Raw genomic sequence first — 50,205 nt, 5'->3', positions numbered from 1 at the left:
GAATCAATCGACGACTCATGTGAGACAGACTCAAACTCTGGAGGCAGAAGCTTGGGCGATCGCGGTTGAAACTGATTGCTGTCTGCTGCCCAACGGCTTTCCCAATCCGCGCCGTAGAGATGCATCATTTGGCAAAACAAGCGGTGTACGTCATCGTCTAACCCCGCAACCTTGGCTAGGTGCCGAGCGTACTCAGCTTTATCCCCTGAGAACTGAACACGCAACGGCAAAGTCATAACAGAGGCATCGAACGAATAGAAATCACTTGAGGCATATCAGACACAAAAAACCGACCCTTGGTAAGCTCTTCCAACGGTTTTGCCAAAGGTGCCGAGCCACCAATGATCATGACTTCTCCAATCTGACCAGACTGATTAAGCGCTTTCCATTTGCTACCGATCTTTTGCCGGATGTTGGTCAACCATTCTGCGTGGGCAAAATCAAAAGCAGGCTTAAAGCTCTGCCCACCTTCCCCGATCGCGTAATCGCCGCGCTCAATGCCATCCATGATTGCCCACGCTGGCACTGTGTGCCCCAGCATGTGAGTGATGCGTGCCGAAATCGCCTCAGCCAAGGCATCAGTGCCTTGCAGGATGACATCCATATCGCGCTTGATTGAGCCATCGGTCTTGTAGAGACGGGCGATCGCGGTTCCACCACCCAGATCTAAGACACCGTTCAACTTGCTCTCTGACCGAAACAAGCGGTCTCTCGCTGCCGCCGCATAAGCAGCTTTTGTCTCATCAACTGGCACGACCTGAACCACCGTCGCGACAATAGACTGTCCGTTGCGGCTAAACTCATGCGTCCCTTCGATCGACTTCAAGATCTCTAAATCTTCAGCGACACGAGAACTGGGCAGCGCCAACAATAACCGCTCGATGCGGACAGCAGTCTCGCCTCGATTTGGCTCTAAGGCTGCCAGTACAAGCTTCGGGGCAAGACTGATCTTGCCCGCCTCAAAAATGGGCTTACCGTTCTCTTCTTTAGCAGCTTGCCCCAGCACAAAAGTTTGCCCTTCGTGCTCAATCACCACGCTATTCAGCGATGGCTCGATTTCTTGCCAAGTTGGGTCGATGAACTTGATAAACGAAGGGATAGTATGCACCATCCCCAGAGCATCAATCCACTGAATCGTGCGATTACCGCCGTCAAAGACAACGGTTTCTCGTGTCAAATTTTCAGTTCTCGGCTTGCTTGCCGTAGTAGCTCCCATAGCCCTCCAAAACATGTAGTTGTAGCTCGTGGTGTCAGGTGGTGACTCGTGGCTACCTGTGGATACAAGTAGAACTGTAGCACATGGTTTCCATTTAGTAACCAAATTGGTAACCAATTAGCAACCAGAACTAAGATGTGAGTGAAAGCCTTTAAGATGTTGCTAGGTAGTCACCAATGGTTGAGTCTGTGAGTCCAAAGTCGATAGACCCGCGCGATCGCCCGATCCCAATGCGCCTCCCGATCGAGGTTGAGATTTTTTACGCGGCTCAAGGCGTGTTCGTGCGTGACACCTCAAAGACTCGCACGATGGAGCAATTTTTGATGGATTGGGCAACGGTGCCTGAGAATATTCAGGCGATCGCTACAGCGGTCAAGGTCAGAGCCAAGCTGCTTGGAATCACGCCTAAAGAAGTGGTGACACAATTTCTGGAAGAGCAGAAGTACGGCGAGTATCTGAATCTGGATGATGCTTCCGAGGCGTTCTGCCTTGCATGGGGGCTTGACTCATATGAAAAACGCAAGAGCAGCTAGTTTATAAGCATGCTGAGAAGAGCAACAAAGTCTTAGTGAATCGCAAGCTTAGGCGACAAACCGCAGAGCCTGACGAATCTAGATAGTCAAACTAAAACCCCTGCCAGTGAAGACAGGAGTTTTTGTCTGCGGTAACAGGCAAAGCGATCGCCGTAAAATCATTCATGCGCTAACATGGCAAAAATTTGAGGCCTACCCGATGCAACAAATGCAATGGCGATCGCCAACTCCAGACCAACCCAAGCTTTTGTACCTCAACATTGGTGACGGCTGGAAGCCGTACACGCAGTTTCCCCAGTACCAGGTACCCGATTACCGCATTCCTGGTGCGTCCAAAGGCTTTGCGACGATGCAGGCCCTACTTAAGCGAGGCTTTGCACTCCTGCCATCGGGCGAGGTGATGCCAAAGAGTGAGGAAGAACAACGGTGGGAGCAACGGCGATCGGCGTAATGTTTGAGATTGCGAAGCTCTGCCATGCAAACCCGTCATAAGGTGGCTTTACCGTGACGGGTTTGTGGAGTACCTTGGGTATACCGATACCCTTTTGCGTAGACCCCTCTGCAAGCTTCAACGCTATGAGCAACCAAGCAGATTTAGTGACCAGAGATGAATTTGAAACGGTCAAGCAGTTGCTTGGTAGTGCGGCACGGTACGCTGAGTCTGCCAACCGAGGGCTCGATCTCGCGATCAAGAATATTTTATGAGCGATCGCTTTCTGTTAGTTTCTTGCGGAAAAAGCCAACATCACCAGGCAATTGCCCTCTGCCTACAGACTCATGAAGTTTTTTAAGGCGTTCAAACACCCATTCGTAAGAAGTGTTGACGGTGACATACTCAGTTGCTGTAACATCACCGTCAACCAAACTTGCCCCAGGTTCTAACTCTTCGGCAACTTCATTGCCAACCGAGACACCCGTTGTAATGGCAAGATCCCAACCCTCCTGATCAAGTTTTTCTTCCAAGAGTCGTTTTGCTTGCCAAATGGCTTTCGATATGCCGCCACTGGTGAACGGAGGCTCGACCACAACTAAGGTTTTGCAGCGATTACCGTTGCGATATAGCAAGCATTGAACCTTGTGTTTCATAAAAAGTACCTAATAGGAACTGTAGCGGGATATGCCCTATAAACCTGAAACCAAACTCCCTTCACCCCTCGATCGCACGATCGAAGGGTTTTTATGGGCGATCGCCAACCCAAACCTTCTTTGCCTCGTCAAACCAACCAGGAGCAGAAGCTTGAATCATGGCAGCACCAATAAGCAAATCGCCGCTCAAGTTGAGCAAAAGATCTTTAGCCCATTCCAATGCTTCCTGTTCAGTTTGCGGCAACTTGGTTTTACCTTTAGCAAACCACTGGTAGATAGTCTCAGCCCCAGCTTTGACCACTTGGGTATTTGAGTAAGCAAGCTGTGTCTGAGCCAATTTGAGAGCGATGGACTGGTGACGATCGAACGTTTCAAACGAACATCCAACAGTCAAACATTTGTGCTTCCAAAAATCGTTGTACTTTAAATCTTCAATACTCATTCGTCCTTATCTCCATACTTCCACACCAGCCACGCGCATACTGCTACAAAAAACACGGCAAAGACGACTAAGCCCCAATCGGGCGAGAGGCGATCGGCAATGTCAAGGGCGCTAGTGACATTCGATAAGTTTGATCAGGTAGCTTAAACCCACCGGCAATAAAAGAGCCAATCAGCACATCAGCACGAGTCGCTTTGGTTGAGTCAATCATGGCTTAACACTCCCGTAAACACCTGCTCCAAAATCGACTGTGGGTAGATGTTGACTTTGCCAAACCGAGGATCATAGATTTGCTCGATCTCAAGCTGTTGCTGGCGACACAGAGCAGTCGCTCGTTTACCTTGTACTGCTGCCCCATTGCGGGATAGTTCCAGCTTGTTGAGACTGGCATACGCCAGCACCGTGTACTTGTGACCACAAGGAGCTTGGTAGCGATCCTGCTCAGCTTCGATCGCGCTCAGGCGCTGGTCAGCCTGCTCTTTTGCGGCTTCTAATTGCCTCACACGACGCTCTTGCTCCACCAGCTTGCCAACAGCAATTTGCAACGCTTCCAGTTCAGAGAGAGGTTGCGTTGGTGCCAACGTTCTGCTCTTCAAGTCACGTTCGCAATTAAGAAAATACTGCCGGACTTCTTTGCCTCGATCTGTGCCTGCCATCATTGCCAGTGATTTGAAGCAGTCAACGGTTAAGTAAATCTGCTCAGAATGCGTAGAACCTCCACCAGGAGCCGACTCAATTAGCATCTAGCACCCCTCAATGAAACTAATCAGTTCTGAGGTAGCTCTAAACCACTCGCCCCTAATATGTAAATGAGCGAACTTTTTATGTAATTGATGCTCTTTTTCTCGACCTCCTTTTATTGTTTTCAAACATTGAAGGTTTGCTGAAGTGCCCATTTGCAGGTCTTTAATCCTTTGCTTTACACAAAGAGAAGTGCCTATTTTTATAGACTGACGAAGGTCGTCAAATAAAAAGTAAACCGCTCTTGCGCCACCTGTCCCAGGAGTAGTCTTTGATTCTTTGTGTCTCACTTCAGATAATGCTTGGTGCCAAAACAAAAGATAATTTTTAGCAAATTCATTAAACAGCGTCACTCGTTTCCCTGTCACAAGAATTGCGTCCATGCAATCAATTCCATAACTGGCAGGAGATAAAAACAGAACCATCTTTAAATCTATTTCCGACTCGAAATCTAGCTCTTTCCATTGTGTTGAGTTGTACGGGTATCTCGCTAAAGCTTCTGAAATGTTCATAGCTGTTCTTCGCAATCGCTTTAATTTTTGTGGCTAACGGTAGATCTTTTTGCGATGCCCCACTTCAGTCACCGTGTTGGTGACGCAGTAGATACCGCAGGTCATGGCTGATCCTCTTCAAGTTGAAGCAATTCAGACAGAGGGCAGATCCCAAACCTATCTTTACTCAGCTCGGTAATTGCTACGCGAATCTCTTCAATCGCAGCGTTGCCGATCTCTGGCAGAGTATCTTGAGCCTTCAGCCGAGCGATCGTGGTGGGATGTTTTCCCAGACGCTCAGCTAAGGCTTTGTTAGTGATTTTTCGGTGCGCCATCACTTGACGCAGTAACCAAGACACTCTACTCACTTCGGGTTGCATTAACACTGCATCCATAAGTATCTCCTGTTAGTGGGTAGTTGCTACTAATATAGCGTTGAAAGCAATACATAACGCATTAAACGCTATCAGAACATCTTATTCTTAGCCACCTGCGCTGTAAGCGATAAGTATATCTTTGATAGTGACATGTGTGGCGTTGAACGCTATATTAGATTCATGGGTGAGGGACGGGGAACAGAGAACTTCACTGACACTACGCCCCCGACACGCCGCCTGAGAACACTCGCTAACCAGGCACTCACGGCTCGGCACCTCACCCACACTCAAGACAACTCAATCACACGGTCACGCCAAGCGCCCGCCGTCACCAAAGGGGCACCACGACGTCGGGTTCGTCACAGGGTTGCTGGGTAGCCGAATGGAAATCGGATAACAGAAACGGCTTAACCGTCCTCAGTCCTGAAATTACGCTAACGCGCCAACGCTGCATTCCAAGTTGCAGGAGAGAAAGACGGAGGAGCGTACACCACACGCGGAACCAATGGCGCAAGATTACCGCATTGAAATCTACGACAACGGCAAATACGAACAGATTTTCGATTCTCGCTACGATCGCCACCCCAAGCGCTTTGAATCTCAGCTAGAGGCTGATGCTTTTGCTGCGGCGATCGCCGCCCTTTACAAAAACGGCACTTTTCTTGCGATCGCTGTCTGACAACTAGGGCGATCGGTTCAGCGGGTTCGATTCCCGCGCGCCCTTTTGACCACTTATTGCATACCATTCATCCACCGCACGGAGACCCGCCATGCAAGCCACACTCAATCACTACAACGTCCGCCATCAGCTCATCGTCACCCTCGCTTCCGGCTACGTCGCCCTCAAATTGGTCTACGCGAGCGTCAAGCCCTACGCCGTCCGTTTCTGGCAGTTGGTTTCCAGCGAAGAGGCCCAACGCTGCTACGAATTCCTCATCCTCTCAGTCATCGCCCTAGCCTGGATGAGCGCCTTCGCTGCCGTCTGGTTAGGCAACCGTACCCGCGAACAGTTTGATCAGTGCATTGACTGGCGCGATCGTTTCATCGCCTCCCATCTAGAGCATCCCTCCGAATTTCTGGTTGGTAACGAAATCGCTGAAGAGGGATGCGCACTGCTTGTCGAACTCTTCGCTCAGGCTGATGCCATCATGGCTAAGCCAATCTACGCCGATGCACCCGTCAAGCGTCGCCATCGCAAGGCTAAAGGGTTTCAGCCCGTCAGCGTGCACTAACGAGAGTTGCGTTCCGATTCACCCGGCCCAAGAGGTTCAAAAATGGCTTTGTTTACGGCTGAATGCTGCGGCTATCAAACCGCACTTGATCTCATCGAGCTTCTTACCCAAGTTGGTATTGAAGCAAATATCACTGCTGGCGGTGTGGCTGTTCACGCTGCGCCAGATCAAGTACAGCAGGCAAAAACTATCTGCCAAACACTGAAGTGTAGTTTTGACCCCGGTTACTCTAGCCATCAAGAGCGAATTTTGCTTAGGACTACTGACGGGTGGCGAAAGGTCGGGCAAGTGACGGGCAATGCAATCTCAGTCATTCAGGAATGGGAAAACCCGCAAAGCTAGACCGTCTCAGTCATTTTGCTGCTGCCTGCGAACAGCGTGAGCGATCGCGCTTCAAGCACTATTCACTACGAGGAGAAAACAATGTTAGGCCTTTTTATTGCGGCATCAAAGTTGGAAGAAGGCGAGAACACAGACTACGAAAGCCCTCAAGGGGGTCGCTACACAATTGCCAAGCACGATAAAACCCTGTGGGTGGAAACCAGAAATGAGGAAGCGAAAAAGGAGGTAGAAGAAGCGACTAAAGATTAACGCCCAAAGCAAAAGAGCGCCCCGACTGCAATCGGAAGCGCTCTCAACAAAGCCCATCCAACTATTACAGAAGGCAGACAACCTCGTCGATAAGTATAAAGGAGACAACAAAGTATGACAACGGATTATGTTGTGAGCCTTTCAAATAGGGCAAATCAAGCTCAATCTAAAGCGAGGGAAGCAACTTGCTTTGAAGAGTTGATGACCCGGATTGCTCAGGCTTATAGATTTGAGATTGCTTCATCAAGGGTTGTTTACAGTGACGAGCCAGAGAAGTTAAAAGATGAACTTGATTTTTGGCAGGGCTTAATTGATGTCACCAACAAGGCGATTGCGGCAAATAAACAGGCTTTTGCAACGGCTCAAGTGTGCCCTGATTACGAAACTGGCAACTCCGTAATGAAATCTGAGCTAGAAGCCTTTATTGAGGTCAATAATCCAGGGTTTGAAATGTATATGCAAGATGGCGATTGGTGGGCTGATGTCGAATACTAAATTTGGATGCCAACCAGTTCTGTTGCATCCAGACGCAGGTACTCAGGCAATTCTTGAGTATCTTTGCTCTGAATCCAACAAGGTCTACAACTGCTCTCTCTACTACGCTCGTCAGATCTACTTCAAAACAAAGAAGTACGTGGGGCGAGCGGCAATTTGTGAGGAGATGGCACGATCTAAGAACCGCCATTTCACAGCGATGTACGTTTCATCGGCACAGCAGACCTGCAACTCTGTGGCTGAAGCTTTCCGGTCGTTCCGTGAACTGCTGAAGTTATGGAGACGGGGTGAACTGGCTGAAAAGCCATCACTGCCTAACTATCGCAAGGCTGGACTCTTCACGGTCAGCTATCCTAAGCGATGGCTCAAACTGTTTGAGGAAGGCATTAGAATCCCGCTTGGTGCTCAGGTTAAGGCGTGGTTTGGTATTGAGGAAATCTTTCTCCCAATGCCGTCCAACCTGGATTGGCAGCAGATCAAAGAGGTTCGCATTCTACCTAGAAATGGGGCTTTCTACGCTGAGTTTGTCTATCCAGTGCAGAAAGTCGTCACTCAGCTAGACCCTGCTAAAGTGCTTGGCATTGACCACGGCATTAACAACTGGCTGACTTGTGTAAGCAATGTTGGCACAAGTTTTATTGTGGATGGCAAGCACCTGAAAGCCTTAAACCAGTGGTACAACAAGCGGATTGCCACGCTCAAAAAGAATCAGCCTCAAGGTTTCTGGTCTAAGCAGCTTGCGAACATCACTGAAAAGCGCAATCGACAGATGCGGGATGCTGTGAACAAAGCAGCAAGGCTAGTGATTGATCACTGCCTGAAGCATGGTATCGGTCGGATTGTGTTCGGTTGGAACCAGGGACAAAAGCAGAATGCCAACATGGGACGCAAGACAAATCAAAAGTTTGTCCAAATCCCCACAGCACGGCTTAAGACTCGGGTTGCTCAACTGTGCGAACAGTACGGCATGGAGTTGATTGAGCATGAGGAAGCCAACACCTCAGCCGCTAGTTTCCTGGATGGCGATAGCCTACCTGCTCACGGTGAAAAACCCGAAGGGTGGCAGTCGTCAGGGAAACGAGTCAAGCGGGGTTTGTTCAGAACCGCAATGAACTGGTATCTCAACGCTGATTGCAATGGGGCGGCTAATTGTATCGCTAAAGTAGCGGCAACATTGGGGCTTGACCTTAGTGGAGTCAGTAGGGGCGCATTGACTTCGCCTTTAAGAATCCGTTTCTGGAACTCTTAAAAATCCCCGTCGCTTAAGCGCGGGGAGTGTCAAAGAGTGCTCCAACATCACTCGAACTTGACAGGCAGCCGCCCGCAATTCAACCTGGCATCGTTTATTTGACCGATCGTGCTGTTACTGCTCAAACACCGAGCTTTCGCTTTGTAGGCCGCATCATGTCGCCCAGTGGCGTGAGACATCCGCTGGATATGGTCTGTTCCTTGACCAGCCTTACCTGCCGTCAACGGGTAATCCGCGAAGAGTTGGGCGACGGTTGGCAAGTGCTAGAAGTGCAACTGACCCGCGACAAGTTCTAATTCTTTTCCCTGTTGATGCTCGTCAAAGGCGATCGCGCTTAAATTACAGCGGTAGTTGAAGCAAAGCCCACCTCATTTATGGGTGGGATGTAGCGTTAGCGCTTTTAAGCGCCGTCACCCTTTCCCTTGAGCTTCAATGTATTTCTGAATGGTACTGCTAGAGACGTTGCCAGCCGTAGAGACGAAATAAGCTCTCGTCCACATACTCGGCAATTTCATCAACTCAGGGAACGCTTGCCTAAGATAACGCGCCGTCCGTCCTTTAATGCGGTGCATCAAATCAGATGGCGCGAAAGTTGGCGGGCAATTTAGAAAAAGATGAACGTGTTCAGGTTCCACCGCAAGGCTCAAAACCTCGCAGTCTAATTCCCTGCAAGCGTCATGGATCAATATCTCTAACCGTTGCTTGATACTGCCCGTCAGAACTCTTCTGCGTCTACGGACAATCCAAACAAAGTGATAGTTGACCAGCGAAACCGATGTGATCTTATGTCTATAGTTGCTACTCATAGACACATTGTAGTACAATTGTTTGCATGAAGACTCTGAAGTTCAAGCTGTACAACCACAAGCGGAATCGGTATCTCAAGCGCGTCATCAACGTCGCTGGGATCATCTACAACCGCTGCATCGCGATTCATAAGCGGTACTACCGGATGTATGGCAAGCACTTGAACTGTGCGAGGCTTCAGGCTCATATTGCCAAGAAACGCAAGCGAATTGCCTTCTGGCAGCAGGTCGGTTCCCAAGCGGTGCAAGACATCTGCCAGCGGATCGAGAAAGCCTATCAACTGTTTTTCAAGCACCACACCAAAGGAGTCAGACCGCCCAACTTCAAGAAAGTCAGAAAGTATAAATCGTTCACCCTCAAGCAAGCTGGCTATAAGTTTCTGGGTGGCAATCGCATCCAGATCGGCAAGCGGGTGTATCAGTACTGGAACTCCAGACCCATCGAAGGCACCGTCAAAACCGTCACCATCAAACGCACTCCGTTGGGGGAGTTGTTTATGGCTGTGGTCGTTGACACTGAACCTGTCCCACAAGTTAAGGTCGAGTCGAGTCGTGTCGCTGGCTTTGATTTTGGGTTGAAGCGGTTTTTAACGTGTTCTGAGGGTTTCAGCCTTGACGCACCAGAGTTCTTCAAGCAATCTTTGAATGCCGTGAAGAAGGCTAACCGTGAGCTTTCCCGTAAGGTGAAAGGTTCGCACAACCGCGAACAAGCACGGCTTAACCTGGCACGAAAGCATGAGGACATTGCTAACAGACGGTCTGATTGGTTCTGGAAGTTGGCTCATCGACTGACAGACCAGTTTGATGTCTTGTGCTTTGAAACGTTGAACCTGAAAGGGATGCAACGTCTGTGGGGGCGCAAGATTAGTGATTTGGCGCTGGGAGAGTTTTTGCAAATTCTAGAGTGGGTTGCCAAAAAGAAAGGCAAGCAGGTTATCTATGTAGACCGCTGGTATCCATCCTCTAAGACCTGCTCTCATTGCGGTCATGTGCTGAAGTCTCTAGACCTTTCTACCCGTTGGTGGCGTTGTCCTGAGTGCCATGCGGGACATGCCCGGGACGAAAATGCTTCAGTAAATATCAAAAAGGTTGGGAGTTCAACCATAGGCTTAGGCGATGTCAGACCGGCTTTGCCTGCTATCGCTGTCTGAAGCCTGAATCCCACTCTCTTTAGAAGTGGGAGTGGCTCAATTAGAAAAAGGAAGAACAATCATGGGCTACAGAGTTAAGTACGAAGGTCAAACCGTCACTGATGGCATGTCATTCAAAGGCGCAACACGTCTTGCTACCGAGATGAACGGCGAAGCTGGGAGCCAAGGTCAGCAGCCAAAGTACGAAGTCTCGCTCAACAGTGAGGACGGACGAGAAGAAAGAGACGAGGACGGTGGCGTTGATGTGCGGGGACATGCACGCCGTCGCTGGTTCTAGCTCCCTTCCCTGTTGATAATCGGTTTTGGCGATCGCTCCTCCTGCAAGACTTGCGATCGCCTGAATCACCCACTACTAATAGGAGACTCGCTTTGATCGTATCAACTTTGTTTACGCTCTCGTTGTCTGTTGTTTTGAACGTCAAACCCTGCACGATCGCGGGGTGCGGTGGCTGCTACCGTAACGGTCGTATTGGCCGCGTTGTTAGCAGTGGGGATTACCAGGATTGCATCCCCTGCCACAATCCTTCTGAGCAAGAAATTGCAGCCGTTGATGTGCCGCCAGAAAAAGGAGGACACCGCAAGCTGATGGCGGACTTCGATCCGGGTCGCGTTGGTGGGCCCGGTCGATCGAGTGGCTCTGGTACGCGCAACGCTTAAACTCGGTTCGTCGTGTGTTCTTTCTGTTGAACGATAGCCTTGGAGCAAAATTATGGGTTGGAGTATCGGTTACGATTCAACTTTTACGCGGTTCATTGGCTATGCCGTGCCCGCAGTTTGTGATCATCCGGGATGTGAAGAAGAAATCGATCGCGGCATCAGTTACGTCTGTGGCGGGGAACCATACGGCGGCAATAAAGGATGCGGTTTACATTTCTGCATGAAACATGGTGGTGGATGGCTTTGCGAACGCTGCGAAGAGAACCAAAACAAAGAGTTTTATGAGCTGAAGCCATCCTTCGAGCCAAAGCCAGATACAGAAGAATGGGTTAAATGGATCGCCACTGACGACTCATGGAAGCAATGGAGAGAGGAAAACGAAGTCAAAACAATTGCTGAAATCAGAGAACTTGAACGGCGACAAAAAGTAGAGCATGGTTTTTGGCTCAAACTACCGTAAGAGAAACGGCATCGATCTAGGGCGTGTTAAGGCCAATGAAGCAGCAGAAGCTGCCAAACCAATGCCGTCACGCTGTCGGTTTTCCTGTGTTCCTTCGTCACCTAGAGATCATGAATTATTCAGAACCGGACGCTCTGACCCAGTTAGAGCAAAAACTGGACAACTTTCACCACACCAGCCGATCGCAGTATGCCAATTACCTGGCGTTGCTCAACTCAGCCGAGAACTACACCCGCAAAGGGCAACCTGTACCCGATCGCATCAGAGTAGCGATCGCCGCTCGTTTGGCTTACCTGAAACGGTTGCAAGATGTGAGCGATCGGTTGCTGGCACAGAGCCTGATTTTGGCAGAAGAACTAACTACAACAGCGAAGGAGGTTTGAGGATCAATGCATGGATCGAGACGAGGTGCAGGCGTGTGGTGAGCAAATGCGAGACTATCACAAAATCATCGACTATTGGATGGAGGTACAGATCGATACCATCCCCTCTACCGCAGCAGTGAAAGGGACGCTTACCAATGTTGCAGCTCAACTCAAAACCTGCACTTCTTGCAGTGGCAGCGCGATCAAGGCTTGCGATCAGGTTAAAGCCGATATCCAGGAGGCTGAGAAAGCATTGCAACCCTAATCAAGCTGCTGCTGCCTCTAGCAAACGCCGATCAAGCTGCTGCTGCCTCTAGCAAACGCTAAAAGCTGACGAATCGTTTCAAAATCGTCGGGTGTTTGGTTGGTCATAGTCGTCGGTAAACCTCGCGGCGATGTCCCACTCTAACGACAGAAATAACGAGCCTGTCATCATAAATTTCATAGACTAGGCGATAGTCTCGCACACGCAGACGATACGCGTTGTCCTCACCCTCTAATTTGATCACCCCAGGAGGTCGCGGGTTTTCAGCTAGTGCGTCGATTTTAGGCTTGAGCTGCAACTGGATGTCTAAGGGCAACGCTTTAAGCTCTTTTGCTGCCCTTTTGATGAACTCAATGCGGTAAACCACTACAAGCCGATCTCCGTTTTAAGTTCTTCCCAAGACACGGTGCCTTCAGTCTCCCTTTCTTGTCGGGCAGCACGAATAGCCTCTAAGTCTTCGCGTAGTTCGATCGCGTCAAGGTGTCGATCGGTTAAATACTGCACATAGTGTAGCGCCTCTTCGAGCACCGAATCCGGCGCTCGATCGAGCGCTTGCAAAAGCTGCTCTTTAACAGTGGTCATGGTCGGGTGTCTTGGTTGGGTGTCGTAACCGTGCGAGCGGCTGCATGAAAATACAATTCAGTGCTCACTGCCATCTTATAACCGTTATAAGATGGCAGTCAGTTGTGAACATACTCCCATCGCCGCTCTTTGTTTTTTGAAATGAGACTACCATCGATAGCAAAGCAATTCTAAGATAGCGAAGGCAACTGTCAGGAAAGCTAGGACGTGACACATACAATCAAACCGCCGTGTGATGAAGGAGTTATTCGTTCAAAAAAACCTTCTACCCCTTGTCGGCAAAATGCTAGAGCATGGGTGCTGGCGGCTACAATTCTTGGCTCTAGCATGGCTTTCATTGACAGTACGGTGGTGAATGTGGCTCTACCCGTATTGCAAACAGGCTTAAAGGCAACGGTTGCAGATGTGCAATGGGTGGTAGAAGCGTATGCTCTATTCGTAGCGGCGCTGATCCTGGTCGGTGGTTCGTTGGGTGACCATTTTGGACGACGACGAATTTTTATCTTAGGCGTGGCACTTTTTGCGATCGCCTCTGCTTGGTGTGGCTTAGCTCCCACGATCCAGCAACTGATCATTGCTCGTGGCATTCAGGGCATCGGTGGAGCGTTGCTGATCCCTGGCAGTCTAGCAATTATTGGTGCTTCCTTTACCGATGCACAACGCGGAGCCGCCATCGGGCTATGGTCGGGGTTCACAGCCATGACTTCAGCCGCTGGCCCCATACTTGGTGGGTGGTTAATTGAAGCTTTATCGTGGCGTTGGATCTTTCTGATTAATCTGCCGCTAGCAGCCATTGTCATTCTAATTAGCCTTTGGCGTGTTCCCGAAAGCCGTGATGCTGAAGCCTTGCAGTTGGACTGGCTGGGAGCACTATTAGCGATCATAGGGTTGAGTGGCATGATTTATGGCTTGCTAGAGTCTGCCAGTATGGGGTTTAATCTCTTTGTTATAAGCGCGCTCACGGTAGGGGTAGTAATTTCAGGTCTCTTTTTTTGGGTAGAAGCTCGCCTCGCTTCGCCCATGCTGCCGTTAGCCCTGTTTCGTTCTCGTACCTTTAGTGGTGCCAATCTGCTCACCTTTTTGCTGTACTCTGCCTTAGGCGGTGCATTGTTCTTTCTTCCCTTCAATCTCATTCAAGTGCAGGGCTACTCAACCACAGGTGCTGGAGCCGCTCTCGTGCCCTTTCCGATCATTATGTTTCTCCTCTCACGGTGGTCAGGAGGACTGGTTGATCGCTACGGTGCCCGACAACCGTTGATTATTGGTACAGCGATTGCAGCAGTTGGTCTCGGCTTCATGACACGCCCTGGTATTGGTGGTAGCTATTGGACTACCTTCTTTCCCGCCGTCGTCATTTTGGGTTTGGGCATGGCAATCTGTGTGGCTCCTCTAACGACTGCGGTGATGAACGCTGTCGATGGGCGTTATGTGGGAGTCGCCTCAGGGGTTAATAACGCTGTTTCTCGGATTGCTAGCCTGATGGCAATCGCTGTCTTTGGTCTGGTGATGCTAAATCGGTTCAACCACAGCCTGAACCAACGTCTTGTACCACTACAACTACCTTCAGAGGCACAGCAGTTTTTAGACACCCAACGTATCAACTTGGCGGCAGCAAGCATCCCTCCCGGCTTGCGGGCTGAAGTGGCAGCCGCCTTGAAAGCGGCGATCGCCGCAGCGTTTTTAGATGGCTTTCGTTGGGTGATGTGGCTGTCGGCGGGCTTGGCGATCGCAAGTGCAGTCACCGCAGCGTTGATGATTGAGCAGCGTGAGAAAATAAGCTCATGAGTTGACATACTCCCAACGCTGTCTTACAGATGGCACTGGGAATAGATAATGTTGCAACTATGCCGTACCCTGTGTAAAGTTACGGCTACAGAAGGAGATAGAAGTGAAAACCAATTCGTTGAGAATCAATCAGATCTCTGAGTCAGCTTACGAACGTTATCTTCAGTATTTACAGGCACTCGATAGCTTGGATATAGAAGCTTACGCTAACTTTCTAGCAGATGATTGTGAAGTCCAATCTAACAATAGTCCTCCGATGAAGGGCAAGGAAGCGATTACGCAAGGACTTGGCGCTTATTGGCGAAGCTTCAAGGCGTTAGAACACGAACTTCTAAACATCTACGGAACCGACCAAAACTACGTTTTAGAAGCCATCAATCATTACACTCGTTTAGATGAAAAGAAAGTTTCTATCCGGGCAGTCGCTTTCACGGATCTCAATGAAGCTGGTTTAGTAAAATCAGTGCGTTTCTATACAGATACAACGCCTGTTTTTGCGTAGTCGCTGCATGATTAAGTCACGATGACATATTGTCAGCACCGCTCTGTTGGTGTGACTTCCTTAGCTCGGAATGCTGACCGCTCCTGCAAACACCTGCTCCAGGATTGATCGCGGGTAGATGTTGACCTTACCGAAGCGAGGATCGGTAATCTGCTCAGTGACAACTCCCGCCGCTAACCGCAGAGCGGTGTAACGAGGGCTTCCAATCTCACAATTGAAAAATGCTGCTTCACAGGCAGGGCAACCCCTAAGCCTCCACAGCCAGCAAACGCTAGTCCAAGCGTCCGTTGTACTCGATTCAAGATGTTAATGCCGCTATTCCAATCTCGGTCAATCACCAGCCCACAGCAACAGCTATGCACTCGATCTTTCAGCATTTTTTCAACCCGTTCACCGCAACTCGAACATTCAATACTGGTGCCCCTAGCGTCGCCTTCTATTGCCCACTTGCCGCGTTTGACCGCTACTGCTTGCAGGATGTTCAGGAATGCGCCCCAGGCGGCATCCAGTATCGATTTTGCCAGTCGGGTTCTGGCAAGTCCTTTGATGTTCAAGTGCTCAAACGCTATCAAGTCATACAAATCACAAAGCCAGTGTGCAACCTGGTAGTGAAAGTCTTTGCGTTGACGGGCAATGTGCAGATGCAGCTTTGCCACTCGATTTGCTTGTTTCTGGTAGTTGTTAGACCCCTTTTGCTTGCGGGAAAGTTGGCGCTGTTGACGGGCTAATTGCTTTTGCGCTTTCCGGTAAAACTGCGGAATCTGTACTGCTTGACCATCTGAGGTTGCCAAAAACTTTTCTAACCCAACATCAATGCCAACTACTGATTTGATTGCATCGACAGGTAACGGTTCTGGAACCGTCCCGTCCTCCAAACTGAGGCTGACATACCAGCCATCCGCTTTATGCAAGATAGTAGCTTGCTTGAGGTTAAAACCGTTCGGGATTGAGCGGTGCAAAACCACTGCCATCTCACCGATTCTGGAAAGCTTCAAAGTATTTCCGGTTAGTGTTGCTCCCGCTTTAGGGCAGTTCACACGCGGAAAGGTAAACGAGCAAATATCACCTCGTTTCTTGAAGCGCGGCATGCCGCCACGTTTTCCGTTTTTGTCGGGAAGCAGCCAGCGCTTCCAGGCTTTGTCCAGTCTCATTAAATTCTGCTGCTGGCAATCGGAATAGATGTCTTTGTATTCCGGGAACAGTTCTTTAGTCGTGCGTAAATCCGATGCTTGAGTATAGTAATCAACCTTTTCAGAAACCTCACCAATCGGCTCAGAGACAAGACTGCATCGGTCAATCTGGCAACGGGTACGTCGCAGCCAGTCAAGCCTTTGACCGAGCGCATAGTTCCAATGCCGCCGCAGTAACTCGCCCCAGAGCGCCATAATTGCCGCCTGTCCCGGAGTGGGGTTGAGTTTGTACTGGTATGTGAGTAGCATTGTACTAGTCTAACATTAGTGCAATGAAGTACAACAAAGGCTATCGCTGTGTTTACAAGCTCAACATACATTTAGTGCTTGTAACCAAGTACCGAAAAAAGGTCATCAGTCAAGCCATCCTAAATCGACTGGGAGAGATCCTCAAGGCAACCTGTCAAAAGTGGCGTAGCAAAGTAATTGAGTTCAACGGTGAAGCTGACCATGTTCACCTGTTGATTGATTATCCACCTGATGTTGAAGTGAGCAAGTTGGTCAACAACCTAAAAACTGTGTCCAGTCGTTTAATTCGTAAAGAGTTTGCAGAAGAACTTGATCAGGTCTACCGCAAGCCTGTGTTCTGGACTGGAGCTTATTTCGTAGCATCAGCCGGAGGTGTAACCCTTGAACAACTTAAAGCGTATGTGGAGCATCAACTTTCGCCCGCCGACTAGCTTGGCACTTTCGGGGGTATCGAACCCCGAAAGTGCCGCTCCTATCCCCCATCACCGCCAAGCTTCGCTGTGGCGGGAGTACCTCGGAGGCTTTGATGGCTTCGTCCTTACCAAACATTAATAAACCCGCAATCGTTAGCCCTTCATCTTGAGTTTGACGATCCTTACGCCATCCTCCAAGTTTTGTAAGCAACCCTTTCAAGTCCTCTGCCAACCAAGGATGTGCCGGAGATCTCGCAGAAAATCGCTGCCGATATTGCTGCAAACTAAGCGGATCTAAATCGTCAAAGTTGAAATTCTCAATAATAAGACTGTCTGCGGGTTCTTCTGCCTGATCAGCCAGCATTCTTCCGACTTCATCAGGAGAGCAGCGGTAATCTCCTTCATAATTTCGACGATACGTGCCAAATAGTGGGTTTTGTCCGGTATAAATAGGACGCTGCCTTCGAGTAGCTCTAGGAACTCTAATCACTAAGACATTTCTCTCTTCAGCACCCAATAAAGTTACGTCTTCATCGTGCAATAAGTTATAACTGACTTTCCCTCTGTTATTGATAGTGTCCCAAAAGGCTTTTTTGATTTTAGACGGATTCTCCAAGCCCTCAATAGAGAACTCTTCTCCTTCTTGCTTGACACCCAAAACAATGACACCACCACCAGTGTTAGCCATAGCGCTGTAAGTGTCCCACAAAGCTCCTGGCAAACCTCCTTTAGCAGACTTAAACTCCCAGTCTTTCTCCTCACCAAGGCTTAGAGCTAGTAGGAGCGCTTGCACATTCATATCTGTCTACCCTTTCTCAAAAACTGCTTTGAGCGCCGTAAGCGTGCGGCTAGCGATATGTCAACGAGCGTTTAAGACGTTCGTTGGTTAGTCTTTTTTCTTGCCCTGTGGTCGATCGCCTTCGCCCTCAAGTTCGCCGCTCTTCTCAGCCTGCTTCGCAATTTCTTCCATGCAAGTTTCGATTAGATTGCTTAGCGAACGCTTACGCGCTTTGGCTAAACGCTCAAGCTTTTCCTTCAGATCCTCCTCCAAGCAGAGTGACACCCTCCGAATCTCTCCTACAACCGCCGAACCATTCAGCGGTGGATTAAACCAAGCAATGAGAGCATCTTCAATCTCTCGTAACAGCGCTGGCTTGTCAACGGACAAGTAAGCTACGGATATGCTACCGAGGTTCTTCAGTTGTTTGTACCGATGATGCTGTAGCCATCGCTTCTGTAGATTACCAGTGCCGCCTATGCACTGAACAACACCTCGGCTATCGATCGCGAAGTAGATGCAAGGGGATGTGGGTAGTTGCGATCGCTGTTCAAGCGGTAAAGATGGCAAGGACAGAGGATCAAGAGTGGATGGGTTAAGCATTACTCTCCTCCTCACCCGCGTCTCGTATTTTCGGTTCCGAAAACTCGGAACGCGGCTTACTAAAATTTCCGGGATTGCCGTGTCCGACATCAGTAACCACGATATCGGTGTCAGCGTCTTCTAAGCTCTTCACATGAGTGGATTGAGCAAACGATCCGGGCACAGGCGCATCTGTATCATCAACCACCTCCTCCATTAGCAAAGCTATTTGAGATGAAACAGAGCGGCGCTGTTTATCGCAATACTTTCTAAATCGCTCTAGCAGACTTTCTGGAACTGTTATAGAAGTTCTAGCCATCTTCTCTTTACCTTCCGGCATACAACAACCCCAAGCGACAACATCAGTATCGCTTGATTAATACTATCGTAGCACAAGTATTACTCAATATGTTGACAAGCATACTCAGTATTACTAAGATAGTGACATAGAGAAACCGCTGCTCTCTCCGACCAAGAAGTTCACAGCGGCTCTCTAAATCCCCTTCTACAAAAGGATCTGCACTCATTATGACTCAAGCCGTTCTCAACGCTGACCCATTCCTCCTCACCAGCAACGAGTTAGCCACCCGTTTCGATGTCACCCTGCCGCGTCAGTACATCCATCGGGTGACGTTGATTAACCACAAGCTCGATCGCTCCATGAAGCTAGATGTGGTGACGCTCTCAGAGGGCTTTTGCGACGTACTACGTGAAGTCGCTTATCTGCGTAACCTCTACAAGCTGACAGGCTACACGCTCGATCCTGAGTCTGAAATCGAGCAGCTTACTACCCCGTTCTAATCCTTCTACCTGCTGCAACTGGGGAGCCTTCTCCCCTTCTTTTCCCACTGCACATTTAGAGGACTAGAACGATGGCTAACACCTACCATTTTCCGCAGCCGCATTATGAAACAGGGCAACACGTCCAGTCAGCAGCGGGTGAGTGTGGCGTGATCACGGCTTTTACTTACACGACTGATGCCGATGGTTGTCGCTTTGACCCTGGCTTTAACTACCACATCGATTTCTATCAACCTGTCCAGCTTAGCGATGTGTTGCACGAAAGCAAGGTTTTCCCGCTAGACGAAAGAGGCGCAATAGAGCGCCTGATTATAGCCATCCCCGCCGCCGTACCAGCCCCTAAGTTCAAGCTCTTTGAGTCGGTCTACTACGGCAAACATAAGGGCACGATCGTGGGTATGGCATACGAGAACCCCTACGAGTCGTTACGGCATAACTCACGACCTGGATGGCGTTATGACTTGAGTTATTCGCTCGGCAAAACACCGCTAGAGGCAGTTTATGTGGACGAGGACGACACGCTCATTTACGAAGACTCGCTGAACCGCTGCCGCTGCGAGGCGAAAAAATGATACAGAAGCGATCGAAGCATCCGCTCTACGACACATGGTCTGGAATGATTCAGCGCTGCACTAATCCTGCTCACCCAAGCTACAAGCACTACGGCGGCAGGGGCATTAAAGTTTGCCCTCAATGGCGCAAAAGTTTTGCGGTTTTTCTGCAAGACATGGGTGGCAAGCCATCGCCACAGCACACGCTTGAGCGCAAGAATAACGATGGCAACTATGAGCCAGGTAACGTTATTTGGGGAACATGGGCAGAGCAAGCAAGAAACAGGCGAAACAACAGACTCTTAACATTGCGCGGCGAAAGCAAGACAATTGCTGAATGGGTCGAGCTTCGCGGCATTCCTAGAGATGTTATTAAAACACGCCTGAAGGCTGGCTGGGCTGAAGAAAAAGTTCTGACAGTGCCAGTGTGTGTGCAAGTACGCAAAAGCCGTCCACCCAGCCTCGTTAAACACCCGTTTGGGCTAGTTTTTTGACTGTTCAATCGAAGCTGCAACAGACATCGCCAATTTTTGAGCGGCTTTATAGTCGTACAGATGTACCACTCAAAACCTTTGTTGATGTATAATTTTTGACTCAGGTGAAGAGTTAATGGCGGTGCATCAAGCCCTTAAACCCTTCTAGTCAAAGCATAAACATGTCTCAGATACAACCGAACATGCAAATGCCCCGGTGCACAGTAACATTATCAGGCACGATCACCCAACAATGGGAACCAGATGAGGCAGTACCACTCTGTCTGCACAAACCGATCACCAACTGGATACCACTAGAGCAATGGTTGAAGATCGTCGCTGCTGCCAAAACGCAGGGCACCGTCAAGCTGCGGTACGTGGCTAAGCCGATCGGACGTGACCAAGTGTTAACTATCAATGCCCGGTGGCAATTTCAAGATGATTGTTTGCACGGAACGCTGCTAGTTGCTGACCCTGTGACCGCAATCACGGCGATTGCTGACAATAGAACTGATAGCTGCTCAAAGTTAGGGCAAAATGACAATATCAATCTAAGTGTTCCTGACCTAATGACCCCTGAATTATTGCGCCTAGCCGCTCAGAACGCTTTCAAGCGCTTACCGCTATTGACGCATAAGGAAATCCTGGAGCGCAGTGTCCTGGAGCCGTCCGATAAAATTCGGATTTATTGTACGTCCAAAGAAGACGCAATCGCACTACATGAAGGTCGTTGGGATATAGCAGAATGCGCTTTTTTGCTGTATCCACAGACTAACTTTGAGTTTTATTATCAGGTTAAGGATCAAGTCCCTTGCCTGTACAAAGCGTTCTCTGCAAAAGAAGCATTACTGGCAGGGCGACTACAGCGCAGGGAAGTGCAGAACATGATTGAACAAGTAAATGGAAACGGTCATAAGAAAGAGTTGTTATTACCAGGTGATCTAACTTTCACCGAAATATACAACAGCATCTTACACTCGCCGGATGTAATGACATTGGTGACAGAGGCAGAAAGTAAACCGATTATTGTTTCGCGCCAATATGCCAAGTTGACCGAAAAAACAATCAGTTACTGGGTTGGAGCAGGCTCAATCAATAAGGCAGGTTGGGCACCAGGTGAGCTTGAAAAAATGCAGACCTATCTTGAGCGAGATGGTTTTTTACAGAACTACGAATACAAAGCTTACTTACATGATTACGATGAAGTAACGAATTGGTACACATCATTCCAGCGTATTTTCTGCGACGGTGAATGGATGCGAATTGCCAAAGTCCTGGACATTGCTAAAGCCAACATGACAGTTGTCTAATCTGATTAACTTTGACTTGCTTTACGCCGCTTCTGCTGAGGCGGCGTTTTCACGTTTTTAACAATCTGTGGCTCTACTTGCTCTAAGATTTCGAGCAGATCTTCTCCTTCGTAAACCCGCCCTTGAAAATCTTTTAGCAAGCCTTGAAGCGCGATCGCTACTCGGTGGCTTGGCACCTTCTGACCTGCTGCCACTGCTCTAAGACAAGGTAATTCAATCTCGCATTTGACCGATATCTCTTCAAGGGTCATCTTTTGCTCGACTAGCACCGTGCAGAGCGAACGACTAAATTCTGCCGCCACCTTGTTAATAGGAGTAATGTGCTGCAAGTTATCCCTAGCGATGAGAGCCAAACGATCAGTAATTGCTTGAAGGTATTTAGAAAGGCTTTCCACTGGCGCTGCTGCGATGCACAGCAACGCCTTAGACTCCCCCAAGCTTCTATCCTCTAAATTGTCTGAAACCTCTTTGCCGTAGAAATAAGCTTTTGTTTCTTCTAAGGTCATACCGTCCAGGCGGCCAAGCGCCTCAATCATGAGGAAATCTCTCGTGGCATTAGTTCCCCGCAACCAATTCCTAAAACCAGATTCTGAAAGGTTGAAGTGCTCACGTGCAAACGCTTCAATGTCTTCACTGTTCTTCCTTGCGTCCCAGATACGAAGCACAAGCTTCCTAAACCGATCGTTAAAAACAGCATCATCTAACATTTTCGGACTCAAAGACTAACTTCACTCTAATTGTAGGTCAGATCACTGAACTGAGCTTAGTCGATTTGTTTGCCAATCTTAAATAGATCAGTGATCTAATTGACAAGATCACTGATCTAAAACTATGCTGAGGCTAATCAAAGCAATCCCTGCTTGAACCGCGTTACTCCTTAATAAATCCAACCCGCCATCTGAGCGGGTTCTTTAAGTTCTTGAGTGTTGAGGACACAACAATTTATGGCAGCTGAAACAACGAAATACCGCAAACAAGCTCTTGCTCTTTACGGGGAGGGGCTGAGTTACAGGCAGGTGGAAGACGCTTTGAAGCGCGAATACGGGCGACTGGTCGTTGACTACACAACTGTCTGGCGCTGGGTCAAAGCCTCGAAAACAAAAACTAAGGAGGTGGTCGCGTGACAAACGCAGAACACCTGATCGCGCCTACTACCGAAGCCGATCGCATCCTCGCACAACTCCGCACCTGGAGCCAGCACGACCCTGAGTTTTGCCGCCTCGAGCGCACCAATTTTAGTGGTGGGCATGACATTGACGTGCGGGTAGGTGATACCTGGTTCACCATTTGGGCCACGACCCTTGGTGCCATCTCCAGCAGTGGGTTAGCGATGCTGCTGTCAGCATTGATGAGTGCGATCGCGGTCAAAGGATTGCGGCTGGCACTCGACTACTATCCAGACGATAAGTCGTATACGGCTGTTTTGTTCCTAGCAGCCGACGACATTCGCACCCTTGATCGGGGATGGGATGGGGATCGAACTGAAGCGGCGATCGTACTCCTCACTGCGTACCTAGCTGCCATTGAGACAGAGACGACAACGGTAGCAGGAGGTGTGCAGTGAACGCAGCCTTTGAGGTTTTAACCTCGTCTAAATCAAACGAGTGGTATACACCACCTGAAATCATTGCACTTGCCCGTACTGTGATGGGCAGCATCGAGCTAGACCCGGCCTCTAACATTGTTGCTCAAGAATGGATTCAGGCCGATCGGTATTTCACTGAACAGACAAACGGTTTAGCGCAATCCTGGACGGCAAAAACAATCTGGCTCAATCCGCCATATGGCAATATTGGTAGTCGGTTCTGCACCAAATTGTTAGCCGATTGGAAACGAGGCGATTTTGAACAGGCGATCGCGCTTGTGCGTGGTGACAGTGCAGCAATGGAAGCACTGTTTGATCATGCCTACCACTGCCGTAGCAAACGCATTCGGTTTGTACCATCAGCTGCATTACTAGCCCAGAAGCAGAGTGAGGCTAAAGCTAAAGGCACGACTTGGAACAACTCACCTGTTCCAGGATCAACAATTTTCTATTTAGGTTCAAATTATCAACGCTTTGCCGAAGTCTTTGCTCAGCAGGGAAAGATTTTTGCGCCTGCGTTACTGCTTTAACAGCAAAAAGCGATCGCTGCCCCCGCAAACGATCGCTCCAGCGTTCCCCTACCAGAGAGAACTTATGACTAGAACCACTGTACCACGCAAATCTCGGCGCAAATGTCGGGAACCAGTTTTAGACCGTCCGTTTGAGGCCATCAAAGCCCAAGTCGCCGCTATTGTCGCACAACGCCCTGGTATTGATGTCATGCGATTGGCTGTGGCTTGTCGGCTACCGATCGTGGGTCGCCGTCGCCTGGGTGTGCACACCCTCAAAGCGTTTGAGCAGTTAAAGGTAGAGGGTGTGATCAACCTGGTAGAGCCATGCGTGCTTTACCCACAGATGCGGGTGTTTCCGGCTGGTTATCAGCCCAAACCACGGCCTGTCGATCGGGTCTATGCGCCTTACCGATCGTGGGTTGACCCCAGTTTTAAGGGTGCTCCACGGTCTGACCGCCTACCGAACGGTCGCGAACGTGTGAGTAGACGCGCTCATTGGGATGAAGTAAACCGTCAACGTTTTGGAGAAGCGGGGCATGGATGAAAGTACTGGTTGGAGAACAGCGGCGCGATCGACACAGCAACTCAGCACACAACAGCAGGAATGGAAGCGTCTAGCGAAGGAATGCCGTCGCCATGTGCCCAGTAGTCGCAGTGAGGACGAGCTGTGGTACTGGTTTAAGCGGGCCGAAGCGTATGAAGCAAAGTTGGTTGAGGAGGAAGCAGCGTGACTAAGTTCTCTGGCGCTGAATGGCTTACCTATTACCGTGACGATTTAAGCGAGTTTGGCAAGCTCGTTGCAGACATTTTAGGGCAGGCGTTTCGAGGTCTTTACCATCAGCAAAGTGCCGTTGCCAACAAAAAAGTTGATTGGAGTAGCGATCGCTGGATTGAAATTGTCTTCTATGGCACCCTATCCACCTATGACGACGATGGTCTCACTTTGCTTGTACTGCTCTGCCATCGCTATGGTGTGCGACTTGAAATCAGTGGTGCAAGTAGTCGTTATCTGCGCCTGTGTTTCAGCCCTCGGAAAGTTGGGGATACAGGGCCTTTTTATGCAAGACACCTCACGATCGAGCAGCAAATCGAAAGACTAGAGCCAATTGTTGGATCTCTAGCAAAGGCGGAGGCAGCAGCATGACAACTACTCAAGCACTCATCAAACTGACCAAGCTCAACGTCTGCATCGGTCTTAAAGTCCGCACCATACCTCGCGCTTGCAGCCCAAGGCAGAGGCAGCGAGAAGGGGTAATCAGGTCGCTGCCCTACCTGAAGCCTGCTGATGTCCTCAAGCTAGGCGGCAAAGCGCAGTACTACATCGACATCGAGTTTGGCGCACGACTGGAGACGGTGCATTTTCAATACTTGGAGATTGTAGGCGAGGAGGTAGAAGCGTGACTTTTGAAGAGGCTATCAATCTTTTAGCGCTGGAATCACCCTTTACCTTGATTCAGCTTAAGGATGCTTACAGGCGAATGATCCGGCAGTGGCACCCAGACTTAAACCCTCAACGCTTACAAAAAGCAACCGAGGTCGCGCAAGATCTTAATGCCGCTTACGACTTGCTAGAAGCCGTTGCCAGCGTAGAGGCGGACAACGGGCAAAAGTGGAGTGATTACCTTGCTCAGAAACTACCAAGGTGGGAGCGCGAATTTAAACAAGGGTGGCAAGGTGCATACCATCGCACCTGCTTGAGTGACGCTTTCCCTGGGTTGCATTTGCACACGTTTATCCACACTTTCAGGCGATCACGGATCGAACCGCGTCCTGAATGGTTTCGAGGGGTGTTGTTTGCCGATCGAGGCAACGATCGCACGCACTACCGCGAACACCTGCTCAAGATTGCACCTAACCGCACCATGCGCGAAGAGTGGGCACGAAAGTATTTCACGCTGGAGTTTGGCGAATCAAGTTGGGTCTTTTACTTGCCCAGCAGCCGTTTTGAGCTAACGGCAGGAGTAACGCGATGACAGTCTCCCTACTGATTGAAGTGCCAGAGCATCTTCACGACTCGCTGAGGGCGTTTCTGGCGTTACGACCTGGCTACGACACCGATCGGGTCTTTGCCGCTGCCTTGGCATTGTTTCTGTTGCAGAACCGCACTGGCGATGTGGGGGAGTCGAGGGCGGCAGCGCGGGTGTATTTAGATGCGTTGTTTAAGCGATCGGCGGGAGGGGAGGCATGACCCACACTCCTCTCTCTTCCGTTCCCGCTCTAGTCTGGCATTACTGTCAGCAACACAACTACAGCGAACCTTTCTTCAATCACCTTTCACGTGAATGGTATGCCTTCTCAGGTAAGGATGTGCTGCCGATCGCGCTACCATTGCCCACTGCCAAAGCAAAGGGCGTGCAAACAGCGCTGCGCGGTTGTTGGCTCAAAATCACGTTGCAGCACGGCGGTGTACTGACCTATCGCTTGGAAGAAGCCTACATCGTCAGCGCTGTCTGGGAGCCGTGCCCGCTTTTCTGCCAACAGAATCCAGGTGTTGTGCTGCAAATCGGCACTGACCTGCTGGAGCTGGGTGATGGCGTTGAGCCTGGCTCTGTCTGGTTTCGCTTTCACGCCAACCACGCTTTTATGATCCCGCCACACTGGCATGTTTTTCAGGACAACGAACCTGGGTCGATCGTGAAAGCGGTGGTGGTGGCGGTTGAGTATCAGGAGGTAGAGGCATGAAACTCACCTACTACCCCACCTACCCCCCGTTCCATCTCAAGCTGCTGCGACTGGCAGTGCTCTGGCAAAGAGAGCAAGCGGCTCAATCTCCCGTTCAGCGGAGGCAATGATGAGCTTGGCCCTGTTAACAGCAATTTCTCTGAGCTTCACTGTCAAGTCAATGTTTGACCTCGTTGCTGCTACCAAAAGCGCGATCACTACTTACAAGAAATGCCGCCAACTTGAACGCGAACTAGACCTGGAAACGCAGAAAGAAACCCTTGAAACGCTCTATCGCAAGTCCTGATGATGCCTAAACGTTACTCAAAACCCATGCTCAAGCTCTTGCACAGATTAGCTGACTTCTTGGCAAGGCACGATCGCCTGCGTGTCATCCTCGACGACCAAAGCGGGTCGGTCTACCTGGAACGCTACTTCTTGCTGTTTCAGGGTCGTAAAGATGGGCAAAACAGCAGCAACATTCAAGAACCACCTTTTAATCTACTGCTGCATCACATCTGTCGATCAGACCACGATCGCGCCCTCCATGACCATCCCTGGCACTGGGCCTCGCTGCTTCTGACGGGTGGCTATTGGGAGTACACACCTGAAGGTAAATTTTGGCGTGGTGCTGGTTCGTTCCGAATGCGATCAGCTGAAGCGTTGCATCGGTTGGAGCTAGACCCAGAGAGAGCGGGTGGTGAAACCTGGACCCTGTTTTTCACGGGCAAGCGGCGACGTGATTGGGGTTTTGTGCAGAACGGGGTTTGGACGCAGTGGCAGGAGTATCTCGATCGAGCTTCTAGGTCCAGCCCTTAAAAAGAATCCTCCCATCTGGTGACACAGAGGGAGGACTAGGCGATCGCTGGGTCACAAACAGGCTAGTCCAGCGTTTCAACATCAGGATTGACCGCCAAAAACGCCAGCCATAAGCCTCGAAAGCCCAGACGATCAATGCCCAGCAAGTCCATGCCGCATCCCTCAGTGATCCGTCCGTGAGCATAGGCAAACAAAACGCACTCGCGCAATGCATCCGCTTTAATCCCCTGCTTCTGTTCTTCAGTGAGTCTAAACATGTTTATATTCTCTCCCTATTCAAATTGCGATCGCACTCTTGAAACGACGGGCGATCGCACACTCTCTGAAACGTCTGTGCGTCGCCTTCCTAATCAAGCCGCTGATTTATCTGAACTTGAGAAAGCTTCCGCAAGATCTTCCAACGAACAATTAAGTAACTGGCAAAGCTTAAGCATTTGCGGAGGATTCAACTTGGGTTTAGAAACCCCTGTCTCCCAGTTGCTCACTGTCTGGTCACTCACACCGATCTCGGCACCAAATTCGCGCTGGTTTTTACCAGTTCTTTCCCGAAACACCTTCACAAATTCACCCCCTGAAAGCTTCATTACATCCCTATTCTACAACAGATTTCCCAGTTTTCTTGTAATTCCCCAGTTTTCTTGTAATAATAGAGGAGGGCAAGCGAAAGCAAGCCTATTGACAAGAGCCAGCGCTGACAGTTTCCGAGGCTTCCAGCGCTGGTCTTCTACCACAAGCCGTTACAAGCAACTTACGGATATTACAAATGATAACAGCAGCAACGACGACTCAAGAGCCGATCGCGCCATCCCCACAAACCGAGGCACTCCAATCTTTAGCCGTAGCCCAACGTGCGGACGAGGCGCTACGAGTTTACCGACAGGTGGCAGCGCAGCAAGTGATCGAGACGCAGCGCGTACCAGAGAAGACAACCCCGCAGACGTTTTACATCACAGCGATTCATCTCGATCGACCTGTCGATCAAATCGAGCGCTTAATGATCCTCATGGAAAACGAATGGGAAGACGAGGATGCTCTTGTGAATCTCGTCACCAATGCACCAGGTTTTTTGGAAGTGATGCAGGCTGTACGTCAGCATCCAGAGTTCCAGAGCAAGCGCTGGTGCTTTCGGGAAAGTTGGGGGGAAGACGAGTCCCCGTTTTAGTTAATCAAGTTTTGCAGTGTTCGTTTTGCGACGAATGGGCGACTTAGCCATCGCCCTTTTCTCTTCTCATCCAGGTTGAAGCGGCTGAAACCTTAAACCTGCCGTACAACGACATCGCCTACGGGCAACGTTCTACTCACAACACTCACAACAGGAACCTCATATGGGCTTTTTACCCGCTGTTGAATCTCGCCCCGTCCGCACCTCTGGTGGTGGCAACTACTTCCGTCCTCAGGACGGCAAGAACAAAGTACGCATTCTTTCGGATGCCACAGTTGGCTATGTGTACTGGAATAACCAGAACAAACCCGTCCGCTCCATGGAGCATCCTGGCAACCCAACCGATATTCGCCTGAGCGACAAGACTGGCAAGCCAGAGAGCATCAAATACTTCTGGGCGATGGTCGTCTGGGACTATGCCAAAGAGCAACTTGCGATCTGGGAGATTACACAAGTCTCTGTCCAGGATCAGCTAGAAGCTTTTTACGACAATGACGAGTGGGGGCATCCCAACGGTTACGACATCACAATTAGCCGTTCTGGTAATGGTATGGACACAAAGTACACCGTACAGCCATCACCCGCTAAACCTGCTGCCAAAGACACCATCACAGCTTACAAGGAAGCTGCTATCAACCTTGAGGCTCTACTGACTGGCGACAACCCGTTTGATGATGGTACCCCTGCACCTGCGTCAGCACCAGGCCATCCGGACTGGGACACCTTCCAAACCATGTTGAACAAGGCTGCTCACGTAGACGAGTTTGATGAGGCACGAGAGTGGATTCTGAAGCCGCGCCGTCTGGAGAAGATTGCCACACTTTTTGGCTCTGTAGAAGCTGCAAAAGAGCAGGTAGAAAAGATTACAGAAGCAGCAAAAGATGCCATACCTTTCTGAATCACTTCCCTAGACCCTCTTAATTCTATTTAACGGAGCGGTCGAGAGTCTCACCTCTCGATCCGCTCCTAACCATTCCCCACGCATAGATACCTGAAAATGGCTAACCAAAGCGTCGCAACAAACTGTCCCATTGACAAGGGGCAAGCAATCGCCCATCTGAGATCACTGGGGTACCAAGACGGAGATTTTGTGTTTCTGCGCTTGTTTTCTAAGAACAAACTGGAGAAAGGGATTAACCGTAGTGAAATCATGCCTGACTTGGATTGGTCTGCCTTAGAGGCTTACCAGGCTGAAGGTAAGAGTATCTATTTTGTGGTGAATGGCGGCGGTCATAAAGACGACGAGATTAAGAGTGGTCGTGCTGTCTTCTACGAACACGATGATCTGGAGCGGGAGGCTAGTAAGGTACTGTGGCAATCTTTACAGTTACCTGAGCCAACCATCCAAGTTGATACTAGCAATCGGTCAGTTTACTCTTTCTGGCTATTGGAAGAACCCTGTTACCCAGAGGCCTGGAAGGTTTTACAAACAGACCTATTGGAGTATGCGAACGCCGATCGCAAACTTAAGAACCCCAGTCGGGTGATGCGTCTAGCTGGCTGCTGGCACCCAGAAGCAGGACAAGTGCAGATTGTCAGTCAGAGCAACAGTGATTACAGCTATGACATGCTCAGGCAAGCTGTACCACAGATACAGCTTGACAGCACGGATACGCAAATTTCAATGCGCTGGCACACGTTTGAAGAACGTTGTACAGTACCGCTGGCTGAGAGCATACCGTTAGAGTTGTGCCTTAGTCATGAGAACCGCAGCCTGATTGCGCGGGGTGTAGGTGAGGGTGTACGGAATGACCGAGGGTTTGCGTTAGCAGCAAACCTCATTGGTACCGCCAATTATCTGCAAGCACTTGGACAACGGTTTGACGACGACCCTCGGTCAATGTTTGAGGCATACTGCGATTGCTGTCATCCAACGATTGAGGCAGCAGAAAGAGAAACAATCTGGCGTTCCGCGAGTCAAAAAAGTCGCTCCACCTCTCTCCCTCCCGACGCGATCGAGGGTTGCATCAAAGGGTATGCTTGGCGACTCTATAAAGAGGCTGTCACTCGTAGTCAGCAACGGTCTGTCCTGGAATTGCCGGATGACGATGCTGCTGAATCACTGAACAACCAAAAAGAGTTGTTACAGGAACTGGCTTATTACTCAAAGGATCGGCTGGATCTTCACAAGGTCTACCCAAATTACCTGGCTGATGCTCTCACACAACAGGCTTTAGCCTTACCCATTGCCCCCGAATGTTTGCACCAAGTGTTTATGGCGGTGTGTGCTGGCATTGTCGGTACCCGTGCTGATATTCGAGTGCATCAAGGGTGGACAGAACCTTGCGTTTTGTGGACAGGCTTTGTGGGTGAACCAGGGTTTAAGAAATCGCCTGCCATGAAGGTGATTCGTAAACCCTTGGTGAAGTTGCAGGTGCAAGCCCGTGAAGAGTTTGAAGCTCGTAAAGAAGAGTATGAGATCAACAAACGGCAGTGGGACGGTAAGAAGAGGGAGGAACGCGCAGAAGCTGACGCTTCTGAGGTACCCAAACAACCGAATCAGCGGCACTACTACCTGGAAGACACTACTCTTGATGCTGCTATTGCTTTGCACGCTCAAGAGGAATCAGCCACTGGGTTTAGCTTGCTCTACGACGAGTTAGCAGAATTGTTTGATGGACTAGACCAGTACAAGTCTGGTGGCAAAGGCAATGACCGTAAAAAGTTGTTGCGCTTGTGGAATGGCGGCGACCTGAAGACAGACCGCAAGACTGAGAATGCCAGTGTCTTTGTACCCAAGTCGGCAGTCTCTTTGTCTGGAGCCATCCAAACCTCTGTCCTGGAACAACAGATGGGTAACAAAGAAGATAGTGATGGCATGTGGGGTCGTATCCTTTGGAGCAATCCACCCTACATCAGGGCTGACCATCGCAGCACTCCTACAGACATCAGTGCACTACTAGAGGACGTTTACACAAAGCTTGACCACTTAGCGTCAGACCGCATGTTTCGACTTTCTCCAGAAGCGCAAAAACTCTTTTACAAGTTTGAGTCCTGGGTGGAAGACCAACGGGAGTACTGTTCCGCCGCTTTTAAGAATGCCCTTGCCAAGATGATTGGTTACTCCGCCCGCATTGCACTACTGCTGCATTGCCTCGATATTGCCCTGGGTGAATGCCCAGATGATGACCGGGTGCCCGCTAAAACCATGCAACGGAGTCTCTACCTCTGTCAGTACTACATCCAACAGGTCAAATTACTACACGCCAAGACAATTCAGACTGACCTCCCTCCCGAATTACTCAAGATTGTGGAACTCAGCCAGCGCATTGGCGAAGTCAGCGATCGGGAGATTCTTCGCAAACGCTATGCCGAATCGGCTGAGGATGCAAGAGACAAAATTAGGCAACTTATTGAACTTGGCTTAGGCGAACTGTCACACGGTGACAAAAAGTCATTGCGCTGGAAGTTTGTCACAGAAAAGGTAGATTTGTCACATTTGTCACAGGTTTTTGACGAATTTGTCACACCTTACAACACAACAGGGGAAGGCAATACAGACGAAAAAACCCTGTTTGTCACAAAAAATCAAAATTTTTCAAAACCTCCAGATACCGTTACAGAAGTTAACAAAGTGGAAGAGGTTTTAGAAAATAAAAAAATCTCTGAAAGTGTGACAGAACTACCTCAAGAGTATACCGGGCAAGCGTTAGAGGGTGTGACAAATGTTGTGACAGACGTGACAAACGCAGCACAACCAAAGCCACCCCCCCTTGTGCCAGTTCCTACCTTGAAGAAGGGTGATTTGGTTGCTTGGTTAACCCCGCCGGTGCATTTCAGGCGCGTCAATAACGAGGGGGTGCGGATCAAGGGTGTGATGGACGGAGAGGCGGAACTAGATATGTTTCCGCGACGGGTGCCATTGAGTGAATTGATGTTGTTTTCCGACTACTTGCAACAACAAGGAGAGACACCATGAGTTATCAAACAGCTCTCTTGCTTGAACCTGAAATTGCTTTAGATCCTTGTATTGTCACACCCTCAGATGTGCGCTGGGCGGACGCATTAACCGAGTGGCAACAGTCAAAAATGTTTGGGTTTGACATTGAGACCTTTGCTAGCAATGGTTCAGCCCTTGACCCTTGGCGAGGCGACATCAGACTCATTTCCATTGGGTTGACCAACGGCTTAAGTCTGTTGGTGGACTTGGGAGGGTTTATGGATGATTGCAACCTTTGCCGCCAGCGTCTGGATGCTACAGGGTTCTTACCTTTACTCGGTCAGATGTTGCGAGACCCAGATGTGCGTGTGGTGGGGCAGAACTTAAAGTTTGATCAATTGTGGGTCAAAGTTAAGTTTGGCTTTGATACGCGTTGTGTCCGCGATGTGATGTTGTTCAGTCAGTTGTATTGGGCAGGAGTACCCTACCGTCACAATCTCAAAGCAATCTGTGCACGGCTGGGTATTGAGGTGGACAAGGCTGAGCAAAAATCTGACTTTGGTGGAGCGCTTACAAACGCGCAACGTAATTATTCAGCAAAAGATTCTCTAGTCGTTCTCGATGTCTTCAGGCAACTGGGGAAGATGCTAGACAATGTCAACCTGAGTGGCCCTGCTCTAGCAGAAAGTGGTGCGAACCCTGCCTTTGTGCAAATGGAATATTACGGTTTTCCCGTTTGTATCGAAACTCTCAGAGATGTTTTACAGCAATATGAAGCTGCTTGTGGTGCTTTACTGCAGCCATTCAATGAAACATTTCCAGGTGTTAATCCTGACAGCCCGAAGCAAGTTAAACAAGCCATTCAAAAGACGTTGGGTATCACAGTTGAGAGCACAGACCAGGGGGGTCTTTCTCCCTATTGGGACAAACCCGCTCTGAAGTCTTTGAGCCTGTGGCGCACGATGACTACCTACATTGATTACATCAAGGGTTGTCAACGCGCTTATTCTGATGGCTCTGTACGCGGTAGTTTTCGGCAGTTAGGCCCAACGGGCTTTGGGCGTTCAACTTGCGGTGACAAAGCTAAAGATCAATTTCCTAATGTCAATTTGCAAAACCCTCCTAATCCCATCTCCATGCCAGATGAGATCAAGGCACTTAACTTACCTGAGGTACGTTCGTTCTTTAAAGTGCCTGAAGGTAAGGCACTCATTATTTCTGACTTGTCTGCTGCCCATGCTCGGATTGCTGCGGAGGCAAGTGGTGATAAGACATTGGTGGAAATTTACAACAGTGGTGATGATCCTGACTTTCACTCAGTCACAGCTAGTAAGCTTGCAAAGCTACAAGGGCTAGATTGGTCAGCAGAGTATATCAAGCAGACTCGTAAGGATAAGACATCCCCCGATCGCCAACGGGCAGACCAGTTAAGACAGGTAGCAAAACCTGTGTTCTACGGACGGTTGAATGGTGCAGGGCCATCAACATTACAGCGTACAGCTAAGACAGATGCTGGCATTGACCTTTCTGAAGATGTTGCCAAGTTAGCAGTGAAAGCTTGGGATACTGCCTACGCAGGACTGCGCCGTTATCAACTAGACATTGTTGACCAGGCTAATAAAGTATGTGTCACTTTGCCAGGATTAAAAGACACATACAGTCTTGTCTATGGCTGGTCAGGGCGACGCATTCACATGCGGAAATTTAAATCTGATTTTCAACCATCTGCACCACCTTCTGTCAAATTGTCCGATGCCTGTTCTTTTGTCTGGACAAGCACTGAAGCGGATGTGATCAAACTGGCTATGAAAGGCATTCTTGACGGGTTTGATGCTCATCCAGAGTGGGGTGCGTACCTGTGCAATTGCGCTCACGACGAACTCGATGCTGTCTGTGACGAAGCTTATGCTCTCGCGGTCTCTCGCCTGATCTTGGTGGAGATGCAGGCAGCAATGAAAGTTTTTATCACTTCTATTCCAGTGGATGACCTTGGTAGCACACCGGAAAAGCAAGTTTGTAAAGCATGGTCAGACAAATAGGGGGCATATGCAGCAAAAACAAGAGCCGGATCGCTATACCGAGTTGGTGCATCTATTCAAGCGCTTACGTCCAGCATTGAGCAACATCTACCGCGACAATCTCAAAAATATTGTGGTACAGGAGTTAACCAAAGTTGTGGAAACAGCGGAAGCGTTTGCCAAACAAAACACCAGTAAACGAGCCGCAAGGGCGAGACGTTGACTACCTCGAAGGCAAAGCCGACAGACCCCATCCCCGTTAACGCACAGACGCGCTACTCGTCATCCTCCGTTACTTCCAACCCCTGATTCAAAAACTATGAGCACGATCGACCTTTCATCCCGCGCCTTCCGCTGCCATACCGCTCAGCAATTGGTAAGCTCTCCCAGTCTCCGCAGCAGCATCTTGGAGCACCTCTTTTGCCAACTTTCCCACCGCACCATGATTGCCTTGGGCAGTGCTAACCTTCGCTTTGCCTACGTCCCTGGCGTGCAACCGTTCCTGATTGTGCAGTACGAGCCAGGTCCCGCTACTATCTGCCAGCCTGCCTACTGGCAAGAGCTAGAGGAGTTGTGCTGGCAGGTTGTGTTCACGACAGGCATCACCAGCTTGCAGTTTGTGGGTAGCGATACCACCTGCCGCCGCTGGCTGGATGCTACTGGTCGCTGGGTGAGGGAGTCGTTGTGACCCAGCTTGCTATTCCCGACCCACCAAAGTCACGTCGCCAGAAAACCGCTCCCGACATTAAACCACCGCCCGCTCAATGCCCCGCTTGCAAAAGCCTCGATCGCTACCCCTCCGTCACCCAGATCGGCATCGAAGACTGGCGCTGCCAACAATGTCACCGCTTCCTCGCCTGGATTAAACACCCCATTTTTAACCGTTAAAAGCCATGAGCACCGCAACGCTAGAACCAACGATCTCAGCAAGAGAACGACCGATTTTATTTTCTGGGGCAATGGTAAAAGCCATTCTGGAAGGGCGGAAAACGATGACTAGACGGGCAGCCAAGCTACCATCCTGGGCGATTCAGAACTGGAAAGATGTTGAGCTTGAGGATGGCGAGTTAATTGCGATCGCGGCTAACACAGGTTGTTTTAGTGCGATGCAATGCCCATACGGTAAGGTTGGCGATCGCCTTTGGGTGAGAGAGACTTGGCGACCAGCCAAGTCTGAAACGCATGAATGCTTTGCTTATCGAGCCGATCGACAGTATCGCTGCAACAAGCCAATGCCAGAACCCGATGGCAGCACAGCGGGCTGGAAGCCGTCGATCCATATGCCTCGTAAAGCCTCGCGACTCTTATTGGAAATTACAAACGTGCGAGTGCAACGGCTCCAAGACATCAGCGAAGAGGATGCGATCGCGGAAGGTTTAGCAGCACTCTCCAAGGACGGTGGGCAAACCGTGAAGTACGGCATCCCTGATCGTGACGGATTACCAGGGGGTGACAATATCGGCTGGGACTGGTCGCGCTGGTGTCTTAGCTCACGCCTTGCATATGAAGACTTGTGGAATTCCATTAATGCCGATAAATATCCCTGGGCTAGCAATCCTTACGTGTGGGTTGTCAGTTTTCAGCAAGTGAAACCGACTGCCGCAATTGAACTCTCCCCCCATAGCAACGGGTCACGGTAAAGACCCGACCCGCATTCAGTTACCCTTCACACCGGAAATTGAGCCATGACCACAGCCACTAAACAGCTACTGCAAAAGGGCGATCGCATCACAGGTACTTCCGCCAAAGGAAATGTTTACACGGGTACCTTTGAGGGTTTCACCACCGATGATTGGATCAAATGCAGCACGGGTGAAAAGACGATCGCCCTTAACCCTGCCACCGTCGAACGAGACGCCCCAGAGCTAGAATCAGAACCCATTATCGACACACCGGAAGCACCCGCGATCGACGATAGCCAAGTAGAAGACGCGCTGACAATCGCAGAGTCTGACAACCTTGTCGATCGCCTTGCCACTGAAATCGAGGCGATTTGGGCCGAGGCAGAAGAAGCCGAAAGCACCATGCGGCAGGCTGGCACAGCAGCACTCCAGCGATCGCTAACTTTAGGCGAAAAACTTCTAGAGGCCAAAGCTTTACCCGAAATTGGTGGCTACGGTCGGTGGCTACCCTGGTTGAGCGATCGGGGCATCACTGAACGACAGGCGCAACGTGCGATCCGGTTATGGCATCATCGACAGCAACTTGAAGCACAAGCCGACAGCATGACGGAATTGACGCTGACTGAGGCTTTGGCAGCGATTAGCAAGAAGGCGCTTATGCCTGCTGAACATCCAAATGAGTCTCGAAACGTACAAGACTCATCAGTGAGTATTCAAAACTCATCACTACTCTCACCGGAAGCGATCGAGACTCAATTTGCCGCGATCGGCGATCACGCGACTCCCACGCTAGAACAACTCATGACCCTCTACTCCCAGATTGGTACCGTCCGTCGCTGGAAGAAAGGGTGTGCCGTCGAGCGTGACGATATGGGTGCTCCTTTCCCCCTTGCTTTTCGCGATCGCGCCTCAGCCTGGAAGCGATGGCAGGAGGAATGGAAAGGATTTGCGGTAAAACATTCGTTCGTTACCACAGAAGCATCTGATCAGGTAGAGCATGATCCCACCACAGCCCAACGCCTTGCTATTCTTCTTGCCAGTCTTCTGGCGGTTCAGGCAATCGATTGACAAGCTCTCTAACCACTTCAGACATGTCCTTATCCTGTTCTCTTGCAGCCCACTTCAATCGCCGCTTTTGTCTACCTGACAGCCTAACCCGGAGCATAAATTCTTTGACCATGTTGCTACAACGTTGCTACAATAAAGGTATGTGTAGCAATATCGTAGCAACAATGAGCGGTTTTATAGAAGTCAGCGCGCTTGTATCGGAATGTTCTTACTGCGGACATACCGCAAATTGTTTTGATCATGTCATTCCGTTTGCTTACGCTTCTGGTCAAAAACGACACGCTAAAGCATGGAGATCAGAAAAAACGGTTATCCCTTGCTGTAGCGAGTGTAACAGCCTCTTAAGTTCTTATTCGTTTTATTCCATAGCCGAAAGAGCCGATTTTTTGGCTACGAGACTTGCTGTCCGCTATAGACGACTTCTTAACTCGCCGCATTGGTCTGAAGAAGACTACGAGGATCTTAGAGGCAGGTTGAAGCAGGCGATCAAAGCAAAACAAGCCGAAAAACAGGTTGTTTTAGAGCGCATCCGCCATTGCTTGTTTGTTGCACGCCTAGAAGATTTGACCATTGCCGATGTTTGGATTGCCTACAGAAAAGGAGTGACTTTGGCTGAATATGTTTCCGGCAAAAAAGCTAAGCAGGAAAGTCTATGAACACATTGCAACCACATAAACAGCCTTGTCATCACAAAACCTCTTCAGATGTTTCTGAGGGCACTAGGGAGCCATCTGAGGAAGTTATCAGAGCAAGGCTGCATCAGTTAGCGATCGCGCTTGCATTTGTATCTTTCAGCGAGTCGAGCGATCTTCTTAGCATCATCCCCACCAAAACAGAGGGCTTAGAGGACGAAAATCAGGGGAGCAACCCTTACGAGTATCAGCCCATTGATCCGACTTCTGTCTGGTTCAATCCAGGCGGTGGGGTGGTGGAAGGACAGGCGATCGCTGCCAATGGCAAGGGCATGATGCGGATTACTTGGGGTGAGGAGCGGGCGTCGGATGTACCGCGCGATCGGGTTTACATGTCCGACCCAACCACTACCGCCGTGTCGCTTGAGGTTGAAGCGAAGTTGGCATCAATGGGCCTTGAGGTGTGTGCGCCTTCCATTACGCCAGAAGAATCCAAGCGGGAAATGTGTGGCGAGGCAAACCCAACTCTCCGACCCGTGCAAGCAAATGGCTTAGTCGAAGAACGCCCCGTTTGCAGCCGTTGGGAGCCAGAAGAGGTTGATCAGGTGGCACGGATTCAGTTGCAAGGTTTGCTCAAGCATTTAGAACCTGCTGAGTTGGTGAAAGCAGCGATCGTGCATTCGGGTGTGTCGTTAGTTGATGCCGTGCGGGTGGCGGTTGAAATGTCAAATTTCAATGAAGGTGAGCAAATGCTTGAGCTAATCAAAAACTATCAGTTTGATAATTTTCCATTCTGAGGATCTGAAGTGCAAGCTAACCGAAAAACTGACCAAAGATTATTATTCAAGCAGTTTTGGAGCAAGATCACTATGACTTTTCACGGCTGGATCGGTTACTTAAAATGCTTCTTTCTCGGTCACAAATTACGCTCATACAAAAGGCGTTATGGAGGCTCAGTTCTGCACTGCGATCGATGTCCACATCCCCACGCTGACACTCTGCATTCATGGTTAGTGCGTCGTCGTTTTTATTTGCAGCATTGGTGGCAGAACCGCCACAACAAACATGATGATTTACTGTTTTAAGGAGTGCGGCAAATGACACCAGAGCAATTAATTCAAAAATGCGAACACGCTATTAATCATGGAATTCTAGGTGGAGCAGATGCAAAAAATCAGCCTTGTTCTCAAAGGCTCATTTACGAATTCCGGCAGGAAAAAACTTTGGAACGGCAAAGGCGCTCCAGTCGGGCAATGCCTTGCTGATATTGGTGATGACGGTGTTCTAGTGCTTTTCAAAGCTCAAGAAGTGATTGATGCCATGAGAAAACAGGAGTGCGATCGCACATGATGCATCAAGATGGCTTAACAAAAATGATGGAAGAGTGTGGCGAACTCATTCAAATTGCTGCTAAAAAATCGGCTTACTACAACACAGATCAACATCCTGATGGTAAAGGATCGCTCTTGCAACGCCTTCAAGATGAAGCAGCTGATGTGATGGCTGCCATTCTCTTTGTCGTTGAGACGCACGACCTTGACGAAAAAGCTATATGGCTGCGGGTTGACGGGAAATTGAATCAATACCATGAGTGGCAGCATGAGCGCCCAGTCGCTGAGCCTGAGAAACCTTACTGCCACTTTACAGGAGCAATTGAAGCGCTGAAAGAAGAGGACGATCGCACATGACACCTTGCCTGATCATTGCTCTCTGCTTCGTTCTTTCAACCCTCGCAGTGCTAGCGATCTCCGCTTGCCAGTTACGCTTTCCGCGCCAGCCTGACGAGCTGGAAGTATTAGAGCAGAGCCAGTACGTTGACGAAGCAAAAGTGATAGAAGACTGGGAAAATGTTTTTCCACCGCACCCGCCTGATGAAATTAAGGAGAGCGATCTTTAGTGGATTTTTCTAAAGAAGCATTGGAACTAGACGCTGCTGCTTGTACTTTGCATAACCTTGGTGCGTCGCTTAAAGGCAATCAACAAGCCTCTGATATTGAGTGGCTTGCAAGAGTTCTATTCGAGAATAGTCGTCTAGGCTCAGGTTGTATCAGCACAGTACCTTGGCTAGTCGATTCCGAGCAATGGGATTATCTTGAACTTGAACCGCAGACGTTACTAGGTGAAGGGTTCTACCATTGGCAGGCGTTAACGGAGACGCAGCAAGAAGCGTGGCGCAAACTTGCACGGATTTGTCTATACGTTTTGCCTAGTTTTGCATCACGTGTTGGTTCACGGTATATGCAGCTTTCCAATGCGTTAAGAGCCACTTGGAAAGCAAACCGACTGCAATGACAGTTAGTAATTTATCGCCATCAGGTAGCGATGCCGCTCTTAATCAGGTTTACCAATTGATGAAATTGAGGAAAGCGAATGAACCGAGATAACGAAAAGATTCTGAGCCTAATTTGTGAAGTAGAAAGCTTTATCCAATCGCGCCTAGCGCCCCTTGTTGAAGCCAACGCTAGCGCAAGCACAATCTCTTCTTTTGTCCAGTGCCTGCAAGATTTAGAACGAGCTACAAACAATCTTGGGGAAGTTGTGTTCGGCGAGATAGAAGACACTGATTGTGATGATGACTCTGATGTTTTTGAGGTCGATCATTCTGACGTCATCGAAACCATTGTCAAAGAAACAATGGTCCCTGTCGAAAACAGACTGATTGCTTTGATTGAACGGCTTGAAGGCATGGAGGGCGATCGCAATGATTAAAAACATCAAGCTCCAAGTATGGGAAGCAAATGGCAGGGTCATTCTCCGCGTTGAAAACGATGTTCCAAATGGTAGTTCTATTAGCGCTGACGGTCAGTCGTTAGTTAAAGCCCTGCTGAATTTGGCCGAAGTCATCACCTGCGTCCGCCTTGATGATGATCCTGTTTGGGACGAGCCAATAATCTCAGGCGGTGACGACAATGACACCAATGAGCTTGGAGCGTTCATTTATGGAACCAATCGCACATGACATTAAAAGAGTTCACCACCATTGTACGGCTTTTGGCTAACAGTTATTATGTGCGCTACTGGCAGCATTACAACTATCCAGCACTACCACCGTTAATGGCAATCTCTATTCTTGGCCTACAGCAAAGAACAAGCCTCGATCTCTTAAACAAAGAGTTTGATGAAAAGGGTTTTAAGCCAGTAGAAGGTAGCCTCATTTGGACAATTGAACGCACAGATTTGGATTGGCTAGGTTTTGAATTTAAGGAAGACGATCGCACCAATGACTAAGAAACGCATCCATTACATCGGGATTCCCTGCAAAGCTGACCTTCGTGCAGGTGGACGCTGGCACAGCAGCACTATAAGCAGCAATAGCAATCCGCAAACAGTGACATGCAAAGGGTGTTTGAAAGTGATGGCAAAGCCAATTAATTGTAAGGACGGAAAATAATGACCTGGCAATTGTTAAACGAAAACATTCAAGCTTTTACCGAGCGTCAAGAAGCTTTAGAAAAAATAGCTAAGATTGTTGCTGGTCATCCTGACTGGCACAAAGCTGAGCCGCAGTTAAAAGCCTATTTGGAAACAGCCTTGCGAAAAGCCGCTTAATCTAGACCCAAAGCTCAACAGTTTCGATGCTGTTCCTTCGGCAAACCACTCGCTTCACAAGTAGTCGGTAAATTGAATGCTTGTCTTCTGGTTTTAGCTCAATCCAGAAAGTTGGATTAGAACATGCTTTTAATGCTTTCTCTCTATCCGGCTGTAGCGTAATTTCTTGTTTAGACGCAGCAACTTCGATTTCAGCTATATCGGATTGAATACCTGCGATCGCGGCCTCGATATGAAAGTTTGTAGGCAGCTTTACTAAAGCAATCAATTGTTTTCTAAGCTCCAAAAGCCCAGGGTTTTCAGCTACTTTTTGTTCTGCTTGAATGGCTCGTGCAGCAATGGTTTCAGATCTGTCTACTAAAGCGATAATGATTGCTTTTTGAATGTTGTCAGTATTCATGTACTTATTGTTAGGGCACGATCGCCGCACTCCTTTATAGCAACGGTAATAAACTATGGGGTTAACCCGATCGTGCTTATAGGAGACAGACATACTGCTGCCACACTCAGCACAATAGATTAAGCCAGTTAAGGGAAACCGCACTGGATCAGACTTGAAACCATGATGTTTTTGCCGAAAGCTTAAAGACTCTTCAACTTCTAAACGCTCTTGCTGAGTGAAAAGGGCAGGATGGTTGTTGTAGTAAATTTTTGTTTTGCCCCGTCGATTGTGACGGTCGTACCAAAGGTTGCCGTAGATAGTCTCGCATTGCAGCCAGGTCTTGATGCCGCCAGGCGATCGTGGGATCTTAGTCAAATCTTTGTGATTGAGGTTTATGGCTTGAGTCGTTTTGATCAGGCCAACATCAATGACTGATTGCCGTATCCACCGTGCAATGGTTTCCACGTCTACATCGATTTCTAACCGCTTGTCAATGATTCTGTAGCCAAAGGGGGCGTGAATCGGCATTCTATTTGCTCGGATGCCGTCGTAGCCCGCGTTGATCCTTTCTTGGATTAACTCGCGCTCTAGCTGTGCAAAAACAGCTTGCATCTGTACGTTTGCCCTGCCTGATGCTGTGTCAATGTCAATTTTGCCGTCAAGTGAAGTAAATTTAACTTTCTTCTCAGCAAAGAGATCGATCGCATCTACCATTTGACGAGTTGATCGCCCTAGCCTGGTAACCGAGCAAACGACCACCTCTGTAACGTTGTCTGAATCGATTAGTGCTAGTAGTTCTTTGTAGCCAGGTCGCTTTTTGCTGGCTCCACTCATACGATCGGTAAGGATGCGATCGCAGCCATACCGCTGTAGCCGCTGTATTTGCCAAGCTAGAGCTTGATCTTGCTCCGCTTTAAGCGTCGATTCGCGAGCGTATCCCAATATCATGCTGGTAATAATATGTCTATAATCGAAATATTATCACTTCATGGTTATCATATACGTCTTGAGCGTTCCATTCTGCTGGCAACTGAGCTTCTAGCAACGCATGAGCAGGGCCAACAGCCGTTGTGGTTGGCAGCAACCCTAAACGGATTGCAACGCGGTGATGGTGGCTGTCTACAGGTAAGGCACGTCGCCGCAGTTGGCTGAATGACAACACAGCCGCGCTGGTTTTAGGACCGACTCCAGGCAGCGATTCTAACCAGGCTCGCGCTTCAGGAACTGGGACATCTGCCAAAAAATCGAGGGAGAGGTTGCCACGTTGTTCGCCAATGAGCTTCAACACCTGCTGAATGCGGGGCGCTTTTTGTTCTGCCCAGGTACAGGCGGCGATCGTCTGCTCGACCTCCTCCACAGGCGCATTGCGCATGGCTGCCCAATCAGCATACCGATGACGAAGTGCCTTAAACGCACGCCCCGAATCGGCATTACGGGTGCGGTGAGACAGTAGGGATGACACCAGTTCGCTGAGCGGATCGAGGTTGTGGAAGTAGGCGATCGGGCAGCCATACGTGACACACAACCGCTGATGGATAAGCATCACCCGCTGCTGTAGCGCTAGAAAGTGTGTAGAGGAGACGTTGCTTGATGGCATAAAAGTGATTAAGCGGGCGCAAGTTTGACAATGATCACACGATCAGGCACGTTGAGCGAAAGCTGATTGTTGGTCAGGCGCGCGGGAGTCGTCGTTAGGCGACCGTCTTCTCCAAACGCATAGATCGCCACGGTACGAATGGGCTGACCCAGTTTAAGCGTGACGGGCATGGCAGGCGGCTGGATTTCGCGGGGCGGTTGAGCGCTGGTATCGTAGCTGGAGACCTCGTGCCACAGTGCCAGATAAAAGGTGCGATCGCGCTTTTGCAAGAGTAGGTGATGGACATATTGAGTGCGATCGTAATTTGCCATCCGCCCAGAAAGCGGTTCCCGGTAGTTTGACACTGGACTGACGCTCAGCGAGTAAGCCAGTCCACCTGGCGTAAAATCGGCTCCTGGATCACGCAGTAGACCTATCAAATTTTTGACAGCCGTGTAGGCAGGTTTGGGGGTCAGGTCACGTCGCAATAGCCCAAAATTTGCCTCACGCTTTATTTTTTGTGGATCAACAAACTCATCCACAAATTCATAGGAACAGGTACGCTGGACGTTCTTGCGAAAGAATTCGAGAAACAGGCGCGGCATGTACTTCGCGTGCACCTTCTCAGAAACGCCTTGATTGAATGTTGAGTAGCCTGTTTCCGTACTTGCCATCGGCTTGGGCTGAAACGGCGGACTGTAGGTGTCAAAGTTGTAGGGAAATTCGTCGATGTTGACTGAGGGAAAGTTGCTATTCCAGTAGTATTTTGACGTGGTGTTGTAGTCAAACGGGAAGCTAAACGGATTGCCGCCGGGATAGGGATGAAAGTTTCCCCAATCGACAGCGTTCGCCAAGCTACCTTTGGGCAAAGGGTTGGGGTTGCCGCCACCAGGATCGTAGGTCGTACCCAGTGATAGACCGATGACTTTCAGTCTTGCTGTCGCAGGATCGCGCTTAATGGTGGTGTAAAGGTCTTTCTGAAACGCGATCGCGCCATTGGGAAAGCTCTGCCCCTTGTACTTTTTGTCAAACCGAGACGGTATCCAGAACAGATCTGGCTCGTTGGGGCCTTCAACCGCATCGATCTTCGCTCCCGCCGCATTAGCCGCTTTGATCTGGTTCACGATCGCCCGTACAGCTTGTTCATCACTACTAGAATGGTCAGGCAGATCCGCCACAACTGTCATACGAATGCCGCTCTTGCCTAAATCTTGCGGACGGTTCTGGTAAAAGCCATCCCGCACGTTCCGAATACCCGACGCGATGAGCTTCTGTTTGACTTCTCCATAACGTTGACCGTAAGGCGTATCACCATAGCTCCAGTGCGTACCCACACAGAGACTATCGACAAAGCGATCGGCACTGCGGGCCGTCTCAGCTGCCATCCCCGGATGCAGCATCAATACAACAACGCTGATCACCGACGCCAGCAGCACTGGCACTAGTGGCCGAAGGCGCGATCGCCACTTTAAGCGCAACATCATGGCTTTCCTAATCAAAAGAGGGCCTTAAATTGGATTGAAGACTGGTACACGTCAGATCAACAAGACACGTTTTGAGCTTGAGTTCTTTTAACCCAGAAAAAGCTTGCCAAACATCCTCCAAATGGCATTAACCCTCAATTCTCCTTACACTTTAGGTAAGCAATGCTTTCGTCTCTGTTGATCAACTTAACAAGCAAACCCAAACCGCGTTATGGCAGTCCGCAAAGACACAATTTTCGAGCGCTTCTTGGCACCCGTTGTCAAGACCTTTCTCATCGATCAAGAAGCGCTAAGGCGGTTTTATGAGAGCATCGATTGGCAGGCCGCCAGCACCCGGCTCAGCGATCCAACCCTGGTCTACCCCACCTACTACAGCAGCCAAAACTTTCACGGCATTGAAGGTGGCTATTTGAATGTCAGTGCGGCGGTTTCTTATGACCCCATCACCCAATATGCTCTGCCTCCAGGTGAAGCAGTGGTGCGCCAGAGCTTTGTCGATGCCATTCAAGTCAAACCGCGCCGCATTTTAGATCTTGGTTGCGGTACAGGCTCCACAACGCTGTTGCTCAAACGTGCCTTCCCCCAAGCAGACGTCATTGGGTTAGACCTATCGCCCCAGATGCTTGTGGTTGCTGAACATAAAGCAACCCAGGCAGAACTGGAGATTCAATGGCGGCATGGCAATGCCGAACATACGGGCTTGCCCGATGCATCTTTCGATCTGATCACCGCGTCGCTCCTCTTCCACGAAACGCCCCCTACCGCCTCGCAAGCAATTTTGCAGGAAAGCTACCGCTTACTGACTGTCGGCGGCGAGATCGCCATTCTGGACGGCAATCAAAAGATGCTGCGCCAAACCGAATGGCTCACACAGATTTTTGAAGAGCCTTACATTCAAGCTTATGCAGGTGGCAGTGTGGATGCGTGGATGGGAGCCGCTCGCTTTGAGGCTGTGCAAACGCAAGACCTGTGGTGGCTGCACCAGATTACGCGCGGCATTAAACCATTACCGTATCAGTCAGTTGAGTTCACAGCCGGAGCGACGAACGTTGAAATGGGCGATCGACTATGGGCAATGAGCTAAGTCGTGAGTTGTTCGTTTTTGGTTGCTAGTTGTTAGAGAATAGGTTTTCTAGCACTATGTCACCTCAGGTTCCTCACCCCTTACTCCTTACTGGCGATTCAATGCTCAAAGCGGTTCTGTTTGACTTCAACGGCATCATCATTAACGACGAGCCACTCCACGAAAAACTGATTAATCAACTCCTGCTGGAAGAGAACCTGCGACCGAAGCCAGGAGAATTTCGTCAGTTTTGTCTGGGACGAAGCGATCGAGCCTGTCTAACCGATCTACTCACCCATCGCGGTCGCATTGTGACGGAGGACTATCTCAACAAGCTGATTGGCCGTAAAGCAAGGTTCTACCAGGATCAAATTGTGCAGCTCGAAACGCTGCCAATTTATCCAGGGTTGCAGGACTTAATGTTTAAGCTACGCGCCGCCAAGCTCAAACTGGCGATCGTGAGCGGTGCGCTGCACGTCGAAATTGATTCAGTGCTAAAGCGGGTAAACCTCAGCGAGTATTTTCCGGTCATTATTGCTGGTGATCAGCGCATTCCCAGCAAGCCGGAGCCAAATGGTTATCTGCTAGCGATCGATCGCCTCAATCAACTGCATCCCGATCTGCACCTCAGACCGTTAGAATGTCTGGCGATAGAAGACACCTTTATCGGCATTGAAGCTGCCAAACGAGCCAAAATTCCCGTAGTTGGCGTTGCCAATACCTATCCGTTTCACATGCTTCAACGCCGTGCAAACTGGGTGGTAGACTATCTTTCTGATTTAGAACTCGATCGCGTGCAGCAAGTCTACGCTCAGATGACCGCCCCAAAAGCAAGGTAGGATGGGGAAATGCTAAGATAGCGTGGCGAATTTAGTCGTACTTGGGGAGTTAGCTCAGTTGGTAGAGCGCTGCGATCGCACCGCAGAGGTAAGGGGTTCGACTCCCCTACTCTCCATGCTCAAAGTTGTTGTACGTTCGCACATTAAATGTCGCGTTTCGCATACTAGTGTCGTTTTAGGGTGTTTTTGCTGCATTCGCACATTAGTGTCGTTAAATGAGAATTTACTAACGTTTCGCAAATTAAAGTCGTTCTCGCTGAAATCGTCAGATTTAGCGAACTGAGCTTAATGGTGAGATCGCAGCGCTCCTTTCAGCCCTCCAAAGCTTTCACTTACAGACTAGTTCTTTCAGCCCGCCCATTGCGAGGGCGATTGCGACCGGCGATGGCTACTCCAACGCGGCAAACAGCAGGACTACTTTCAGCCCACCCATTGCTGGGGGCGATTGCGACTCCCAGCGCTAAAATCCTTCTCCTGCAAGCTCTCCAGGCTAGCTTTTGGCAAACCTGTCTAAAAAGTACTCTTTCAACTTTCTTGAGAACTCATGCTGGCAATTTTCAAATCAATGAAATTATTGCTAGGAAGAGGTTTTAGGGTTTTGGCAAAACTTCCAGGGTTTTTGCCCTTGCTTCGGTCTGCCAAAAATATGGAGGACTCCTCCTCGAGCGGAGGCGATTCAGTAGCCGCCACTTCAGTCACATCATCACCATCAACAAATTGAAGCGATGATGCTCCTGTACCCTCACATAGTGAAGGCTTAACTTACTTCTGCTGGGCGCGCACCTGCGCTACATTTGAAGAACAGACCCGACTAATGCAGCTTTCCATCCCCACACAAAGCCCAAAATGAAATCTGCACCAGGATGGCAGTCAGTAAGCGGACAGCTACCAGGGCCGGAAAGCACAGTCGTCTCACGACGACCAAACTGACCCACATTTTTCACAGTTCAGCGGCTTAGGAAGCTTAAACTGCGGCGCTTTAGTATGTATATTAACTTGTCAAGGTTCAACTGTACTAAAGAGTGAAATTATTCTGTGGCGATCGTCCGTTTATGGTATGCGGTGATCGCCACTTCTTTTGCCTGTTCTTGAGGGGTGCCTTGGAACGGTTGAAAGCCTGTCTCTACCGTGATACCAAATTGCTGAGCTTTGCAACGGACCGCTTCAATGCGTCTGTTGTAAGACTGTTGATGGATCGTTTCACGGTACTTTTTGACGTATTGTTTCTGAGCCGCAACTGAACCCGGACACTTCTGTTCAGCTCTCGCTATAATCTCACTGTCAAGCAATTCTCGAAGATGCGTCAGGTTTGGAACAACAATGCTGCCTGCTTGATAGGCTTGAACGAGTTGGATAATCGCCTTTGCTTGCAAGCGGTCAACGTACTGACCTAATTCTGATTCTGAAGGTTGGTGCGCCACACCTCGCTTCTGATTTTTATGCCGTTGTAGAGCATTTTGCTGCTGCTGTTGGCGCTGACGGTTGAGCAGGTAGTGGCGATCGCCTAGCAGGGTGGGCGATGTGCGGTAGGTCAGCACCTCTCCCGTTCTGCCGCTGACAACGGCGGCTTTGATCAGATTCGCCAGCCCAATACTAAGTCCAACCAAAATTTCAGGATTGCCTTGGTAAGGTTTCTGACTGCGGCGATAGGGCAAATTAGTCAGGCGACTGAGAGTGGAGGCATTGCGCTGCTGAAACTTTCTCCGGTCTTCTGCCAACTCGTGTTCAGGGGTTTCAAGAGTCTGATTCCTGGTAGCTTTAGCTAGTTTCTCTTGCTGAACTTGCAAGGTTCCTTCTGCGGTCATCAAGCGAGTATCGAAGGTGCAGTAAAGAGCGAGATGGTTAACATTCCAGGGTGCACCGTTGCCCTCGCCCTCTCTCCAAGCCAGTATGGCTGAACTGAGGGTGAGTAAGCCTGCTGGGTAGGTGTCTTCGTTAGCTCGATAGGCTTGCCAATCGTTTAGAAAACGCTGAAAGAAGGGCAGTTGTCGTTGGTTGCAGTACAACCGGAATGGATATTCTTTGTTAGTCTTGAACCAATCTTTGATATCAGGATCAGCCGCTTTAAGGCATTTATTAATGCCATTGAAGCTGACGACAATTCTACCGTTTGTCGTCCGACCCCAGAGTATATCGGTGGCACTGCCGTAGAGAATGGGATAGGGTATGGATGCAGGTTGGGTGAGTAGTTTGGCTTGCCAATCGCGCGTTTGGGCGACGCTCTCAGAAATCTGCTGCGTCGCGATCGCCAGCGTCTCCAGAAGCTCTTCCCCGGTCAAATCTCTTCCTTTGAGCAGGCAAGCGTTAATCTGCTCTGCAAGCTGTTCTATTTCTTTTTGTTTACGACGAATACGGTGGGCAAATTTCTCCGAGTCTTCTTCAGTTTCAGAAATTTCGCAGCCGTTCTTGAGCAGGTGAGCGATCGCGCAACGGCTTAGAATGTCGTCTGTAGTCTCGTAGACTTCAAACAGACGAGTCATCAGACTCACAGACCTGGAAGCGTTAGCCTGCCCTTCTGTTGTACAGCGCTCCTCCGTGTTGGACTCTAGTTGGATCGCAGGTTCTGCATTGAGTTGGCTCAGCACATCCTGCGCTCGGTGTTGAATGGCTTCAAGCGTGGAACCACTGAGTTTAATTAATTCAGCATCACTCTTCACCACGTCCAGCCAGCGCTGTTTACCATTCAGACGGCGGCGACGGTTTTGCTGGAGCGTTAACCAAGACTCGTAAGTGTACGTCACCATGAGAATGGCAGAGGCATAGAAGCGCCAGGCTGCCCTAAATAAACCTTTTTAAGCGGTTCGTCACAGAGTTCTCTAACAGCGCTGTTTGGAAGGGTACCTTTGCGTTGCCAGATTTCAAACTTGGGATGCTGACTGACTCGCTTCAGCAGTTCGTTGACCAGGGGTGTATTGCGCTCAGTCATGAGATGCCAGAGATTGCGGCGGATAGGCTCAGAGGCGACAAGGCGACAGTGAATCGTAATAATGCTCATGGTTGACAACGATCCAGTGGATCAAGCTACTGAGAAGTTTTAAGCGATCCAACAACAGTTCAAGCGTACTGCTATTCTATGAGGCATCATACTCCAAGTCTTGTCACTACGACAAGCTCACTGGCATGGCTCTTGCTCCTCGAACCCCATCTCAGACACACTGGTGTGCGTTACAGCTTTATCTACAATTGGCGCACAATGAATTAATGGAAATTGAGGCGTTTCTGCGGCTTTGGGATGTGTCGCGGGAAGAACTAGCGTTCATCTGTGACTGTTCGGTGACAACGGTTAATCACTGGTTTTCGCAGGGAGAGCACCGTCGCTTTCCTAGTGAGAAGCATCAGCAGAAGCTGGCTCTGGCTCACCATATTTGGACGACGATCGAGACAGAGCCAGAGTATTTGCAGGTATTGCGGGAGATGTATCACAAGAAGCCACGCAGGCGCTAACTCAGCAGAACTTGTCAGATGACAAGTTTTTCTTGTCAGACCAAAGATTGAAGCTTACGGTGATGGCTGGAGCGTGTAATCGCGTCTCAATCGCTGCTTGAAATTGTAAGTTTCGCCTCTCTAATGCCATGTCTCCCTCTGAATCGAAAAATGTGCCGTCGGTGTGGGTTACCTGGCTGGCAAAGTTAATGGCGGATGAGTTGCAGTGCCATTGGTCTGTCTGGTTTCGCAGTCACTACAGCTATGAGAAGTTGCCAAGCAATTTTGACTCGGCACAGTGGAAAGCCAGACATCGACAACTGCTCAACCAGCGTGTGACATGTCTGGAAGCGGAAGGGGCTGCGCTCTTTGTGGAGGGTGAGAACTGGTTTGAGGTGCTGGGGCGGCAGCACACGATTAAGGTGTCGGGGAAGCCGGATCTTGTGGCGATTCGGGAAAATGATGCTTGGGTAGAAGATTGCAAGACGGGGAAGCCGAAGGGTAGGGCAAACGCACACGTTTCTTCATTTTTTAGTAACTGGATTAGATTGAGACAA

At 49.6% G+C, this 50,205-nt stretch carries 82 protein-coding genes and 1 tRNA gene (1 of these 83 only partly in view); 59 read left to right on the top strand and 24 right to left on the bottom strand.

The genetic code is table 11. The features are described from left to right. A protein-coding gene (locus AC5JLP_RS23695) for a hypothetical protein (RefSeq protein ID WP_496070431.1) crosses the window boundary here: on the bottom strand, window positions 1-236 show its 5' portion. The gene continues 16 nt to the left of window position 1, outside the view; only the first 236 of its 252 coding nucleotides appear in the window; the start codon lies at window positions 234-236; the stop codon falls past the left edge of the window. Next, window positions 233-1,216: a hypothetical protein gene (locus AC5JLP_RS23690; RefSeq protein WP_496070430.1), complete on the bottom strand. Its 984-nt coding sequence runs from the start codon at window positions 1,214-1,216 to the stop codon at window positions 233-235. Before AC5JLP_RS23690 ends, AC5JLP_RS23695 begins: the two co-directional genes overlap by 4 nt. 176 nt (window positions 1,217-1,392) lie before the next feature. On the opposite strand from AC5JLP_RS23690, the gene AC5JLP_RS23685 reads away from it, so the two are divergent. The 3 genes from AC5JLP_RS23685 (at window position 1,393) to AC5JLP_RS23675 (ending at window position 2,454) form a co-directional block, all read left to right on the top strand. After that, the gene (locus tag AC5JLP_RS23685) at window positions 1,393-1,749 is read left to right on the top strand and encodes a hypothetical protein (RefSeq protein WP_496070429.1); all 357 of its coding nucleotides are present in this window, start codon (window positions 1,393-1,395) and stop codon (window positions 1,747-1,749) included. 199 nt (window positions 1,750-1,948) lie between these two features. After that, window positions 1,949-2,200, top strand: coding sequence for a hypothetical protein (locus AC5JLP_RS23680; protein WP_496070428.1), 252 nt, complete (start codon window positions 1,949-1,951; stop codon window positions 2,198-2,200). Window positions 2,201-2,325: 125 nt separating this feature from the next. Next, complete coding sequence (locus AC5JLP_RS23675; protein WP_496070427.1) at window positions 2,326-2,454, top strand: hypothetical protein; 129 nt, start codon at window positions 2,326-2,328, stop codon at window positions 2,452-2,454. Here the strand turns inward: AC5JLP_RS23675 and AC5JLP_RS23670 are convergent. The 6 genes from AC5JLP_RS23670 to AC5JLP_RS23645 all read right to left on the bottom strand — a co-directional run bounded on the left by AC5JLP_RS23670 (window position 2,449) and on the right by AC5JLP_RS23645 (window position 4,904). Beyond that, window positions 2,449-2,835 (bottom strand): hypothetical protein, encoded by a 387-nt coding sequence (locus AC5JLP_RS23670; protein WP_496070426.1) that lies wholly within the window; start codon window positions 2,833-2,835, stop codon window positions 2,449-2,451. The two genes, AC5JLP_RS23675 and AC5JLP_RS23670, sit on opposite strands and share 6 nt — an antisense overlap. Before the next feature lie 91 nt (window positions 2,836-2,926). After that, complete coding sequence (locus AC5JLP_RS23665; RefSeq protein WP_496070425.1) at window positions 2,927-3,277, bottom strand: hypothetical protein; 351 nt, start codon at window positions 3,275-3,277, stop codon at window positions 2,927-2,929. Window positions 3,278-3,344: 67 nt separating this feature from the next. After that, entirely contained in the window at window positions 3,345-3,488 is a 144-nt protein-coding gene (locus tag AC5JLP_RS23660) for a hypothetical protein (protein ID WP_496070424.1), read from the bottom strand. Continuing rightward, entirely contained in the window at window positions 3,481-4,020 is a 540-nt protein-coding gene (locus tag AC5JLP_RS23655; RefSeq protein WP_496070423.1) for a hypothetical protein, read from the bottom strand. Before AC5JLP_RS23655 ends, AC5JLP_RS23660 begins: the two co-directional genes overlap by 8 nt. Next, on the bottom strand, window positions 4,021-4,530 hold the full coding sequence (locus tag AC5JLP_RS23650; protein ID WP_496070422.1) for a GIY-YIG nuclease family protein: 510 nt from the start codon (window positions 4,528-4,530) through the stop codon (window positions 4,021-4,023). Between the two features lie 101 nt (window positions 4,531-4,631). Continuing rightward, window positions 4,632-4,904: a helix-turn-helix domain-containing protein gene (locus AC5JLP_RS23645; protein WP_496070421.1), complete on the bottom strand. Its 273-nt coding sequence runs from the start codon at window positions 4,902-4,904 to the stop codon at window positions 4,632-4,634. A gap of 487 nt (window positions 4,905-5,391) precedes the next feature. Here AC5JLP_RS23645 and AC5JLP_RS23640 point away from each other — a divergent pair, with 487 nt between their 5' ends. From AC5JLP_RS23640 to AC5JLP_RS23610, 7 genes are all read left to right on the top strand, one after another. Beyond that, window positions 5,392-5,565 (top strand): hypothetical protein, encoded by a 174-nt coding sequence (locus AC5JLP_RS23640; RefSeq protein WP_496070420.1) that lies wholly within the window; start codon window positions 5,392-5,394, stop codon window positions 5,563-5,565. Between the two features lie 91 nt (window positions 5,566-5,656). Then, a complete protein-coding gene (locus tag AC5JLP_RS23635; protein WP_496070419.1) occupies window positions 5,657-6,118 on the top strand; it encodes a hypothetical protein in 462 nt (153 codons plus the stop codon). 42 nt (window positions 6,119-6,160) lie between these two features. Next, window positions 6,161-6,460: a hypothetical protein gene (locus AC5JLP_RS23630; protein ID WP_496070418.1), complete on the top strand. Its 300-nt coding sequence runs from the start codon at window positions 6,161-6,163 to the stop codon at window positions 6,458-6,460. Window positions 6,461-6,541: 81 nt separating this feature from the next. Then, entirely contained in the window at window positions 6,542-6,709 is a 168-nt protein-coding gene (locus tag AC5JLP_RS23625; RefSeq protein WP_496070417.1) for a hypothetical protein, read from the top strand. A gap of 114 nt (window positions 6,710-6,823) precedes the next feature. Continuing rightward, entirely contained in the window at window positions 6,824-7,204 is a 381-nt protein-coding gene (locus AC5JLP_RS23620) for a hypothetical protein (protein ID WP_496070416.1), read from the top strand. After that, the gene (locus AC5JLP_RS23615; RefSeq protein ID WP_496070415.1) at window positions 7,191-8,453 is read left to right on the top strand and encodes an RNA-guided endonuclease InsQ/TnpB family protein; all 1,263 of its coding nucleotides are present in this window, start codon (window positions 7,191-7,193) and stop codon (window positions 8,451-8,453) included. The genes AC5JLP_RS23620 and AC5JLP_RS23615 overlap by 14 nt, the downstream gene beginning before the upstream one ends. Window positions 8,454-8,479: 26 nt before the next feature. Next, entirely contained in the window at window positions 8,480-8,749 is a 270-nt protein-coding gene (locus AC5JLP_RS23610) for a hypothetical protein (protein WP_496070414.1), read from the top strand. A gap of 114 nt (window positions 8,750-8,863) precedes the next feature. Here AC5JLP_RS23610 and tnpA (AC5JLP_RS23605) read toward each other — a convergent pair whose 3' ends face one another. After that, complete coding sequence (tnpA, locus tag AC5JLP_RS23605) at window positions 8,864-9,259, bottom strand: IS200/IS605 family transposase (protein WP_496070413.1); 396 nt, start codon at window positions 9,257-9,259, stop codon at window positions 8,864-8,866. 26 nt (window positions 9,260-9,285) lie between these two features. On the opposite strand from tnpA (AC5JLP_RS23605), the gene AC5JLP_RS23600 reads away from it, so the two are divergent. The 6 genes from AC5JLP_RS23600 to AC5JLP_RS23575 all read left to right on the top strand — a co-directional run bounded on the left by AC5JLP_RS23600 (window position 9,286) and on the right by AC5JLP_RS23575 (window position 12,157). Continuing rightward, window positions 9,286-10,410, top strand: a complete 1,125-nt coding sequence (locus AC5JLP_RS23600; protein WP_496070412.1) for an RNA-guided endonuclease InsQ/TnpB family protein — start codon at window positions 9,286-9,288, stop codon at window positions 10,408-10,410. 61 nt (window positions 10,411-10,471) lie between these two features. Continuing rightward, window positions 10,472-10,687, top strand: coding sequence for a hypothetical protein (locus tag AC5JLP_RS23595; RefSeq protein WP_496070411.1), 216 nt, complete (start codon window positions 10,472-10,474; stop codon window positions 10,685-10,687). A gap of 92 nt (window positions 10,688-10,779) precedes the next feature. Continuing rightward, window positions 10,780-11,067 (top strand): hypothetical protein, encoded by a 288-nt coding sequence (locus AC5JLP_RS23590; protein ID WP_496070410.1) that lies wholly within the window; start codon window positions 10,780-10,782, stop codon window positions 11,065-11,067. 52 nt (window positions 11,068-11,119) lie between these two features. After that, a complete protein-coding gene (locus AC5JLP_RS23585; protein WP_496070409.1) occupies window positions 11,120-11,527 on the top strand; it encodes a hypothetical protein in 408 nt (135 codons plus the stop codon). Between the two features lie 110 nt (window positions 11,528-11,637). Beyond that, window positions 11,638-11,910, top strand: a complete 273-nt coding sequence (locus AC5JLP_RS23580) for a hypothetical protein (RefSeq protein ID WP_496070408.1) — start codon at window positions 11,638-11,640, stop codon at window positions 11,908-11,910. A 10-nt stretch (window positions 11,911-11,920) separates the two neighbouring features. After that, window positions 11,921-12,157 carry a hypothetical protein gene (locus AC5JLP_RS23575; RefSeq protein ID WP_496070407.1) on the top strand — a complete coding sequence of 79 codons (237 nt, stop codon included), beginning with the start codon at window positions 11,921-11,923 and terminating at the stop codon, window positions 12,155-12,157. A 103-nt stretch (window positions 12,158-12,260) separates the two neighbouring features. Here the strand turns inward: AC5JLP_RS23575 and AC5JLP_RS23570 are convergent, their stop codons facing one another. Then, a complete protein-coding gene (locus AC5JLP_RS23570; protein WP_496070406.1) occupies window positions 12,261-12,524 on the bottom strand; it encodes a type II toxin-antitoxin system RelE family toxin in 264 nt (87 codons plus the stop codon). Further along, window positions 12,524-12,739 carry a DUF2281 domain-containing protein gene (locus AC5JLP_RS23565; RefSeq protein ID WP_496070405.1) on the bottom strand — a complete coding sequence of 72 codons (216 nt, stop codon included), beginning with the start codon at window positions 12,737-12,739 and terminating at the stop codon, window positions 12,524-12,526. Before AC5JLP_RS23565 ends, AC5JLP_RS23570 begins: the two co-directional genes overlap by 1 nt. 207 nt (window positions 12,740-12,946) lie before the next feature. Here AC5JLP_RS23565 and AC5JLP_RS23560 point away from each other — a divergent pair, with 207 nt between their 5' ends. Then, on the top strand, window positions 12,947-14,524 hold the full coding sequence (locus tag AC5JLP_RS23560; RefSeq protein WP_496070404.1) for an MFS transporter: 1,578 nt from the start codon (window positions 12,947-12,949) through the stop codon (window positions 14,522-14,524). A gap of 103 nt (window positions 14,525-14,627) precedes the next feature. Next, window positions 14,628-15,026 (top strand): nuclear transport factor 2 family protein, encoded by a 399-nt coding sequence (locus tag AC5JLP_RS23555; RefSeq protein WP_496070403.1) that lies wholly within the window; start codon window positions 14,628-14,630, stop codon window positions 15,024-15,026. Between the two features lie 173 nt (window positions 15,027-15,199). Here the strand turns inward: AC5JLP_RS23555 and AC5JLP_RS23550 are convergent, their stop codons facing one another. After that, window positions 15,200-16,465, bottom strand: coding sequence for an RNA-guided endonuclease InsQ/TnpB family protein (locus tag AC5JLP_RS23550; protein WP_496070402.1), 1,266 nt, complete (start codon window positions 16,463-16,465; stop codon window positions 15,200-15,202). A gap of 23 nt (window positions 16,466-16,488) precedes the next feature. On the opposite strand from AC5JLP_RS23550, the gene tnpA (AC5JLP_RS23545) reads away from it, so the two are divergent. After that, the gene (gene tnpA / locus AC5JLP_RS23545; RefSeq protein ID WP_496070401.1) at window positions 16,489-16,896 is read left to right on the top strand and encodes an IS200/IS605 family transposase; all 408 of its coding nucleotides are present in this window, start codon (window positions 16,489-16,491) and stop codon (window positions 16,894-16,896) included. On the opposite strand, the gene AC5JLP_RS23540 is transcribed toward tnpA (AC5JLP_RS23545), so the two are convergent. The 3 genes from AC5JLP_RS23540 to AC5JLP_RS23530 form a co-directional block, all read right to left on the bottom strand. After that, window positions 16,856-17,677 (bottom strand): AlbA family DNA-binding domain-containing protein, encoded by an 822-nt coding sequence (locus AC5JLP_RS23540; RefSeq protein ID WP_496070400.1) that lies wholly within the window; start codon window positions 17,675-17,677, stop codon window positions 16,856-16,858. The two genes, tnpA (AC5JLP_RS23545) and AC5JLP_RS23540, sit on opposite strands and share 41 nt — an antisense overlap. An 87-nt stretch (window positions 17,678-17,764) precedes the next feature. Further along, window positions 17,765-18,259, bottom strand: a complete 495-nt coding sequence (locus AC5JLP_RS23535; RefSeq protein WP_496070399.1) for a ribbon-helix-helix domain-containing protein — start codon at window positions 18,257-18,259, stop codon at window positions 17,765-17,767. Beyond that, window positions 18,252-18,578 carry a ribbon-helix-helix domain-containing protein gene (locus AC5JLP_RS23530; protein ID WP_496070398.1) on the bottom strand — a complete coding sequence of 109 codons (327 nt, stop codon included), beginning with the start codon at window positions 18,576-18,578 and terminating at the stop codon, window positions 18,252-18,254. The genes AC5JLP_RS23535 and AC5JLP_RS23530 overlap by 8 nt, the downstream gene beginning before the upstream one ends. 188 nt (window positions 18,579-18,766) lie before the next feature. On the opposite strand from AC5JLP_RS23530, the gene AC5JLP_RS23525 reads away from it, so the two are divergent. The 4 genes from AC5JLP_RS23525 to AC5JLP_RS23510 all read left to right on the top strand — a co-directional run bounded on the left by AC5JLP_RS23525 (window position 18,767) and on the right by AC5JLP_RS23510 (window position 21,373). Continuing rightward, complete coding sequence (locus AC5JLP_RS23525) at window positions 18,767-19,039, top strand: hypothetical protein (RefSeq protein ID WP_496070397.1); 273 nt, start codon at window positions 18,767-18,769, stop codon at window positions 19,037-19,039. 71 nt (window positions 19,040-19,110) lie between these two features. Next, window positions 19,111-19,611, top strand: a complete 501-nt coding sequence (locus AC5JLP_RS23520) for a hypothetical protein (protein WP_496070396.1) — start codon at window positions 19,111-19,113, stop codon at window positions 19,609-19,611. Then, window positions 19,608-20,084 (top strand): hypothetical protein, encoded by a 477-nt coding sequence (locus AC5JLP_RS23515; RefSeq protein WP_496070395.1) that lies wholly within the window; start codon window positions 19,608-19,610, stop codon window positions 20,082-20,084. The genes AC5JLP_RS23520 and AC5JLP_RS23515 overlap by 4 nt, the downstream gene beginning before the upstream one ends. Before the next feature lie 188 nt (window positions 20,085-20,272). Next, a complete protein-coding gene (locus AC5JLP_RS23510; protein WP_496070394.1) occupies window positions 20,273-21,373 on the top strand; it encodes a hypothetical protein in 1,101 nt (366 codons plus the stop codon). Between the two features lie 5 nt (window positions 21,374-21,378). Here AC5JLP_RS23510 and AC5JLP_RS23505 read toward each other — a convergent pair whose 3' ends face one another. Continuing rightward, complete coding sequence (locus AC5JLP_RS23505) at window positions 21,379-21,909, bottom strand: hypothetical protein (protein WP_496070393.1); 531 nt, start codon at window positions 21,907-21,909, stop codon at window positions 21,379-21,381. Window positions 21,910-22,317: 408 nt separating this feature from the next. Here AC5JLP_RS23505 and AC5JLP_RS23500 point away from each other — a divergent pair, with 408 nt between their 5' ends. The 12 genes from AC5JLP_RS23500 (at window position 22,318) to AC5JLP_RS23445 (ending at window position 26,950) form a co-directional block, all read left to right on the top strand. Next, the gene (locus AC5JLP_RS23500; protein WP_496070392.1) at window positions 22,318-22,497 is read left to right on the top strand and encodes a hypothetical protein; all 180 of its coding nucleotides are present in this window, start codon (window positions 22,318-22,320) and stop codon (window positions 22,495-22,497) included. After that, entirely contained in the window at window positions 22,494-22,937 is a 444-nt protein-coding gene (locus tag AC5JLP_RS23495; RefSeq protein ID WP_496070391.1) for a hypothetical protein, read from the top strand. Before AC5JLP_RS23500 ends, AC5JLP_RS23495 begins: the two co-directional genes overlap by 4 nt. Next, window positions 22,934-23,488, top strand: a complete 555-nt coding sequence (locus tag AC5JLP_RS23490) for a DNA N-6-adenine-methyltransferase (protein WP_496070390.1) — start codon at window positions 22,934-22,936, stop codon at window positions 23,486-23,488. The genes AC5JLP_RS23495 and AC5JLP_RS23490 overlap by 4 nt, the downstream gene beginning before the upstream one ends. 64 nt (window positions 23,489-23,552) lie before the next feature. After that, a complete protein-coding gene (locus AC5JLP_RS23485; protein WP_496070389.1) occupies window positions 23,553-24,014 on the top strand; it encodes a hypothetical protein in 462 nt (153 codons plus the stop codon). Further along, window positions 24,007-24,201 (top strand): hypothetical protein, encoded by a 195-nt coding sequence (locus tag AC5JLP_RS23480; protein WP_496070388.1) that lies wholly within the window; start codon window positions 24,007-24,009, stop codon window positions 24,199-24,201. The genes AC5JLP_RS23485 and AC5JLP_RS23480 overlap by 8 nt, the downstream gene beginning before the upstream one ends. Continuing rightward, complete coding sequence (locus AC5JLP_RS23475; protein ID WP_496070387.1) at window positions 24,198-24,614, top strand: hypothetical protein; 417 nt, start codon at window positions 24,198-24,200, stop codon at window positions 24,612-24,614. Before AC5JLP_RS23480 ends, AC5JLP_RS23475 begins: the two co-directional genes overlap by 4 nt. Further along, window positions 24,611-24,871, top strand: coding sequence for a hypothetical protein (locus AC5JLP_RS23470; protein ID WP_496070386.1), 261 nt, complete (start codon window positions 24,611-24,613; stop codon window positions 24,869-24,871). Before AC5JLP_RS23475 ends, AC5JLP_RS23470 begins: the two co-directional genes overlap by 4 nt. Further along, window positions 24,868-25,443: a J domain-containing protein gene (locus AC5JLP_RS23465; RefSeq protein ID WP_496070385.1), complete on the top strand. Its 576-nt coding sequence runs from the start codon at window positions 24,868-24,870 to the stop codon at window positions 25,441-25,443. Before AC5JLP_RS23470 ends, AC5JLP_RS23465 begins: the two co-directional genes overlap by 4 nt. Then, window positions 25,440-25,658, top strand: coding sequence for a DUF2811 domain-containing protein (locus AC5JLP_RS23460; RefSeq protein ID WP_496070384.1), 219 nt, complete (start codon window positions 25,440-25,442; stop codon window positions 25,656-25,658). Before AC5JLP_RS23465 ends, AC5JLP_RS23460 begins: the two co-directional genes overlap by 4 nt. Then, window positions 25,655-26,152, top strand: coding sequence for a hypothetical protein (locus AC5JLP_RS23455; protein ID WP_496070383.1), 498 nt, complete (start codon window positions 25,655-25,657; stop codon window positions 26,150-26,152). The genes AC5JLP_RS23460 and AC5JLP_RS23455 overlap by 4 nt, the downstream gene beginning before the upstream one ends. Window positions 26,153-26,312: 160 nt before the next feature. Beyond that, on the top strand, window positions 26,313-26,438 hold the full coding sequence (locus AC5JLP_RS23450; protein WP_496070382.1) for a hypothetical protein: 126 nt from the start codon (window positions 26,313-26,315) through the stop codon (window positions 26,436-26,438). Between the two features lie 26 nt (window positions 26,439-26,464). After that, window positions 26,465-26,950, top strand: a complete 486-nt coding sequence (locus AC5JLP_RS23445) for a hypothetical protein (protein WP_496070381.1) — start codon at window positions 26,465-26,467, stop codon at window positions 26,948-26,950. Between the two features lie 62 nt (window positions 26,951-27,012). On the opposite strand, the gene AC5JLP_RS23440 is transcribed toward AC5JLP_RS23445, so the two are convergent. After that, window positions 27,013-27,207 carry a hypothetical protein gene (locus tag AC5JLP_RS23440; RefSeq protein WP_496070380.1) on the bottom strand — a complete coding sequence of 65 codons (195 nt, stop codon included), beginning with the start codon at window positions 27,205-27,207 and terminating at the stop codon, window positions 27,013-27,015. Window positions 27,208-27,300: 93 nt separating this feature from the next. Then, complete coding sequence (locus tag AC5JLP_RS23435) at window positions 27,301-27,534, bottom strand: helix-turn-helix transcriptional regulator (protein WP_496070379.1); 234 nt, start codon at window positions 27,532-27,534, stop codon at window positions 27,301-27,303. A gap of 179 nt (window positions 27,535-27,713) precedes the next feature. Here AC5JLP_RS23435 and AC5JLP_RS23430 point away from each other — a divergent pair, with 179 nt between their 5' ends. The 19 genes from AC5JLP_RS23430 to AC5JLP_RS23340 all read left to right on the top strand — a co-directional run bounded on the left by AC5JLP_RS23430 (window position 27,714) and on the right by AC5JLP_RS23340 (window position 40,881). Next, on the top strand, window positions 27,714-28,112 hold the full coding sequence (locus AC5JLP_RS23430; protein ID WP_496070378.1) for a PH domain-containing protein: 399 nt from the start codon (window positions 27,714-27,716) through the stop codon (window positions 28,110-28,112). A 163-nt stretch (window positions 28,113-28,275) separates the two neighbouring features. After that, the gene (locus tag AC5JLP_RS23425; protein WP_496070377.1) at window positions 28,276-29,010 is read left to right on the top strand and encodes a hypothetical protein; all 735 of its coding nucleotides are present in this window, start codon (window positions 28,276-28,278) and stop codon (window positions 29,008-29,010) included. 99 nt (window positions 29,011-29,109) lie between these two features. Then, the gene (locus tag AC5JLP_RS23420; protein WP_496070376.1) at window positions 29,110-32,031 is read left to right on the top strand and encodes a DUF3987 domain-containing protein; all 2,922 of its coding nucleotides are present in this window, start codon (window positions 29,110-29,112) and stop codon (window positions 32,029-32,031) included. Further along, on the top strand, window positions 32,028-34,031 hold the full coding sequence (locus AC5JLP_RS23415; protein ID WP_496070375.1) for a DNA polymerase: 2,004 nt from the start codon (window positions 32,028-32,030) through the stop codon (window positions 34,029-34,031). Before AC5JLP_RS23420 ends, AC5JLP_RS23415 begins: the two co-directional genes overlap by 4 nt. 7 nt (window positions 34,032-34,038) lie before the next feature. Further along, complete coding sequence (locus tag AC5JLP_RS23410) at window positions 34,039-34,233, top strand: hypothetical protein (RefSeq protein ID WP_496070374.1); 195 nt, start codon at window positions 34,039-34,041, stop codon at window positions 34,231-34,233. 96 nt (window positions 34,234-34,329) lie between these two features. Continuing rightward, window positions 34,330-34,698: a hypothetical protein gene (locus AC5JLP_RS23405; RefSeq protein WP_496070373.1), complete on the top strand. Its 369-nt coding sequence runs from the start codon at window positions 34,330-34,332 to the stop codon at window positions 34,696-34,698. Then, complete coding sequence (locus tag AC5JLP_RS23400; RefSeq protein WP_496070372.1) at window positions 34,695-34,898, top strand: hypothetical protein; 204 nt, start codon at window positions 34,695-34,697, stop codon at window positions 34,896-34,898. The genes AC5JLP_RS23405 and AC5JLP_RS23400 overlap by 4 nt, the downstream gene beginning before the upstream one ends. 5 nt (window positions 34,899-34,903) lie before the next feature. Then, window positions 34,904-35,650, top strand: coding sequence for a hypothetical protein (locus tag AC5JLP_RS23395; protein WP_496070371.1), 747 nt, complete (start codon window positions 34,904-34,906; stop codon window positions 35,648-35,650). A gap of 45 nt (window positions 35,651-35,695) precedes the next feature. Then, a complete protein-coding gene (locus tag AC5JLP_RS23390; RefSeq protein WP_496070370.1) occupies window positions 35,696-36,700 on the top strand; it encodes a hypothetical protein in 1,005 nt (334 codons plus the stop codon). Window positions 36,701-36,810: 110 nt separating this feature from the next. After that, window positions 36,811-37,356: a hypothetical protein gene (locus AC5JLP_RS23385; RefSeq protein ID WP_496070369.1), complete on the top strand. Its 546-nt coding sequence runs from the start codon at window positions 36,811-36,813 to the stop codon at window positions 37,354-37,356. Next, window positions 37,353-38,129: a hypothetical protein gene (locus AC5JLP_RS23380; RefSeq protein ID WP_496070368.1), complete on the top strand. Its 777-nt coding sequence runs from the start codon at window positions 37,353-37,355 to the stop codon at window positions 38,127-38,129. Before AC5JLP_RS23385 ends, AC5JLP_RS23380 begins: the two co-directional genes overlap by 4 nt. Before the next feature lie 367 nt (window positions 38,130-38,496). Further along, the gene (locus AC5JLP_RS23375) at window positions 38,497-38,682 is read left to right on the top strand and encodes a hypothetical protein (RefSeq protein WP_496070367.1); all 186 of its coding nucleotides are present in this window, start codon (window positions 38,497-38,499) and stop codon (window positions 38,680-38,682) included. Then, window positions 38,679-39,020, top strand: a complete 342-nt coding sequence (locus tag AC5JLP_RS23370; RefSeq protein WP_496070366.1) for a nucleoside triphosphate pyrophosphohydrolase family protein — start codon at window positions 38,679-38,681, stop codon at window positions 39,018-39,020. Before AC5JLP_RS23375 ends, AC5JLP_RS23370 begins: the two co-directional genes overlap by 4 nt. Further along, a complete protein-coding gene (locus AC5JLP_RS23365; RefSeq protein WP_496070365.1) occupies window positions 39,017-39,229 on the top strand; it encodes a hypothetical protein in 213 nt (70 codons plus the stop codon). Before AC5JLP_RS23370 ends, AC5JLP_RS23365 begins: the two co-directional genes overlap by 4 nt. Next, window positions 39,229-39,624, top strand: a complete 396-nt coding sequence (locus AC5JLP_RS23360; RefSeq protein WP_496070364.1) for a hypothetical protein — start codon at window positions 39,229-39,231, stop codon at window positions 39,622-39,624. Before AC5JLP_RS23365 ends, AC5JLP_RS23360 begins: the two co-directional genes overlap by 1 nt. A 78-nt stretch (window positions 39,625-39,702) precedes the next feature. Continuing rightward, window positions 39,703-40,041 (top strand): hypothetical protein, encoded by a 339-nt coding sequence (locus tag AC5JLP_RS23355; protein WP_496070363.1) that lies wholly within the window; start codon window positions 39,703-39,705, stop codon window positions 40,039-40,041. Next, the gene (locus AC5JLP_RS23350) at window positions 40,034-40,291 is read left to right on the top strand and encodes a hypothetical protein (RefSeq protein WP_496070362.1); all 258 of its coding nucleotides are present in this window, start codon (window positions 40,034-40,036) and stop codon (window positions 40,289-40,291) included. Before AC5JLP_RS23355 ends, AC5JLP_RS23350 begins: the two co-directional genes overlap by 8 nt. Beyond that, complete coding sequence (locus AC5JLP_RS23345; protein WP_496070361.1) at window positions 40,288-40,560, top strand: hypothetical protein; 273 nt, start codon at window positions 40,288-40,290, stop codon at window positions 40,558-40,560. The genes AC5JLP_RS23350 and AC5JLP_RS23345 overlap by 4 nt, the downstream gene beginning before the upstream one ends. A gap of 162 nt (window positions 40,561-40,722) precedes the next feature. Beyond that, the gene (locus AC5JLP_RS23340) at window positions 40,723-40,881 is read left to right on the top strand and encodes a hypothetical protein (RefSeq protein WP_496070360.1); all 159 of its coding nucleotides are present in this window, start codon (window positions 40,723-40,725) and stop codon (window positions 40,879-40,881) included. 1 nt (window position 40,882) lies between these two features. Here AC5JLP_RS23340 and AC5JLP_RS23335 read toward each other — a convergent pair whose 3' ends face one another. Genes AC5JLP_RS23335 through AC5JLP_RS23325 form a run of 3 tightly spaced genes read right to left on the bottom strand, consistent with a single transcriptional unit; the run spans window position 40,883 to window position 44,323 of the window. Further along, on the bottom strand, window positions 40,883-42,211 hold the full coding sequence (locus AC5JLP_RS23335) for a recombinase family protein (protein WP_496070359.1): 1,329 nt from the start codon (window positions 42,209-42,211) through the stop codon (window positions 40,883-40,885). A 16-nt stretch (window positions 42,212-42,227) separates the two neighbouring features. Beyond that, window positions 42,228-42,860, bottom strand: coding sequence for an endonuclease III domain-containing protein (locus tag AC5JLP_RS23330; RefSeq protein ID WP_496070358.1), 633 nt, complete (start codon window positions 42,858-42,860; stop codon window positions 42,228-42,230). A gap of 8 nt (window positions 42,861-42,868) precedes the next feature. Next, window positions 42,869-44,323: a hypothetical protein gene (locus tag AC5JLP_RS23325; protein WP_496070357.1), complete on the bottom strand. Its 1,455-nt coding sequence runs from the start codon at window positions 44,321-44,323 to the stop codon at window positions 42,869-42,871. 211 nt (window positions 44,324-44,534) lie between these two features. On the opposite strand from AC5JLP_RS23325, the gene AC5JLP_RS23320 reads away from it, so the two are divergent. From AC5JLP_RS23320 to AC5JLP_RS23310, 3 genes are all read left to right on the top strand, one after another. Next, window positions 44,535-45,407: a class I SAM-dependent methyltransferase gene (locus tag AC5JLP_RS23320; protein ID WP_496070356.1), complete on the top strand. Its 873-nt coding sequence runs from the start codon at window positions 44,535-44,537 to the stop codon at window positions 45,405-45,407. Window positions 45,408-45,463: 56 nt separating this feature from the next. Then, window positions 45,464-46,225, top strand: a complete 762-nt coding sequence (locus AC5JLP_RS23315; RefSeq protein WP_496070355.1) for an HAD family hydrolase — start codon at window positions 45,464-45,466, stop codon at window positions 46,223-46,225. 43 nt (window positions 46,226-46,268) lie between these two features. After that, a tRNA-Ala gene (locus tag AC5JLP_RS23310) sits at window positions 46,269-46,341 on the top strand. Window positions 46,342-47,013: 672 nt separating this feature from the next. On the opposite strand, the gene AC5JLP_RS23305 is transcribed toward AC5JLP_RS23310, so the two are convergent. The 3 genes from AC5JLP_RS23305 to AC5JLP_RS23295 form a co-directional block, all read right to left on the bottom strand. Further along, on the bottom strand, window positions 47,014-47,169 hold the full coding sequence (locus AC5JLP_RS23305) for a hypothetical protein (protein ID WP_496070354.1): 156 nt from the start codon (window positions 47,167-47,169) through the stop codon (window positions 47,014-47,016). An 84-nt stretch (window positions 47,170-47,253) separates the two neighbouring features. After that, on the bottom strand, window positions 47,254-48,969 hold the full coding sequence (gene cas12k, locus AC5JLP_RS23300; RefSeq protein WP_496070353.1) for a type V CRISPR-associated protein Cas12k: 1,716 nt from the start codon (window positions 48,967-48,969) through the stop codon (window positions 47,254-47,256). Continuing rightward, window positions 48,963-49,220, bottom strand: a complete 258-nt coding sequence (locus AC5JLP_RS23295; protein WP_496070352.1) for a hypothetical protein — start codon at window positions 49,218-49,220, stop codon at window positions 48,963-48,965. The genes cas12k and AC5JLP_RS23295 overlap by 7 nt, the downstream gene beginning before the upstream one ends. A 125-nt stretch (window positions 49,221-49,345) precedes the next feature. Here AC5JLP_RS23295 and AC5JLP_RS23290 point away from each other — a divergent pair, with 125 nt between their 5' ends. After that, window positions 49,346-49,669 carry a hypothetical protein gene (locus tag AC5JLP_RS23290; RefSeq protein WP_496070351.1) on the top strand — a complete coding sequence of 108 codons (324 nt, stop codon included), beginning with the start codon at window positions 49,346-49,348 and terminating at the stop codon, window positions 49,667-49,669. A gap of 128 nt (window positions 49,670-49,797) precedes the next feature. Further along, a partial coding sequence (locus AC5JLP_RS23285; protein WP_496070350.1) for a hypothetical protein occupies window positions 49,798-50,205 on the top strand: 408 nt, incomplete at its 3' end.

The organism is Stenomitos rutilans (assembly GCF_059505485.1).
The sequence above is the reverse complement of the archived record's forward strand: the minus strand, read 5'-3'. Positions and strand labels throughout refer to the sequence as shown.

Coding starts and splice junctions, on each gene's coding strand:
- AC5JLP_RS23690 (WP_496070430.1), bottom strand. CDS start 1,216: ATGGGAGCTACTACGGCAAGCAAGCCGAGAACTGAAAATTTGACACGA.
- AC5JLP_RS23685 (WP_496070429.1), top strand. CDS start 1,393: ATGGTTGAGTCTGTGAGTCCAAAGTCGATAGACCCGCGCGATCGCCCG.
- AC5JLP_RS23680 (WP_496070428.1), top strand. CDS start 1,949: ATGCAACAAATGCAATGGCGATCGCCAACTCCAGACCAACCCAAGCTT.
- AC5JLP_RS23675 (WP_496070427.1), top strand. CDS start 2,326: ATGAGCAACCAAGCAGATTTAGTGACCAGAGATGAATTTGAAACGGTC.
- AC5JLP_RS23670 (WP_496070426.1), bottom strand. CDS start 2,835: ATGAAACACAAGGTTCAATGCTTGCTATATCGCAACGGTAATCGCTGC.
- AC5JLP_RS23665 (WP_496070425.1), bottom strand. CDS start 3,277: ATGAGTATTGAAGATTTAAAGTACAACGATTTTTGGAAGCACAAATGT.
- AC5JLP_RS23660 (WP_496070424.1), bottom strand. CDS start 3,488: ATGATTGACTCAACCAAAGCGACTCGTGCTGATGTGCTGATTGGCTCT.
- AC5JLP_RS23655 (WP_496070423.1), bottom strand. CDS start 4,020: ATGCTAATTGAGTCGGCTCCTGGTGGAGGTTCTACGCATTCTGAGCAG.
- AC5JLP_RS23650 (WP_496070422.1), bottom strand. CDS start 4,530: ATGAACATTTCAGAAGCTTTAGCGAGATACCCGTACAACTCAACACAA.
- AC5JLP_RS23645 (WP_496070421.1), bottom strand. CDS start 4,904: ATGGATGCAGTGTTAATGCAACCCGAAGTGAGTAGAGTGTCTTGGTTA.
- AC5JLP_RS23640 (WP_496070420.1), top strand. CDS start 5,392: ATGGCGCAAGATTACCGCATTGAAATCTACGACAACGGCAAATACGAA.
- AC5JLP_RS23635 (WP_496070419.1), top strand. CDS start 5,657: ATGCAAGCCACACTCAATCACTACAACGTCCGCCATCAGCTCATCGTC.
- AC5JLP_RS23630 (WP_496070418.1), top strand. CDS start 6,161: ATGGCTTTGTTTACGGCTGAATGCTGCGGCTATCAAACCGCACTTGAT.
- AC5JLP_RS23625 (WP_496070417.1), top strand. CDS start 6,542: ATGTTAGGCCTTTTTATTGCGGCATCAAAGTTGGAAGAAGGCGAGAAC.
- AC5JLP_RS23620 (WP_496070416.1), top strand. CDS start 6,824: ATGACAACGGATTATGTTGTGAGCCTTTCAAATAGGGCAAATCAAGCT.
- AC5JLP_RS23615 (WP_496070415.1), top strand. CDS start 7,191: ATGTCGAATACTAAATTTGGATGCCAACCAGTTCTGTTGCATCCAGAC.
- tnpA (WP_496070413.1), bottom strand. CDS start 9,259: ATGAGTAGCAACTATAGACATAAGATCACATCGGTTTCGCTGGTCAAC.
- AC5JLP_RS23600 (WP_496070412.1), top strand. CDS start 9,286: ATGAAGACTCTGAAGTTCAAGCTGTACAACCACAAGCGGAATCGGTAT.
- AC5JLP_RS23595 (WP_496070411.1), top strand. CDS start 10,472: ATGGGCTACAGAGTTAAGTACGAAGGTCAAACCGTCACTGATGGCATG.
- AC5JLP_RS23585 (WP_496070409.1), top strand. CDS start 11,120: ATGGGTTGGAGTATCGGTTACGATTCAACTTTTACGCGGTTCATTGGC.
- AC5JLP_RS23580 (WP_496070408.1), top strand. CDS start 11,638: ATGAATTATTCAGAACCGGACGCTCTGACCCAGTTAGAGCAAAAACTG.
- AC5JLP_RS23575 (WP_496070407.1), top strand. CDS start 11,921: ATGGATCGAGACGAGGTGCAGGCGTGTGGTGAGCAAATGCGAGACTAT.
- AC5JLP_RS23565 (WP_496070405.1), bottom strand. CDS start 12,739: ATGACCACTGTTAAAGAGCAGCTTTTGCAAGCGCTCGATCGAGCGCCG.
- AC5JLP_RS23550 (WP_496070402.1), bottom strand. CDS start 16,465: ATGCTACTCACATACCAGTACAAACTCAACCCCACTCCGGGACAGGCG.
- tnpA (WP_496070401.1), top strand. CDS start 16,489: ATGAAGTACAACAAAGGCTATCGCTGTGTTTACAAGCTCAACATACAT.
- AC5JLP_RS23540 (WP_496070400.1), bottom strand. CDS start 17,677: ATGAATGTGCAAGCGCTCCTACTAGCTCTAAGCCTTGGTGAGGAGAAA.
- AC5JLP_RS23535 (WP_496070399.1), bottom strand. CDS start 18,259: ATGCTTAACCCATCCACTCTTGATCCTCTGTCCTTGCCATCTTTACCG.
- AC5JLP_RS23530 (WP_496070398.1), bottom strand. CDS start 18,578: ATGCCGGAAGGTAAAGAGAAGATGGCTAGAACTTCTATAACAGTTCCA.
- AC5JLP_RS23525 (WP_496070397.1), top strand. CDS start 18,767: ATGACTCAAGCCGTTCTCAACGCTGACCCATTCCTCCTCACCAGCAAC.
- AC5JLP_RS23520 (WP_496070396.1), top strand. CDS start 19,111: ATGGCTAACACCTACCATTTTCCGCAGCCGCATTATGAAACAGGGCAA.
- AC5JLP_RS23515 (WP_496070395.1), top strand. CDS start 19,608: ATGATACAGAAGCGATCGAAGCATCCGCTCTACGACACATGGTCTGGA.
- AC5JLP_RS23510 (WP_496070394.1), top strand. CDS start 20,273: ATGCCCCGGTGCACAGTAACATTATCAGGCACGATCACCCAACAATGG.
- AC5JLP_RS23505 (WP_496070393.1), bottom strand. CDS start 21,909: ATGATTGAGGCGCTTGGCCGCCTGGACGGTATGACCTTAGAAGAAACA.
- AC5JLP_RS23500 (WP_496070392.1), top strand. CDS start 22,318: ATGGCAGCTGAAACAACGAAATACCGCAAACAAGCTCTTGCTCTTTAC.
- AC5JLP_RS23485 (WP_496070389.1), top strand. CDS start 23,553: ATGACTAGAACCACTGTACCACGCAAATCTCGGCGCAAATGTCGGGAA.
- AC5JLP_RS23480 (WP_496070388.1), top strand. CDS start 24,007: ATGGATGAAAGTACTGGTTGGAGAACAGCGGCGCGATCGACACAGCAA.
- AC5JLP_RS23470 (WP_496070386.1), top strand. CDS start 24,611: ATGACAACTACTCAAGCACTCATCAAACTGACCAAGCTCAACGTCTGC.
- AC5JLP_RS23460 (WP_496070384.1), top strand. CDS start 25,440: ATGACAGTCTCCCTACTGATTGAAGTGCCAGAGCATCTTCACGACTCG.
- AC5JLP_RS23455 (WP_496070383.1), top strand. CDS start 25,655: ATGACCCACACTCCTCTCTCTTCCGTTCCCGCTCTAGTCTGGCATTAC.
- AC5JLP_RS23450 (WP_496070382.1), top strand. CDS start 26,313: ATGTTTGACCTCGTTGCTGCTACCAAAAGCGCGATCACTACTTACAAG.
- AC5JLP_RS23445 (WP_496070381.1), top strand. CDS start 26,465: ATGCTCAAGCTCTTGCACAGATTAGCTGACTTCTTGGCAAGGCACGAT.
- AC5JLP_RS23440 (WP_496070380.1), bottom strand. CDS start 27,207: ATGTTTAGACTCACTGAAGAACAGAAGCAGGGGATTAAAGCGGATGCA.
- AC5JLP_RS23435 (WP_496070379.1), bottom strand. CDS start 27,534: ATGAAGCTTTCAGGGGGTGAATTTGTGAAGGTGTTTCGGGAAAGAACT.
- AC5JLP_RS23430 (WP_496070378.1), top strand. CDS start 27,714: ATGATAACAGCAGCAACGACGACTCAAGAGCCGATCGCGCCATCCCCA.
- AC5JLP_RS23425 (WP_496070377.1), top strand. CDS start 28,276: ATGGGCTTTTTACCCGCTGTTGAATCTCGCCCCGTCCGCACCTCTGGT.
- AC5JLP_RS23420 (WP_496070376.1), top strand. CDS start 29,110: ATGGCTAACCAAAGCGTCGCAACAAACTGTCCCATTGACAAGGGGCAA.
- AC5JLP_RS23415 (WP_496070375.1), top strand. CDS start 32,028: ATGAGTTATCAAACAGCTCTCTTGCTTGAACCTGAAATTGCTTTAGAT.
- AC5JLP_RS23410 (WP_496070374.1), top strand. CDS start 34,039: ATGCAGCAAAAACAAGAGCCGGATCGCTATACCGAGTTGGTGCATCTA.
- AC5JLP_RS23405 (WP_496070373.1), top strand. CDS start 34,330: ATGAGCACGATCGACCTTTCATCCCGCGCCTTCCGCTGCCATACCGCT.
- AC5JLP_RS23395 (WP_496070371.1), top strand. CDS start 34,904: ATGAGCACCGCAACGCTAGAACCAACGATCTCAGCAAGAGAACGACCG.
- AC5JLP_RS23390 (WP_496070370.1), top strand. CDS start 35,696: ATGACCACAGCCACTAAACAGCTACTGCAAAAGGGCGATCGCATCACA.
- AC5JLP_RS23385 (WP_496070369.1), top strand. CDS start 36,811: ATGTTGCTACAACGTTGCTACAATAAAGGTATGTGTAGCAATATCGTA.
- AC5JLP_RS23380 (WP_496070368.1), top strand. CDS start 37,353: ATGAACACATTGCAACCACATAAACAGCCTTGTCATCACAAAACCTCT.
- AC5JLP_RS23375 (WP_496070367.1), top strand. CDS start 38,497: ATGCAAAAAATCAGCCTTGTTCTCAAAGGCTCATTTACGAATTCCGGC.
- AC5JLP_RS23370 (WP_496070366.1), top strand. CDS start 38,679: ATGATGCATCAAGATGGCTTAACAAAAATGATGGAAGAGTGTGGCGAA.
- AC5JLP_RS23365 (WP_496070365.1), top strand. CDS start 39,017: ATGACACCTTGCCTGATCATTGCTCTCTGCTTCGTTCTTTCAACCCTC.
- AC5JLP_RS23355 (WP_496070363.1), top strand. CDS start 39,703: ATGAACCGAGATAACGAAAAGATTCTGAGCCTAATTTGTGAAGTAGAA.
- AC5JLP_RS23350 (WP_496070362.1), top strand. CDS start 40,034: ATGATTAAAAACATCAAGCTCCAAGTATGGGAAGCAAATGGCAGGGTC.
- AC5JLP_RS23345 (WP_496070361.1), top strand. CDS start 40,288: ATGACATTAAAAGAGTTCACCACCATTGTACGGCTTTTGGCTAACAGT.
- AC5JLP_RS23340 (WP_496070360.1), top strand. CDS start 40,723: ATGACCTGGCAATTGTTAAACGAAAACATTCAAGCTTTTACCGAGCGT.
- AC5JLP_RS23335 (WP_496070359.1), bottom strand. CDS start 42,211: ATGATATTGGGATACGCTCGCGAATCGACGCTTAAAGCGGAGCAAGAT.
- AC5JLP_RS23330 (WP_496070358.1), bottom strand. CDS start 42,860: ATGCCATCAAGCAACGTCTCCTCTACACACTTTCTAGCGCTACAGCAG.
- AC5JLP_RS23325 (WP_496070357.1), bottom strand. CDS start 44,323: ATGATGTTGCGCTTAAAGTGGCGATCGCGCCTTCGGCCACTAGTGCCA.
- AC5JLP_RS23320 (WP_496070356.1), top strand. CDS start 44,535: ATGGCAGTCCGCAAAGACACAATTTTCGAGCGCTTCTTGGCACCCGTT.
- AC5JLP_RS23315 (WP_496070355.1), top strand. CDS start 45,464: ATGTCACCTCAGGTTCCTCACCCCTTACTCCTTACTGGCGATTCAATG.
- cas12k (WP_496070353.1), bottom strand. CDS start 48,969: ATGGTGACGTACACTTACGAGTCTTGGTTAACGCTCCAGCAAAACCGT.
- AC5JLP_RS23295 (WP_496070352.1), bottom strand. CDS start 49,220: ATGAGCATTATTACGATTCACTGTCGCCTTGTCGCCTCTGAGCCTATC.
- AC5JLP_RS23290 (WP_496070351.1), top strand. CDS start 49,346: ATGGCTCTTGCTCCTCGAACCCCATCTCAGACACACTGGTGTGCGTTA.